This is a genomic window from Collinsella sp. AF15-51 (assembly GCF_003462845.1).
Classification (GTDB): domain Bacteria; phylum Actinomycetota; class Coriobacteriia; order Coriobacteriales; family Coriobacteriaceae; genus Collinsella.
On record NZ_QRYG01000001.1, the window covers coordinates 1 to 55,757 of the forward strand.

Below are 55,757 nucleotides of genomic sequence, written 5' to 3' on the forward strand. Positions count from 1 at the left end.
GTGCCTACTTTGTTTTGAGAAGTTCGCGAAGCCCACTTCTCAAAACAAAGTAGGCACCCCGGCCCTCGTCCGTGAAATTTTTCCGCTGGGCGAGCGGGGCCGCGGGCAATCCGTTCCAATGTTTCCAAATGAATACGCTGTGAGCCGTGAGAGACGATTTTCCCCGCAAACACTCTAGTATGCTAAAGTACCCAGAAGACCGGCGGAGCTATGCCGGTCTTCTGTTCTATATGAAACACAGCATGAGGAGGCTCACCAGATGACGGCCACACCGTGGGGATTCCGGGACATATTGCCCGAGGAGGCTCAGGCGCGCGAGGAGATCGCATGTACGGTGAAGGGCTGCTTCAGGGAGCATCATTACCTTCCGGTCGAGACGCCGTTGCTCGAGGACAAGGGTTCGCTCGAGGAGGGCGGCCGCATTGCGGACACGCCGTTTAAGCTCTTTGATGATGACGGCCGCCTGCTGGTGGTCCGTCCCGACAACACGCTGCCGATCGTGCGCTTGGTTTCGACCCGCATGCGCGCGGCCGACCTGCCCCTGCGCCTTCGCTACGAGGCGCCGGTGGTTCGCGAGTGCCAGCGCAATGCCGGTGGCTCGCGTCAGTTTACGCAGTTGGGCTTTGAGCTTATCGGCGCGGGTGATGCCGCGGGCGATGTTGAGATTGTTTCGCTGGTGGCGGAGGCCGTACGCGGGCTGGCACTTCCCGATGCGCGCATTATCGCAGGTAGCGTGCGTCCTTTTAAGGAATTGCTCGCGGTATGCGAGGATCGCCAGCTGGCTGCCGAGGCCCTGCGCTGCGTGCACGCCAACGACTTTGTGGGCCTCGATGCCCGCGTGGCGGCAAGCGCAGAGTCCGATGCCGTCAAGGCCGCTATTAGCGAGCTGCCGCGCTTGCACGGCGGCGCCGAGGTACTCGACCGCGTCGATGCGCTGCTGGCGGCGGCGGGCATTGTCGCGCCGCTCACGCGCGAGCTGCGCGCCCTGGTCGAGGGCCTGGCTCCCGGGGACGCCCAGGTGCTGTCCTTCGACTTCTCCATCATGAACTCTTTCGATTACTACACGGGTCTGGTCTTTAAGGCCTATGCCGGCGGCCTGCCTGACCCGGTCGGTTCGGGCGGCCGCTACGACTCCATCTTTACCGGCGCATTTGGCGACGGCATCGAGGTGCCGGCGGCGGGTTTCGCCTTTTCGCTCGAGCGTCTGGAGGCCGCGCGCACCTCGGCCGAGGACGCCGCCCCCGATGGCGACCACGCCGTGGGCCGTGGCGCCGAGGGCCCGCTACGCATCGCCGTGCCCAAGGGCTCGCTCAAGGCCGAAACGCTCGACGTGCTCGAGGCCGCGGGCCTGGACGTATCCGAGCTGCGCGATCCCGGCCGTCACCTGATCGTGCGCGGCCGCGACACGCGCGCCGGCGAGGGCGCGGTCGGCGATATCGAGTTTGTCATCGTGCGTCCCAGCGATGCGCCCGCCTTTGTGGGCTGCGGTGGTGCCGATTGCGGCATCTGCGGCTGGGACTCGCTTATCGAGGCCGACCTCAACCTGCTACAGCTGGTCGACTTGGGCTACGGCCTGTGCACTTTCATTGAGGCGGAGCCCGCGTGGCGCGCTGGTCAGGCCGAGCGCAGCTATGCCCGTCGCGGCTCTCTTCGCGTGGCCACCAAGTATCCGCGCATCGCGAGTGCCTGGTATGCTGAGCGCGGCGTGAACGCCGACATCGTTTCGCTGCACGGCAACATCGAGCTGGGGCCCATCGTCGGCATGACCGATCGCATCGTGGACATTACCGCCACGGGTGCCACCCTGCGTGACAACGACCTGGTCATCACCGGCCGCATCATGGACTGCACGGCCCGCTTCTTTGTCAATCCGGGCGTCGCACGCCTGGACCCGCGCGTGCGCAACCTGGCCGATCGTCTGGCTGCGGCTGTGAAGGACAAGCATTTTGAGCCCGTTGCGGGCTCGGCACAATAGCGCGAGCACGCACGGGCGCCCCAACGTCCGGGCTGCGGGCCGATTGGCACCTCCGCCCGGCCTCTCGTTTTTCGAACGCAACCTCGACCGATAGGGGATACCGAAATGAAGACCATCAAGCTTGCTCCCGGTGAGCGCCTCGTTACCAACCAGCTCAACCGTAAGGGCGTGCTGCCGCAAAACATCGTCGACGCCGCTCGCGATATCGTGGCCAACGTGCGTGCCAACGGCGATGCCGCGGTGCGCGATTACTGCCAGCGTTTTGACGGTGTTGAGCTGCAGAGCTTCCGTCTTCCGCAGGAGCAGATCGATGCCGCGCTCGAAGGCCTCGATCCGGCCTTTGTCGCCGCGCTCGAAAAGGCTGCGCGCCAGATTCGCGAGTTCCACCAGCGCGAGGTCGAGCAGAGCTGGTTTACCACGCGCCCGGACGGCACGATGCTCGGCGTTAAGGTGACCCCGCTTGCTGCGGCCGGCATCTACGTGCCGGGCGGTCGCGCGCAGTACCCTTCCACCGTGCTTATGAACGCCATTCCCGCCAAGGTTGCCGGCGTTGAGCGCGTGGTCATGGTGACCCCGCCGCAAAAGGATGGACTGATTAGCCCGTATACGCTCGCGGCGGCCAAGCTCGGCGGCGTGGACGAAATCTATATGGTGGGCGGCGCCCAGGCCGTGGCCGCGCTGGCGTACGGTACCGAGACCATTCCGCGCGTCGACAAAATCACCGGCCCGGGCAACGCCTTTGTTGCCGCTGCCAAGCAGATTGTCTCGGGTGACGTGGGTATCGACATGGTCGCCGGTCCCTCCGAGGTCTGCGTGCTGGCCGATGCCACGGCCAAGCCTATGGTGGTCGCGGCCGACCTGATGGCTCAGGCCGAGCACGATCCGCTGGCGGCCTGCTATCTGGTGACCTGCGACGAGCAGTTTGCGCGTGAGGTCGAGGCGGGTATCGACATTCTGGTAGCGCAGTCCCCGCGTGCCGAGATTACGTGCGCTTCGCTCGATAACGAAGGCGCCATCGTGGTGGCCGCCGACATGGCGGCCGCCGTCGAGGCCGTGAACACCGTGGCGCCCGAGCACCTTGAGCTGCACTGCAAGGATGCGATGGGCCTGCTCGGCGGCATTCGCAACGCCGGCGCCATCTTTGTGGGCGCTTGGAGCTCCGAGCCGCTCGGCGATTACGTTGCCGGTCCCAACCACACGTTGCCGACCGGCGGCACGGCCATGTTCTCCAACCCGCTTTCGGTCGAAGAGTTCGTTAAGCGCTCGAGCGTTATATGCTATACGCCCGAGGGCCTGCTCTCCGACGCTCCCGCTACGCAGCGTCTGGCCGAGGCCGAGGGCCTGTGGGCGCACGCGCTTTCGGCCGCACTGCGTCGCCGCGTGTTGGAGCAGGGCGAGGATGCCGTGAGCGCCGAGTCGCTCGCCGCGGCCGACCTGACCAAGGTTGCCTGGCCGGGCGACGCCGTGGCGACGGTTGCCGAGGGCGTGGACCTGGCGGCTGCAGGCGCAGATGGCGCTGGCGTAACCGGCGGGGAGGCCTAATATGGCCGAACTCATGCCTCGCATGAAGGAGCTCGTCCAGCCTTACCTGGCCGGTATTGAGCCCTACGATCCCAACTTTACGCCCACGCGCATCAACCTTTCGGCCAACGAGAACACCTATCCCGTGCCGGCTGGCGTGCGCGAGGCGGTCGACGCCGCCCTGGCTGCCACGCCGCTCAACCGCTATCCCGATCCCATGTCCAACGATCTGCGCGACGAGCTTGCCGCTTGGCATGGTGTGGCGCGCGAGAATGTCTGCGTGGGCAACGGCGGCGACGAGCTGCTCTATAACTACCTGTTGGCGTTTGGCGGCGCGGGACGGACCCTGCTCAACTGCCCGCCGTGCTTTAGCGAGTATGCGTTCTTTGCGTCGCTCTGTCAGACCGAGGTGCGCGACGTGTGGCGCGACCCCGCGACCTTTGAGCTCGACCAGGCAGCCGTGCTTGCGGCGGCGTCCGAGTGCAACCTGGCAATCGTGACCTCGCCCAACAACCCCACGGGTGACGTGGCACCGCTCGACTTTGTCGCGGCGCTGTGCGATGCGTGCCCCGGCATGGTAATGGTTGACGAGGCCTACGTGGAGTTTGCCGACGATTCGTTTGGCGCGGTCACCACGGCGCAGGGGCTTATCGCCGAGCATCCCAACCTGGTGATTCTGCATACGTTGTCCAAGGCGTTTGGCGCTGCCGGTACGCGTCTGGGTTACGTGATCGCGGCGCCGGAAGTCATCGACGTGTTCGCGGCGATTCGCCAGATCTATTCAGTTAACGTGCTGAGCCAGGCGGCAGCACTTGCCTGCGTGCGTGCCCGTGATGCCTACACGCCCGTGGTGGCACAGATCGCATCCGAGCGCGAGCGCGAGCTGTGCGCCCTGCGCGCAATGGCTGCCGATGGCATGCCCGTGGAGGCATGGCCGAGCGCGGCGAACTTTGTGCTCGTGCGCACGCCGCATGCCACGCGCGTGCGCGAGCGTCTGCGCGACGAGTATTCGATTTTGGTGCGCGACGTTAGCTACGGGCCGGGGCTTGCGGACTGTCTGCGCATCACTGTGGGTACGCCGCAGGAAAACGACGAGGTGCTGGCCGCGTTTGCCGCGCTGGTGAAGGAGGAGATGTAGATGGACTGCTATGCCGAGGTAACCCGCAAGACGGGCGAGACCGACATTGTCGTAAAGCTCGACCTGGACGGATCTGGCGTGTGCGATATCTCGACCGGCGTGCCGTTTTTCGACCACATGCTCAACGCTTTTGGCCGCCATGGCCTGTTCGATCTGACGGTGCATGCGGTGGGCGACGTCGAGGTCGACGCGCACCACACCGTTGAGGACACGGGCATTGTGCTGGGCGAGGCGTTTTGCCAGGCGCTGGGCGACAAGGCGGGTATTACGCGCTTTGCCGACGCGGCGATCGCCATGGACGAGACACTCGTGATGGCCGCCGTGGATATCTCGGGTCGCGGGCAGGCCTATTGCGAGCTGCCCGTGCCGACTGAGCGCGTGGGCAGCTTTGATACCGAGCTGGCCGTCGAGTTCTTCTATGCCTTTGCGCGCGATGCCAAGCTCACGCTGCACGTGCGCGAGCTGGCGGGCGGCAATTCGCACCACATTATCGAGGCCGCCTTTAAGGCCGTGGGCCGCACGATGCGCCGCGCCTGCGAACTCGATCCCCGCGTGCAGGGTATCCCCAGCACCAAGGGCTCGCTGTAACCGTCACAAGGGTAAAACCACCACGAAGATGCCTGTCCTCTTTGTGGTGGTTTTGGATGATGAGAAGTGGAGGGGTCGCGTGGGCGAACCGAAGATCGTGGTGGTCGACTACCACAAGGGCAACTTGTCGAGCGTCGTGCGCGGGCTTGCGCGCGCCGGTGCTGCCGCCTGCACGTCGGACGATCCGGAGCAGATCCGCAACGCCGACGGCCTGGTCATCCCGGGCGTGGGTGCGTTCTATGACGCGATCGCCTTTATGCGTCAGAGCGGCGAGGAGGTAGCCGTGCTCGATGCCGTTGCCGCCGGAACTCCGCTGCTCGGCATCTGCCTGGGCCTTCAGCTGTTTTTTGAGCGCGGCAACGAGGGCGTGCCTGCGAACGAGGACGCGGACGCGGACGACGATGCCTCCGAGCAGGCCGGTGGTCCCTGGGTCGATGGCCTGGGCATCATGCGTGGCTCGTGCACGCACCTGGAGTCGAGCCGTCTGAAGGTCCCGCACGTGGGCTGGGACCAGGTGCGCATGACGCCCGCCGGTGCGGCCGATCCGTTGCTTGCCGGTTTTGCCGAGGGCGCCAACATGTATTTCACTCACAGCTACGCGGTGGCCGACGACGTCGATGCCGCCGATGTGTTGGCGCGCACGCACTATACACGGAGCTTCCCGTGCATCGTGCGCCACGGCAACGTGTGGGGCTGCCAGTTCCATCCCGAGAAATCCTCTGCGCTGGGTCAGCGCATCCTTAAGAACTTCGTGAGCATCGTCGAGGGGGCCGGCCGATGATTCTGTTTCCCGCAATCGATTTGATCGGCGGCAAGGTCGTGCGCCTGGAGCGCGGCGACCGGAGCCGCTGTAAGGTGTATTCTGACGACCCCGTGGCCGTTGCCCGCTCCTTTGCCGAGCAGGGCGCGAGCTGGGTGCACGTCGTCGACCTGTCCGCTGCCTTTGGCGAGGACGAGGACGCGTGCGCTGCCAACTTGGCAGCGATTAAGGCCATCTGCGGCGTCGACGGTCTGTCCGCGGACGTGGGCGGCGGCGTTCGCTCGCTCGCGCGCATCGACGAGCTGGCCGGCTACGGCGCGCGTCGCATCGCGCTAGGCACGGTGCTCGTGACCGAGCCGGGATTTGCCGAGGTGGCGGCGCAAGGCTTTGGCGAGTTACTGGTGGCAGACATTGCCGCCCGTGACGGCCAGGTCAAGGTGAATGGTTGGCGCGACGGCGCGGGTGTGGCGCTCGACGACGCCGTGGCGCAGCTCACCGAGCTGGGCTTTAAGCATCTGGTGTATACCGACATCGCGCGCGATGGCATGCAGACGGGCATCGACGTGGCGGCGTATCGCCATGTGGCCGAGGTCGCGGGCTTTCCCGTCGTGGCTTCGGGCGGCATCTCGACGCTCGATGATATCCGCGCACTGGCCGCGGTGGGCGAGGATGCCATCGAGGGTGCCATTACCGGTCGTGCGCTCTACGAGGGCAACTTTACGCTGGCCCAGGCGTTGGCCGCCGCCCGAGGGAAGGAGTAGCCCATGCTTGCCAAACGCGTGATTCCCTGTCTGGATGTTAAGGACGGCCGCGTGGTCAAGGGCGTCAACTTTGTGAGCCTGCGCGATGCTGGCGACCCGGTGGAGCTGGCGCGCGCCTACGACCGCGAGGGTGCAGACGAGGTCGTCTTCCTGGACATTACCGCGACGAGCGACAACCGCGCGACGACCATCGAGATGGCGGCGCACGCGGCCGAGGAGCTCGCTATTCCCTATACCGTGGGCGGCGGTTTCCGCGACTTGGCGGGCATGCGAACCATGGTTGCCGCCGGTGCCGACAAGGTGTCGCTTAACTCTGCCGCCGTGCGCGATCCGTCGTTGATCAGCCAGGCCGCCGCGGCGTTTGGCAGCCAGGCCGTGGTCGTGGCGATTGATGCCAAGCGCGTGGGCCTGCCCGGTCAGCCGGATGCCGACAAGTGGGAGGTCTTCACGGCGGGCGGTCGCAACGCCACGGGTATCGATGCGGTGGCGTGGGCCGAGGAAGCGGCTCGTCGCGGCGCCGGTGAGATCTTGCTCACCAGCATGGATCGCGACGGCACCAAGGCTGGCTTCGACCTGGCACTCACCCGCGCCGTGGCGCGCGCGGTGCCGATCCCGGTGATCGCAAGCGGCGGCGTGGGCACGCTCGAGCATTTTGCCGAGGGCGTGATCGAGGGCGAAGCCGACGCCGTACTGGCGGCCAGCGTCTTTCACTTTGGAACTTTCAGCATTCGCGAAGTCAAAGAATATATGGCCTCTCAAGGCATCCCTGTCAGGTTGGACTTCTAGCGCTGCGGCTTGCCCAGGCGCCCGACCTTCCGGCTCCAACCCTCCTCGCGTACTTTAAGTACGCGTCGTCGGGCTTGTCGCTCGGAATCTCGGGCACCTGGACAACCCTCGCCGACCTGCGAAGTTTGAATTTGGGGAGAGAAATGGAAGAGATAACCGATCCTTCAAAACTTACGTACGACGCCCGCGGGCTGATTCCTTGCGTGGTTCAGCAGCATGACACCGGTGAGGTGCTTATGGTTGCTTGGATGAACGAGGAATCGGTGGGGCTGACGCTCAAGACCGGGACCACGTGGTTTTGGAGTCGCAGCCGTCAGGAGCTCTGGAACAAGGGCGCGACGAGTGGCAACATGCAGGAGGTCAAGGAGCTCTGGGCCGACTGCGATAGCGATACGCTGCTGGTCAAGGTGGACTCACCGGGCCCGGCCTGCCATACCGGCAACCGTACCTGCTTCTTTAAGCGCGTGGAAGGGGGAGCGCGATGAAAGTCGTGACGCCGTTCGAAGTCGCCGAATGCAACACCGAGCTCCTCCGCGCGGGCGTGCCATGCCGCGTGCACCTGACTGATGCCTGCGGGGCGCAGTCGCTTTGGCTCGAGGCCGAGAAGGAAAGGCTCAATGAGGCCCATGCCGTCATCGTCGAGTTCTTTGAGAAAAAGGGCGCAAAGCCTCGGTTCGATGAGACCGGTACCTACTTTACGCTGCAGTAACGAGAGGAAATAACCATGGGAGTCAGAACAGCTAACGTGCAGCCGGGAAACATCGGTGAGACGCTGACGGGACTGGCCGAGGTGATTCACGGCCGTCGCGATGCGCCGCCGCAGGAGAGCTATACCGCGCGTCTGCTGACCGACGTCGAGGACGAGCTTCTCAAGAAGCTTGCCGAGGAGGCGAGCGAGGTGATCATGGCCTGCAAGGATAACGACCACGATCACATCCGCTACGAGGCCGGCGACCTGATCTACCACCTGCTCGTGACACTCGAGCGCTACGGCATCACCCTCGACGAACTGGCCGGCGAACTCAACGCCCGCCGCCACTAGTCATTGGGGACGTTCTTAAACGACTAGTTAGGCGAGGGGCGTGGATTCCCATTCGCCGGTGGGGTGGGGGATATCGAAGGCCCGGTAGCCGCAGTCGTAGGCGTGGGCCTGGGCCTCGCGGATGTTCCAGCAGATGTCGCAGGCGCGGTGCGCGTCCGAGCCAAAGGTGATGGGCACCTCGGCATGGGCGAAGCGGCGCAACAGCCCGGTCGCGGGGTAGTAATCGTCGAGCCCCTTGCGCGGTGCGGCGGTCGAGACCTCAACGCGGCGACCCGTATCGTGGGCGCATTCGGCCATCTGCTCCCAAAACGGCGCCGGATCAAAATCGGGCGCAAACCCTTCCTTCGAAAAGCGCATGACCAGGTCGGGATGGGCCATTACATCACAGTTGAGTGAGCTTTCGCAAGCACGGCACCAGTCGTCGACGTAGCGCTCCCACACGCCGCGTACACCCAGGTTTTCCCAAACATGCAGGTTGGTATCGTCGTCGATCCAGCCGCAGCTCGAATCGGGCGTATCGGGACGAGCGACGTCCTCCGTCCCCGCCGTGCCCGCAGCGCCTGCCGCAATATCGCCTGGGTTGCCAATCCAATGCACGCTGCCCAGGCGTACGACTGCGCCCCGGGACCAGCGCTCTACCAAGGGCTCGCAGCCCTCGTACCAATCGCATTCAAAACCGTAGATAAAGGTGAGCTCCGGCGCAATCTGCGCGGCGAGTTTGCGGGCGTCCTCAAAGGCCAGGCGATGTGCCGGCAAGTCGCCCTCGACAACCTGCACTTCGCAGTTGGCGTCCATGCTGGCAGGCAGGGTGAGGTGGTCGGTCGAGACCATGACACGGCAGCCGGCGGCGGCAGCAGCGCGGACGTTGTCCTCAAACGAGGCATGGCCGTCCGAAAACGAAGTATGGGTGTGGCAATCGACCAGCGGGCAGGCGGGCATGGCGACTCCTTTGCATTTGGTGAATCCGCTCCATTGTAATGGCGCAGCCCTCAACACGCCGGGCACGCCGGGGGTCGAAATCGATCGGAAAGGCTGCGCGGTGCGCGGTGCGGCCTCGTTTGCTCTCAAAACGTGTACGTCAGCCTCCAAAAGCTGCAAAAAATGACATGTTTGGAGGCTGACGTACACGTTTGAGATGAGGACGAGGGGCGGGGCGGCGCGTGCCGGCGCCGGCGACTACTTGCTTCGTGCCGCCATGCGTTTGGCCTGCACCGTTACCATCGCGTGTCTCACGGCGGTGATGGGGCGATAGCGGATCATACGCGGTCCCGACCAGCGCATGACCTCGCGGATCTTCTCGCGCATGGCAGGCCGGTAGCAATGCGAAGGACAGGCCGAGCAAAATGTCTTGGTGCCCATGTGCGGGCAGTGCCCAATGCGCGCGATGGCGTATTTCTGCAGCTCGGCGCATTCGGGGCAGAGCGTAATGGTCCGAAGACCGAGCTTCACGCGCACGGGCTCATCGTCGCCAGCCTGCTCGATCGCATGCCCGCCTCCATGATGCCCACGACACCACAGCGCAATCATCTGCGACACCATCTGGGCCTCGCGCTCGCGTTTGCGTGCCAGCTCCGGTGTGTCGACCGGGCGCGCCATTAGCTCAGCCTCCCGTGCTCGACCGAAAGCGAGAAATCGGCAAACGAGCAGGTGCTGGCACGGTGGCTTACGAGCACAATGGTCTTGCCGCGGCGCTTGAACTCGTCGATCGCCTGCATTACGGACGCCTCGTTGAGGGCGTCGAGTGCGCTGGTGGGCTCGTCGAGCAAGATGAAAGGCGCGTCGTTGAGGAAGATGCGCGCAAGGCCGATGCGTTGGCGCTCGCCGCCCGAGAGCGAGTCGCCCAGCTCGGCAACCGGGGTGTCGAGACCCTGCGGCAGGCGGTCGATGAGGGCGGTAAGCGAAGCGGAGCGGCAAGCGTCGAGCAGCTCGGCATTGGTGGCGTTGGCGTGCGCGACCAGCAGATTCTCGCGTACGGTGCCGCAGAACAGATGTGTGTCCTGGGTCATATAGGCCTCGTGGCTGCGCAGGCTCGCCGTGTTGATGCGGCGGGCATCGACGCCGCTCACCGTGATGGTGCCGGCTGCGGGGTCCCAAAAGCGCATGAGCAGCTTAAGCAGCGTCGACTTGCCCGAGCCCGAGCGCCCCATGGTGCAGGTCATGGTGCCGGGCGCAAAGGTGCAGGTCACGTCGTCGAGGATGAGACTCGCAGCGGCGTCGTTCGCGGCCTGCTCTGTGACGCCCGCACCGCCCACGTCCACGCCGCCCGCATAGCTAAAGCTGACATGCTCGGCTGCGGCGCCGGCAAACTCGACGTTCTGTCCATCTGCGACCTCGGCGCACTGGGGCCGCTCGTCGAGCAAATCGAGCACGCGTGCGCCCGAAGCGAGCGTCTCCTGCAGTGAGGCGCCCAGGCGGCTCACGGCCATTACCGAGCCAAACGACGACACAAAGGTAAAGACGGCGACAAACGCTGCGGCAAAATCAATCGTTCCCGCAGCCACCAGCTGCAGCGCACGCCCGAGCATCACCAGATTGGCCGCAAGAATAAGCGCATCGGCTACGGCCTCGCTGGCCGCCTGGCGGCGCTTGAGGCGCGCGTCCACGGCGCCGACTTGCTCGGTCAGCTTGCTCAGGGCACAGCTGCGATCGGCGCCACCGGCAAACTGGATAGTCTCGGACGCGCCGCGTAGACTGTCGAGCACAAAGGCACCCAGCTTACCGGCGCCCTCACGGCTCTGGCGGCCGGTGGTGCCGCATGCCTTGGCCGAGGTCAGGGGCAGCAGCACGCCCAGGACCGCGTAGGCCACGAGCGCGATGCCCGCGAGCTCGGGGCTCACAGCCAGCAAAAAGCCCTCAAACACAACGGTGCAGACCAGAGCTATGGCAATGGGCGAGATGGTGTGCGCGTAGAAGACCTCGAGCAGCTCAATATCCGAGGTGACCAGGCTCACGAGCTCACCCTTGCCGCGGCCCTCGAGCTTGGCGGGGGCGAGCTGGCGCAGGGCGCCAAACACCAAGTCGCGGATGTGCGCGAGCAGGCGAAACGCGATGTAGTGGTTGCAGAGCTGCTCGCCGTAATGGAGCGGCCCGCGCACGATGCCGCAGGCGGCACAGGCCGCGCATGCTGCGATAAGACCAAGCCCCAAGGCGTTGCGGCCCAGCGCGGCCATAAGGCCAAGGGCGCCAAAGGCCGGTACGAACGCGGCGGTGAGCATGCCAATGCTGCCCAGCGCGACGGCTAGCATAAGCCAGCCGGCAAGCGGTCGGACGAGCCCCATCATGCGCCACATGATGGACGGCGCCGAGCGACGGACGCGGCCGGAGTCAAGCGCCGCGGCAGCGGAAGACGAGCTAGCACCGTTGAGGCCATCGGTACAGGCAGCGCTGCCGTCAACAGCCTCAACCGCGCCGGCATCTTCGACGTCCTCGGCATCATCCTCCGCATACGCATATGCCGAGAGCTGCTCCTGGCTGTTCCACATGCGCGCATAGGCGCCCGCGGTGGCCAAGAGCTCGCCGTGAGTCCCGTGCTCGGCAATACGGCCACGCTCCAGCACCAGGATCTGGTCGGCGCCTACGATCGTCGACAGGCGGTGTGCCACCACGATTACGGTGTGCTTGCCGGCGAGCGATGCAATGACCTCGCCGATTGCGGCTTCGCTTGCGGCGTCCACATTGCTCGTCGCCTCGTCAAACACATAGATCGGCGAGTCGTGCAGCAGGGCGCGGGCCATGCACACGCGCTGGCGCTGGCCGCCCGAAAGGTTGGTGCCGCCCTCGTTGATCACCATGTCGAGCCCGCCGTTGGCCTGCACAAAGGCCGCCACGCGCGTGCGGTCGAGCGCGCGCAAAAGCTCGGTATCGGTGGCGTTGGGCTGAGCGAGCAGCAGGTTGTCGCGCAGGGTGCCGGCAAACAGGTAGCCGTTGGTGGGCACCAGGGTGACGGCGCGCATGAGTGAGGCGGCCGTGGCATCGCGCAGCTCGACGCCGCCGATGCGAACGCTGCCACGGTAGGCACCCTTGCGGCCCGCGATAATCCCCGCGAGCGTGGACTTGCCGCCGCCGCTTTCGCCCACGAGTGCCACGAGCGAGCCGTGCGCAATGGTCGCGCTGGCGCTGTCCAGCACCGTGCGGTCGCCGTATGCATAGCTCACGCCCGCGAGCTCGATATCGCCGCGACCGTCAAGCTCAACATCGCCGCGCTCGGGCTCGGGCGTATCCAAAATGCCAAACATGCGGCGCGAGGCGGCCATGCCGTTCATGGCCGTGTGGAACAGCGATCCCAGGCGGCGCATGGGCAAAAAGAACTCCTGCGACAGAAAGACGATGGGGAAGGCCGCCTCAAAGCCGATCTTGCCCGTGGCGAGCTGCAGCGCGGCTACGATAATGCCGAGCGCGGCGCCCATATAGACGACCAGGTCCATAACGCAAATGGAGCGCAGCTGCATCACCAGCAGGCGCATGGTCGCTGTGCGGAAACGCTCGGACTCGGCGTTGATGCGCTCGTGCCATCTGCGATCGGCCTGGTAGACCTTAAGGGTGGTGAGACCCTGCACGGCCTCCAGGAACATGCCGCCAAGATCGACATAGCTGCCCCAGTACTCGGCACCGATCTTTTTGGCGTTACGCATGACCATCATGATGGAGATGGGGATGACCGGAACGCACGCGAGCAGCAGCGCGGCGGGAAGTCCCGCTTGGCCCACGAGCAGTACAAACAGCGTGATGGGTGCCAAGCCGGCAAAGAAGAGCTGCGGCAGGTAACCGCCAAAGTACACCTGGAGTTGCGTGGCGCCCTCGACGCTGGTCTGGACGGCCTCGGCGGTGGGGACGGTCTCGGTGTAGGACGGGCCCAGCGCGGTGAGCTTGTCGTAGATGAGCGAGCGCACGCGACGGACGGCCTCGAACGCGGCCTTGTCGCCGGCGCGTTGGGCCAGGTAGATGGAGGCGGCGCGCACGATGATGGCGGCGGCGAGCGGCAAGGCCGCTTGTGCGAGGGCATCGACGGCGAGCGCGGCGGAAAGGCCGTCCGTGACGATGCCGCCCAAGATGCGCGCAAGCATCCACATCACCGTGATGTTTGCCATGAGCGCGATCCATTTAAACAGGACGCTCGCCACAATGTAGGGCGTTGCCTGCGGAACGAGAGAGAAGAGCCGCTTCTCGAACATGAAACCTCCTATGTCGTAACGGTGCCGGGCGGGGTCTTCGGCAGCCGTTTAGTTAGCCAAATGCAACTAGAGTATCATCGGCAGATTGGCAAGTATGCCGATGGTAATTATTAGCCGATGAACTGCGTAGAAAGTTCAAAATTGTTGAGTGCGGCGAACTTTATGGCGGACGGAGTGCAGGCGCAATTCTGATCGTGTGCGGCACCGCTCCAAAACGTGTACGTCAGCCTCCAATACCGACAAAAAATGACATGTTTGGAGGCTGACGTACACGTTTGGATAGGGGCGAGGGCGGCGACGGACGAAAGTCACGCCTGTGCCACGTCCGATGTGCTAGCGTTTGGGTGAATAAAACGAGCCCGCGCGGAAAGGAGCCGGACCGTATGCCATGCGATAGCAAATCTCCGCTATCTCGCGAGATCGATGCGCCCGAGACCATCGTCAAGCTGGAATGCGACATCGACGACGCATCGTCCGAGGTGCTCGCCTACGCCGCCGAACGCCTGCGCGAGGCGGGTGCGCGCGAGGTGCACTGGCTACCCCTCTACTGCAAAAAAGGCCGCCCCGGCTGGCAGCTGCAGGTGATTTGCTCGCATGAGGATATCGAGCGCCTGCAGGCGATCATCTTTTTGGAGACCACGACCAATGCCATCCGCCGCCAGGTTATGGAGCGCGTTTGCCTGCCACGCCGATTCGAGCAGGTGACAACGCCTTGGGGCGAGGTGTCCGTTAAAGTGGCCACCCTGCCCGACGGCAGCGAGCGCGCGGCCCCCGAGTACGAGGACTGCGCCCGTCTTGCCCGCGAGCACGACGTGCCACTCCAGCGCGTGATGCAAGCGGCCCAGAGCGCGGCGCTGCGATTCGAGTAACACGGTAGATGGGCCCCACATCCGCCGGACCCCGTATTCAGCCCCCATCAACCCCACTCCGAAAGGACTCCCCATGAAATACCTTATCGCCTCCGACATTCACGGCTCGGCATGCTGGACCGAGCGCCTCTGCGCCGCCATCGAGTCCGAGCAGCCTGACCGCATCGTGCTGCTAGGCGACCTGCTCTACCACGGCCCGCGCAACGACCTGCCGCGCGATTACGCCCCCAAGCGCGTGATTCCGCTGCTCAACGCCCTGGCCGACCGCATCATCGCAGTGCGCGGCAACTGCGACGCCGAGGTCGACCAGATGGTGCTCGATTTTCCCGTCATGGCCGACTACGCCACCTTATTTGACGAGACCGGCCGCGAGCTGTTCCTGACACACGGCCACGTCTTTGGCGCCGGCATGCACAACAGCGTTGACCATGCGCCCGCGCTGCCAGAGGGCTCCGCGCTCGTCTACGGCCATACGCACATCAAGGTCAACGAAGCGAGCGAGACGCACCCGGGCCTGTGGCTCTTCAATCCCGGCAGCGTGAGCATCCCCAAAGACGGCACGCACAGTTACGGCATCTACGAGGGCGGCGCGTTCCGCCACGTGATCCTGGAGGAGGAGTAACCATGTCCGAGCATATGGCTCAGCAAAATGCCGAGGGTTCGCGCGACCTGTCGACGTTGGTAGACGCGTCAGCCGAGCTACAGCATCTGGTGCAGACCATCTGGCGCCTGCGTCAGCCCGACGGTTGCCCGTGGGACCGCGAGCAGACGCACCGCAGCGTTGGCAAGAACATAATCGAGGAAGCCTACGAGGCGCTCGACTGCATCGAGGCCGACGACGCGGCACACCTGCGCGAGGAGTTGGGCGATGTGCTCATGCAGGTAGTGCTGCATGCACAGATTGCCGCAGATGCCGGCGAGTTTACGCTGGCCGACGTGGCGCACGATATCGACGCCAAGCTCATCCGTCGGCATCCGCACGTCTTTGGCGATGCGGATGCTGACAGCTCCGACGAGGTGCTCAAGATTTGGGACGAGGTCAAGCTTGCCGAGAAGGCCGCCAAGGACAAGGCCGTGGCGGCAGGCGAGGCCGCACCCGAGGGTCTGCTCGACGGTGTGCCCACGCACCTTCCGGCGCTGATGCAGGCTCAGAAGGTGTCGCGCAAGGCGGCTGCCGTGGGCTTTGAGTGGGAGACGGTCCAGGACGTGTGGGACGAGGTCGCCGAGGAGCGTGCCGAGTTTGAGGCCGAGGCTCCTGGCTCTCCCGAGCGCGAGATGGAGTTTGGCGACCTGCTCTTTGCCCTGGTCAACGTTGCGCGCAAGGAGGGAATCGACGCCGAGAGCGCCCTGCGTGCCAGCACGGCAAAGTTCCGCCGCCGTTGGGCTGCGATGGAGCAGATGGCGGCCGATGCCCATGTTGACCTTGCCGAGCTTTCAACCCATGGCCTCAATGATCTGTGGGATGCCGCAAAGGCGGAGGAGTAAGACTGCGGGAACGACGGGCTGACACGCCCCATCGTTCCCGCTATTTTTTTCGAAAATCAAGTGTATCCCTCGGCTAACTTAGGGCATAATGCAAAAAGTGCGACATGGCTAACTTACGGAGGCACACCGATGGTGCACAGTCGGCCAGTCGCTTGCATCCACTACGTTTCCAAGTGAGAGGGAGACAACATGAGCGATATTTTGGACGTTTACGGTCGCGAGGTACTCGACAGCCGCGGCAATCCCACCGTCGAGGTCGAGGTCGTGCTCGAGGACGGCAGCTTCGGCCGCGCGATGGTGCCTTCGGGCGCTTCGACCGGCGCCTTTGAGGCATGCGAGCTGCGCGACGGCGACAAGGGTCGCTACCTGGGCAAGGGCGTCTCGCAGGCCGTCGAGCACGTCAACAATGAGTGCGCCGACGCCGTCGTGGGCCTCGATGCCTTCGATCAGCGCGCCGTCGATGCCGCGCTAATCGCCGCGGACGGTACCCCCAACAAGACCAAGCTCGGCGCCAACGCCATTCTGGGCGTGTCGCTGGCCGTCGCCCGCGCCGCTGCCGAGTCGGCGGGTCTTTCACTGTACCAGTACCTGGGCGGCGTCAACGCCCATCTGCTGCCCACGCCTATGATGAACATCCTCAACGGCGGCGTGCATGCCGACAACAACGTCGACTTCCAGGAGTTCATGATCATGCCGGTGGGCGCCCCGAGCTTTGCCGAGGGTCTGCGTTGGTGCGCCGAGGTCTACCACACCCTCAAGGGCGTGCTGCACGAGGCAGGCCTGGGCGGCGGCGTGGGCGACGAGGGTGGCTTTGCCCCCAACCTCAAGACCAACGCCGAGCCGTTCGAGTACATCACCAAGGCCTTGGAGAAGGCCGGCTTTAAGCCCGGCGTCGACTTCATGTACGCCATGGACCCGGCCTCGACCGAGTTCTACAACGCCGAGACCGGCATGTACGAACTCAAGGGCGAGGGCGTGGAGTACACGAGTGCCCAGATGGTCGATTACTGGGAGAAGCTCGTCGACACCTATCCCATCATCTCCATCGAGGACGGCATGGCCGAGGAGGACTGGGACGGCTGGGTCGAGCTGACCCGCCGCATTGGCAACAAGGTGCAGCTGGTGGGCGACGACCTGTTCGTCACCAATACCGAGCGCCTTAAGAAGGGCATCGAGCTGGGCGCCGCCAATGCGATCCTGGTCAAGGTCAACCAGATTGGCACGCTCACCGAGTCGCTCGAGGCTATCGAGACTGCCAAGGAGGCCGGCTACGCCTGCATCGTGAGCCACCGTTCCGGCGAGACCGAGGACTCCACCATCGCTGACCTGGTCGTGGGTGTTAACGCCGGCCAGATCAAGTCGGGCGCCCCGTGCCGCAGCGACCGTATTGCCAAGTACAACCAGCTCATCCGCATCGAGGACGAGCTCGAGGGTAGCGCGCGCTACGCCGGCAAGTCTGCGTTCTACAACATTCGCTAGGCAAGCGGCGTGTGCGGGGGCGGGACTGACTCGGATTCGCCTCGCTCCCGCCGGGCACTGTTGAGCACCATTGGGCGCTGGGCCATATGGCTCAGCGCCTTTTTTATGTCGAGCAAGGGCCGCCGAAGGCGTTGTGCGCGCTCGTGCTATAACTAAAAGACTTAGCGCAAACAAACCTCAACCGCACAAGGCGCACATGGATCAGATTTACGACAACAGGTACTATTCCGCCGGTTCGCGTGAGCCGTCACCTCGCCGTGCACGTACGGTGCAGCTTGGCGGGTCCGATTACGCCGGTGCCGACCGCTCCACGCAGCGACCGACAAGTGCCTCACACTCCCGTGCTCAAATGAATACGCCGACGGACCGTCCGCCACGTTCGGTGCGCCCGGCACATTCGGAGCATGCCCAGCGTCCCTCGGCTCAAACGCACGAAAAGTCGACCAGGCCCTCGAGCCGTCTTTCGGGCTCGGACTTCATGCACTACGCCAATGACAACGCGGTGGTCAAGGCAATCTATGACTTTACCCATGGGCCCCAGCGCGGGCTGTTTATTGGCATTGTCGTCGTCCTGGTGCTCGTGAGCCTGTACTTTCCCGTGCGCGACCTCTACGTTGCCAAACGCTCGAGCGACATCTTGGCCAAGCAGGTCGAGATTCGTCAGCAATACAATGATGAGCTGCAAAAAAGCGTCGACAAGCTGCTCTCGGAGGAGGGCATTAAAGACGCGGCATCCGAGGACCTGGGCCTGGTGATGCCCGGCGAGAAGAGGATTGAAGTGCAGGGTCTGGACGAGGATTCGGATTCGTCGTCGAGCAAAAAGTCCTCAAACGCCAAGAAGGCCAGCGAAATTGCCAAGGAAATCGAAGAAGTCGGCAAGGACGCGCCGTGGTACATCCAGGCGCTCGACATGCTGTTTGGGTTTAACGGCGTCGAGGGCCAGACGGTCGTGTCCAACGGCAAATAGCGCCCGGAGGGGAGTCCGCAATGGCAGATTGCAAACGCTATAAGGTGGCCGCGATCGACCTGGGAACGGTGTCGTCGCGACTGGTGTTGGCCCAGGTCGAGGGCGGGGCAATCGTGGAATCGTCCAAGCATACCGAGATTACCGATCTGGGTGAGGGCGTGGACGCGACGGGTCGCTTTTGCGAGGCGGCCGTCGAGCGCGTGCTCGCTGCGTGCCGAATGTTTGTGGATGAGGCGCGTGCCTTTGGGGCCGCGTGCGTCTGCACCACCTGCACGAGTGCCGCGCGCGATGCGTCCAACGCTGCGCTGCTGCTGGACGGCCTGCGCGGGCTGGGGCTCGAACCGCAGGTGATTCCGGGCGAGGTCGAGGCACGCCTGACGTTTTTTGGCGTGGTGCACGACTTTGCCGGCGAGCGCATCATTGTTGCCGATTCGGGCGGCGGATCCACGGAGCTCGCGACTGGCGTGTACGCGCCGGAGCGCGGGGCCTTTGCGCTGGAAGGGACGCGCTCGCTGGACATTGGCTGTCGCCGCGTGACGGAACGATTTTTCTCGGCGCTGCCGCCGTCAACGGACGAGCTTGCGGCTGCTGCCGGCTGGGCAAACGAGCAGTTTGCGGGCTACTTTGAGAGCCTGCCTGTCGACTTTGAGCGCGCCGAGCGCCTGGTCGCGGTGGGTGGTACCGTCACTACGCTCGTGGCACTCGTTCACGAGCTGGAGCCGTATGATTCGAGCTTTGTGCACCTGCGCGAGCTTTCGCTGGAGCAGGTTTCGGCCGCTATCGAGCGCATGTCCGCGCTGGATGTTGCGGGCATTGCCGCGTTGCCGGGCGTGCAACCCAAGCGCGCGGGCGTGATCTTGGCAGGTGCCGTGGTGATTCGCGAGCTCATGCGAGCCGGCGGCTACGATACGCTCACCGTAAGCGAGAACAGCCTGCTCGCCGGCATGGCCGCCACCATCAACGAGACTCTCGACGGCGCCACCCCTACCATCGGCTGGACCCCCAGCCTGAGCGCCCTTTAACCGTCTCCCTCTGAGTTGCGGTGAAATAGTTCCTAAATAAGCTGGTAAACGGTATAAACAGGATCTATTCCACCGCAACTTAGAGCCCCACCGGCGTCCAAAAGAAACGGGCCCGCATCCCTGGGGGACACGGGCTCGAAAGTTCCATATGGTAGGGGCGGTGGGACGTCTGCGTATTTGCTGCGCAAATCCGCACCGGCTTCGGCCGCCTGCCGGCGCCCTCGCCGGCTCGCTGCGGACGCTGCGCGTCCGCTTGACGCTCGCCCCCTCGCGGGTTCGAGCCCCACCAGCATCTAAGAGAAACGAGCCCGCATCCCTGGGGGACACGGGCTCGTAAACAATACGTGGTAGGGGCGGTGGGACTCGAACCCACAATCCTTGCGGCGAGAGATTTTAAGTCTCCTGCGTATGCCAATTCCGCCACGCCCCCGTGAGACTAGAAGTCTAGCACAAGCCGCCCGTTACGCGTTGACAGCCATCGAGTGCCGGCCCGACTTTTCCAAGTACTCGGCAAACTTGGCCTCGTCGCCTTTGTTCTTGTACTGTAGGGCCAACAGGTACTCCAAGCGGCAACTCTTAACCTTATCGTCGCCGGCCTCCTCGAGCATGCGCTCCAGCTCGGGAATGTCGTTGTGGCGCTTGAGGATCATCGTGTCGTACATCAGCTGGCATTCGTGCGCGACTGCCTTGGCCTGGCCGCCCTCAAAGCCTTTGATCTCGTGCAACAACTCCTTGGACTTTTTGCGGTCCTCCTGGCCAACGTAGTAGTTAAAGGCCTTAATGACCAGGTCGACGCGCTGCATCTTGGGCAGGTTGAGTCCCAGCAGCAGGTCGAACATCTCGCTGGCGCGCTTGTGGTCCTCGCGCAGCAGATAGGAGTTCAGGCGCAGGTAGTCGCGGCTGTAGCGCGGGTACAGCATGCTGGTGAGTTTGCCGTCGAGCAAGCGATCAAACTCGTCCCACTGCTTAGCGGCCATAAGCTGCTGCAGGCGTTTAAACGTGGTGCGTTTTTTTACGCTAAAGAACACCGACACGGCGATGCAGATGATAACGACGGCGGTCCAGAGTGTGCGGGAATCGGGCATATTGAGCTCCTCGGTCGCTCGTAAAACAAGCGGTATGACAATGCGTGCTAGATGTATTATACGCAGCGTGCAAGCAAACTGGCACAAAAGCGCATCGAGGCCGAGCGTCAACGCTCGCTGCGGTACACTTACCTAAAGTAAACCATGAAGGGAGACATTACCTATGAAGAAGATCGTTTTGGCTTGCGGTGCTGGCGCTGCTACTTCCACGCTCGTTGCCCAGAAGGTCGCCACCATGCTCGACGCCAACGGATACGCCGGCAAGTACGAGATCGTGCAGTGCGCCATCTCCGAGGCCAAGGACGCTTGCGACGAGGGCGCCGACCTGCTGATCGCCACCACCGTTGCCCCCGAGGGCCTCACCTGCCCGTACGTGAGCGGCGTGCCCTTCATGACCGGCATGAACCGCGTCGCTGCCGAGAAGGCCGTTCTCGACGTCATGGCTCAGTAGGCGCTGACTGTATGAGTGAGCAGAACGCCAACCCGGTCGAGCTTTTTGGCATGCGCGTCGCCCATGTGGGCATCAACGCCACCGACCCGGCAGACGCCCTGGAGATCGCGGAGCTGTTCTCGACGATGATGGGCCTGCCCGTCATCGAGACCCCGGTTTCGTACTTCAATGATTCGCTGGTCGAGATCATGAAACAGAACGGTCGTGGCGCCAAGGGCCACATCGGCTTTGCCGTCAACGACATCGATGTGGCGGAGAAGTGGTTTGCCGAGCGCGGGCTCGAGGTTAACGAGGAATCGCGCGTGCTACTGCCCGACGGCGGCACCAAGCTCGTGTACTTTAAGCGCGAGTTCGCCGGCTTCGCCGTGCACCTGTGCCGCGAGTAGCGCACAAGCTGTTATAACTAGCAAAAAGGGATGGGGCCGCATAGCCCTATCCCTTTTTTATGCCAAGGGGCTGCAGCCGCGCGGGTGCCCCTACCGCGGCAGGCGAATCGTAAAGCGGCTGCCGACGCCTTCGACCGAGGTCACGCCGATGACGCCGCCGTGGCTATCGATGATCCACTTGGCGATGGCGAGCCCCAGGCCCGAGCCCTGCGCTCCGGCATCGCGTGCGTTGTCAGCGCGGTAGAACCGCTCAAACGCGTGAGCTGCGGATTCCTGGTTCATGCCGATGCCCTCGTCCTCAACGTTTATGTCGATCGTGCCCGCGCTCGCATCGGGCGTTATGGCAAACGTGACGGTCGTGCCCGCGTCCGAATACTTGGCGGCGTTTTGCACGATCACGCGCAGCGCCTGCTTTACGAGTGCCACGTCAACCGATACGTTGCAGCGCGGGTCGCTGGTAAGTGCGGCATCGTACGCCAGCCGATATGTGTGCCCGGCATCGATCATCTGCGATTCTTCGCATACCTCGCTGACCAGTGCGGCCAGGTTGGTGTTCGCGCGTCTCAGGACCGTGCGACCGGCATCGCCGCGCGCCAAAAACAGCAGCTGCTCCACGAGCTCCTGCATATGCTCGCTTTCGGCTTTGAGCGAGGCGATGGACTCTGCCAGCACGTCCGGGTCGTTTTTGCCCCATCGGTCGAGCATGTTCACGTAGCCTTGAATCACCGCGATGGGCGTGCGCAGCTCGTGACTCGCATCGTTGACAAAGCGCATCTGCTGCAGCTTTGCCTCTTGCATCTGACGCAGCAGGCGGTTGAGCGCGACCTCGATACTCGCCAGATCGGCGTCGCCGGTGGTGACGCTCGGCGAGTCGACGCTTGCGCGCTCGATGGCCTGCTCGAGCGTTTCCATCTTGCCACCGGCGAGCTGCATGCGGCCGAGTTCGTCAACGCGCAGGGCCAGGTCGTTGAGCGGCGCCATAGTGCGGCGCACGCGGCGGGCTCCGCCGAGCATGTTGAGCACGCTGATGACCTGCCCACCTGCAACGACAAGATAGAGGGGCCACAGCGCGATGAGGTCCTGCGCGAGGGGGAAGGTCTTGGTGGTGCGCGCAAGCTCGACGGTATAGGTGAGCGTGGCGGGGTCCCAGCCGTGCGCGGGCGTCAGCGACATGCCGTGGACGGCGGCACCGGGGATCCATCCCGCGGTAAACGCGCCGTCGGGCAGCGTTTGGTTATAGCCATAGATGAGGATCGCCGCCGCAGCAACCAGCAGCCACAGGTCGAGCCAGATGTAGCTCGCCAGGCGGCGCCACATGTAGCTCCAGTTGATGGCACGGGCGATGGAGGTGACGCGCTTGGTCTCGGCGTTACGCGCGGCAGACATAGCCCACCCCGCGCACGGTTTGGATGATGCGGGCACCGCCGGCGTCTTCGATCTTGGCGCGCAGGTGCGCGATGTGCACGTCGACGTTGTTGGTGTCGCCCACGTATTCGTAGCCCAGCGCCTCGTGCGCGATGCGCTCGCGCGTGAGCACGGTTTCGGCATGCGTCATAAGCAGGGCGAGGACGTCGAACTCGCGGGCCGTGAGCGCGATGGGCGAGCCGCCGACCGTGACTTCGCGGCGGTCGGGATCGAGCGCGACCGAACCCACGGCGAGCGCGGCGGGGGAGGGCGCGGCGGAAGCCTGGGTCGAGTCGCCGACCGGGGGCATCGCAGCGGCTCCGGTGCCCGCGCCGCCTGCCGTACCCGCCCCAGTACCGGCGCCGCCAACGCCCGAAGCCGCTCGCACGGCTTCCGAGCGCTTCAGCGCCACGCGGATCCGTGCGAACAGCTCCTCAATCGCAAATGGCTTGGTCAGGTAATCGTCGGCGCCGGCATCGAGCCCGGCCACTTTGTCCATCACGGCATCGCGCGCGGTGACCATAATCACCGGCACATCCTTGTGCTTGCGGACACGCCGCAAGACCTCCATGCCGTTGAGCTGCGGCAACAGCACGTCGAGCAGAATCAGATCGTAGTCGCGCTCCAGCGCCAGGTCCACGGCAGTGCGGCCATCGGCGGCGTGTTCCACCTGGTAGCCCTCGTGCTCCAGCTCGAGCGTCACAAAGCGGGCGATTTTCTCCTCGTCCTCTACGATCAGGATCCGTGCCATGCGTGCCCCCGTCTGCGATTACTTGTCGTCGTTGAGATTTTGCTTGATGTCGTCCGCGGCGTTAGCAGCGCTATCCATAAGGTTGTTGATGCTGCCGGGCACGTCGCCGTCGCTGTCGATGCGGTAGCGCATGCCAAAGAACAGGCCAATCAGCATCAGCCATATCGTGGCGCCCCAGGCAAACAGCGCGACGATGGGAATCAGGATAGGGATGTTGAGGATGATCGCATCGCGGCGCGTGGCGATAAACTTGGTGTCCAGACTCAGGCGGAAGAGCTTTTTGAGGTACTCCCACACGCTGTCCATCTTCTTGGAGAAGTCGGTCTTTTCGCTCGACTTTTCGTAGGCTGCCTGCGCGGCGACCATCTCGGCAGAGGGCTCATCGACTGGCGCGGACTCGGTGGCGGCATGCGCCGACGTGGTCTGGGTCTTGCCCTGCGACTCGAGCCAAATGATGGCATCCAAAACGTTGCCGTCGGCAGCGTCGAGCGCCGCCTTGGCATCGGTGTAACTCACGTTGCACTTGGTGCGGATGGTTTCAACTTTTTCGAGGTCGTCCATGACCTGTCCTTTCGTTCGATGGGCGCGACGCCGGGCAATTTGCTCGGGCGCGAGCGTTGCGTTCGGCGGTTTGCGTTGCGCCGCCCCGCCCTTGGTCGAACTCTATAGTGCAGGTTATAGATTAAGCGATTCTTGAGCCAAGATTAATGTTGGATGAGTTTTTGGGTGGCAGTGGGAAAAGTATTAGACCTCGATAGCGGGAGATGGGGTGCCGGTATCAAGCCGGCGTCAGAAATGGGATAAGCAAGGCGAACGGATCATATGGATTAAAATCGCGTTGCAAAAGTATGAGTTTCACACACGGCAGCCATGGAAGGACCTTAATATTACTTAGGCATGCGGCATTTGACGCCAGTCCTAATTGAAAGGCCAAGGGTAAATGGCTCCATGGGCAAGTGATTCTGTTTGCTAATGACCGAAAGCACCAATCCGTCATGTTGATTAAGGTTTCTGTTTGCTTGCATGGTTCGCTAGCTGCTAAAAGGTTGACCGATTGACTGTTTATGGCATCGTTAGTCGTCGGTGTTTTATAACATTAATTTAAAATAGCTGCAGTGGCTGAATGAATATAGAGAAAGGACTATCAATGGAGTGCAACTGGATTTACTTCCCATTAAACGGTCGTCCGCCGCAGCCGTTAATGGACGTTGTAAAAGCTGTAAATAAAAATATTGAGCAGATTCGTTCTGATAAAAACAGCGAGCACAGCGATAGCGTGCTCCGAATTTTGGCGTTCGATTTGGAGCAATTTGGTTTCAATGTTGAGGTGGGGAAAAAGAAAAACGAGAAACTATCGATGCCAGTGTTGTATGGGGAGAAAGGCTTAATTGATAAAGCTTTTGAGGTCGATGCCGTCCATAGGGACACTAACACGATAGTGGAGATTGAGGCCGGGCGCGCTGTCGCGAACAACCAGTTTCTGAAGGATTTTTTTGAAGCGTGCATGATACAGGATGCAGCATATCTTTGTGTAGTCGTTCGTAATGTGTACAAGAGTGGTGACAACTCAAGCAGAGACTACGAAAAGGTCGTAACTTTTTTCAAAACATTGTATGCAAGCGGGCGCATGCCTGTTCCGTTAAAAGGCATTATGGTTATTGGGTACTAACTGCAGTGGTTCTTTCAGTTTTGGAATAGTTCCGCGTGTAACTATTTGTGTGTCGGGCACATGGTGACTTGGGCAGCGGCTCGGACTCAGCGGATGCGAACAGCATGTATGCGGCAAGGTTTTCAAATTGTTTTAGAGGAAAACCTCTGCTGCTCAGTCAGCATTCGGCACCCTTCCCAACGCACGTATGATTAGCTTTTGAGATCGCTTCTGCTCTCTAATGGCGGCCGCAAGAGCCCTTCGACGTTCGATTTTGGCTTGCAGCTCATCAACCTTTGTAGCGGGTACATAGTCACTTTTGACCTTGTCGCCGACTCGATAGTTGAGATAGCAGTATTCGTGGCCCTTTATGTTTCGCATGCGGATGCTGCCCTTTGGAAGGAGACTGATTTCCTGCTCCATGAGGCCCAAGAGGCGGCTCGAGCGTGCATATTCCTCTTCTAGGACATCTTCTAAGACGGACATGGAGCCTCCTTTCCGAGTAGTTACCCTACATTCTATCAAATCCATTAACTTGTAGGGTAACTCAAGCATGTCCGCACGACATGTGACACTTACCCTGCCGCCCTGCTCTGCCGCGGCGGCATGTACCCAAACAACGGTCCTCTAAGGAGTTCGATATCGATGAGTGATAACACCAAGCATCTCGCAAAGAAGTGCGTCAAGAACGCGGGGCCGTGCCTCGTGCTGTGCCTTGCCGGCGCAACGGTCGCGCTGCTGGCTGTTCTGGGGCCGTTTGATGTGCTCCGAAGTGCCAGTTCTCTGCATGTTTGCATGGCTCTTGCCGGCGCCATGATGACCGGCGGCGTGCTCGATCTGATCTTTTGGGTGTTTGACCCGTTTGGATGGAAGAGCGAGGGGTAGGTCCCAAAGGATGGAAGGGCTGGAACGGTTGACTTAGTGATCGTGCAGAATGTGGGCTAGCGACTTACAGGGAAGCGGTGATCCGATGACGGTCTATGTGACGGGCGACGTCCATGGCGGCGCTGACATGCAAAAGCTGCGCGATTGGGATCTTGGGGAAAGCCTGACGAGCGACGACTATCTCATCATTGCCGGCGACTTTGGCTTTCCGTGGGATTTCTCTGCCGAGGAGTGCGCCGACATCGCTTGGCTGGAGTCGCGCCCCTATACCGTGCTGTTCGTCGACGGCAACCACGAACGTTTCGACCACTGGGCGGAGCGACCCATGGAGTTGTGGCACGGCGGACTGACACAGCGCCTGTCGGACACCTCGCCCATACGGCGCCTGACGCGCGGCGAGGTTTTTGAACTCGACGGCTCAACGGTCTTTACCATGGGCGGCGCCACGAGCGTGGACAAGGAATACCGCATTCCGTATTCCAGCTGGTGGCCGCAGGAGTTGCCGGACGAGCGCAACTTTGAGGAGGCACGGACGAAGCTCGACAGCGTGGGCTGGAAGGTCGACTACGTGGTCACCCACACCTGCTCTACGCGCATGCTTTCGCCCACGCTCTATCCGGCGCCCGGCTGGAATTGCCCCGCCGTCGATCGACTTACGGCATTTTTTGACGAGTTGGAAGACCGCTTGGACTACAAGCGCTGGTACTACGGGCATTTTCATCGGGATGCCAACCCGACCGAGCGCCATACCGTGCTCTACGACTGCATCGTTCGCCTGGGCGACGAACTCCAGCCTTGGGATGTTGCGTAGGGGTGGGGCGTATTTGGCTACTCGGCCGTTACAGTGATGTTCTCTCGGTGCGCGCGGATAACATCCCAGCTAAAGTGCTCGACCAGCCGCTCGGCAGAGCGCGGCGTGGTGTCCGGCGCGATGCCCGTTTGCCCGGCGAGCCAGCCCAGCAGCGCTTCGGGCGTGCCAAAGCGGGCGCGGAGTTCGCCCAGGTCCAGATCGCGATCTCGTTTGGAAAGGCGGCGGCCGTCCGGTGCCATGAGCAGCGGAATATGTGCGTAGTGCGGCGTGGGCAGTCCCAACAGGTGCTGCAGATAGATCTGGCGCGGCGTGGACCCCAGCAGGTCGCATCCGCGCACGACCTCGGTGACGCCCATGGCGGCGTCGTCGACCACCACGGCTAGCTGATAGGCAAACACGCCGTCGCTGCGGCGGACCAAAAAGTCGCCGCACTCGGTGGCGAGCGCCTCGCATTGGGCCCCGTACGTGCGGTCCACAAATTCGATCACGTCGTCTGCGAGGTCGTCGACGGTGGGCACGCACAGACGTGTGGCCGGGGCGCGCAGGGCGCTGCGGCGGGCCACCTCCTCGGCCGAAAGACTTCGGCAGACACCACGGTAGATGGGCGTGCCGTCGCTCGCGTGCGGTGCACTCGCGGCGTGGAGCTCGGCGCGTGTGCAAAAGCAGGGATAGGTGAGGCCGGCGTCTTTCAGCCGGCGCAAGGCGCTCTCGTACAGGTCCAGGCGGTCGTGCTGGTAGTAGGGGCCTTCGTCCCACTCCAGCCCTAGCCAGGCCAGGTCGTCAATCAATTGGGCGGCAAATTCCGGGCGCTTGCAGCGATCGTCCAGGTCCTCAATGCGTAACACGATGCTGCCGTCCTGGCTGCGGGCCGAAAGCCATGCGCACAGGCAGCTGAACACGTTGCCCAAGTGCATACGGCCCGAGGGCGACGGGGCGAAGCGCCCCACGACGGGCGCGGGAGCGGCCGGCGTCGTTGGCGCGTCGGCGGCGGGTGTTGCTATGTTGCGTGCGTTGATGTCCATGCGGACGAGTATAGCGCGGGGCGCGGTGGGGGAGACGCTGCCGTGGCCTGCAAGTTGCTGAGGCCGCGCGTTGCGCGTGCCGGACCACCGGCTCGGCACCTTAATCGTCGTCAATCAATTTAGCCCTCAAACGACAAAAACCCCGGCAGCTCTTCGCAACTGCCGGGGTTTCCGCGGAAAAGGGGGACATGATCCTCGAGCGGACGGCAAAGGGGCAAACCGTTTTCGCTCAACTGCTTTATGCCCCTCAACTGGCGGCTCAATCAGCGCATGCCGCGCCCACACAAAGCCGCTACACCTGTGATGGAGCTATGAAGTGGTATCTATTGCCGGAGCGGGCTATGCCAAGGAGTGTCCCAGATTGCCGGCAGATAAGGAACGTCCCCAGGTGCCGGCGGCGGGCGTGACTTTCGTCCCGTTTGATACTCCGCTGGCCTAGATGTTCGTCACATGAACCCGCAAACGTGGGACAATGACGCTGTTGGTATCACAGACAAAGGATGTGCCTATGAACGCCCCCGTTGCCCAGCCCTGTCGGCAGCGCCGCCTGTTTGCGCGATTCGCTTCCGTCTGCGCACTCGTCGCGCTTGCGTTGTTGCTGCTGCCTGCCGCCGCGCACGCCGACGGCTACTCCATGAGCCAAACCTATATCGGTGCCACGGTCGAGGCCGATGGCTCGCTGACCGTTGTCGAGGGACGCCAGTTCGATTTCGACGATGACATTAACGGCGTGTATTGGGATATCAATACAGGCTCTAACCAGCAAGGCGGCTCGGTGGTCGTCAATGTGCTGAGCGTCGAGGAAGACGACACTGCGTTTAACAAGGTCGACAGCGCAAACAAAGGCGACGACGGCGTTTACACGGTGGAGCAGTCCGACGACGGCGTAAAGATTAAGGTGTTCAGCCCTCACGAGAGCGGCGACAGCGCAATCTACTACGTGAGTTATTCCATGACCGGTGCGGTTATGAACTGGGCCGATACCGCCGAGCTCTACTGGAAATTTGTGGGTGACGGCTGGTCTGCGGACTCCGATGACGTCGAGATGGAAGTCTACTTTGCAAATGCCGCTGCCGGGACGGCCGCCGTCAAGGGCGATAACTTCCGCGCATGGGGCCACGGCCCGCTGACGGGCGACGTGTCACTCGATGCGGACGAGCCCATGGTCACCTATACCATTCCCTGCGTGCATGAGGGAGAATTCGCCGAGGCACGCATCGCCTTCCCCAACGACTGGGTGCCGCAGCTCGCCGCCTCGAGCGAAGAGCGCATGTCGACGATTCTGAGCGAAGAGAAGGAATGGGCCGACGAGGCCAACGCTCGCCGTGAGCACGCGCGTGCGGTTGCCGGCGCGATTGCCGTGGTGTGTGTTGTCGTGGCGGTTGCCTATACCGGTGTGATCGTGATGCTTAAGCTGCGCAGGCCCAAGCCCAAGCCACTCTTCCAGGACGAGTACTTCCGCGATGTGCCCTCGGCCGACCATCCCGCGGTGCTTGCAGCTCTCATGAGCTGGAACGACGTGCCCGATCAGGCATATATCGCCACACTTATGAAGCTCACCGACGACCGCGTGATCAAGCTGGAAGAAGCGACCGAGACCAAGAAGAAGGGTCTGCTCCGTCGCGAAAAAGAGGAGCAGACGTATCGCATCACAGTGACCGACGAGGCCTGGAAGGCTGCCAAGAAGGACGGCATCGATCGCGACGTGCTCAAGGTCTTCTTTGCTGGCGTTAAGCCCGATAAGGACGGAGTCCGTTCGCGCACGTTTAGCGAGTTGGAGGAGTACGCTAGCGAGCGCACCACATCTGTTGGCGACAAGCTCGAGGACTATCAGAGCACAGTTAAGGGCAAGCTGGAGGCGCGCGAGCTTATTGCATCGGATGGCACTATCGCGATGGTGGCCGGCCTGGTTCTCGGCATCATCATTGTCTTTGGCATTCTGGGCTCTCTGTTCTATACCGACTTTGCGGATGCCAACGTCGGTGCCGCTATGATCTCGATCCCCGTTACGATCGTGGGCTTTGTCCTGAGCTGCACCTTCCGCCGTTACACGCCGGAGGGCGCCGAGGTGGCGGCTCGCTGCAAGGCGCTCAAGCATTGGCTCGAGGACTTTACGCGCCTGAAGGAGGCTATCCCCAGCGACCTAATCTTGTGGAACAAACTGCTGGTGATGGGCGTTGCCCTGGGCGTTTCGAAAGAAGTGCTGCGACAGCTGGCCGAGGCCGTGCCTGCGGATCTGCGCAACAGCGACGATTTCTACGACAACTACCCCTGCTACTGGTGGTATTACCATCACTACGGCAACGAGTCTCCGCTCGATTCGTTCAACGAGGTGTATCACGAGACCATCCGCGAGCTGGCTTCGAGTTCCGATAGCTCGAGCGGCGGCAGCGGCGGCGGCTTTTCCGGTGGCGGCGGTGGCGGCGTCGGCGGAGGCGGCGGCGGAACGTTCTAGCGAGCGCTTGCTTTGGGGTGGATCTTTCTGGGCGGTTGCCAGGGAAGATTCATCCCATTTTTGTGCATCGAAACGGGTCAAACTTTCCGCTGCGGACCTTCGCGCAAGGGACAGTGGACAAAAAATGCCAAATATGAGTACTGTTGCTGCGTTGGTCACATATGTTTGCACATAATAATGGGCTCCTAATGAGAGTACTTCTCGTTAGGAGCCCATTTTATTGAACATTTGGGGAGTTATGTCAGCTCGTGCAGCTGGTCGTCATGCCTATAAGCATCAAAAATGCCCCAAATCGCTGCTACTAAAAAGGTAACAGTACTCATATTTGATGTTTTTTGACCAGGGCTATCTACAAACCCCCTAGGCCACTCATTGGGGACAGACTTAAATGACTAGTTGTTGGGGATCAGTCATTGGGGACGTTCTTAAATGACCAGGTGTGGCTGCTTGGGCTAGGCTGTTAGGTCGAGTTCGTAGAGGAAGCTTTCGCGCGGCATGGCGTGGCGGCGTTCTTCGCGGTTGGCGCGGTGCGTGGCGGTGCGCTTAAAGCCGTGCAGCTCGTAGAACTTCCACGAGCAGTTGGAATCGGTGTACAGGTGTGCGCTGGTCGCCCCGCACGAGGACAGATGCGAGATTGCGGCGTCGAGCAGCACCGATCCCACGCCCAGGCCGTGGACGTCGGGGTCGACGGCGAGCAGCGTGACCTCGTTGTCATGCGGCAGTGGGCTTTTCTCGAGCAGGCGGTTGTTGGTTCGAATAGTGGCGCGCACAAACGAGAGATACTCGGCGCACGACTCGGGTTCTAGCTCACGCATCTGCGACAGCAGTGCACGCTCAGTATCCATCCAATGTTCCCTGACGGCGGTGCCGGAGCTCTGTCCCGTACGCGCAAGCGAAATGCCGCGCGCCTCGCCATCTATAACTGCAACCTGCGAAAACGTCGAAGAAGAAAGGCAGTAGGCAAGGTCGCACGCGGCTTCGAGGCGGTTGTACTCATCGTTACCCGAGTTGTTGTGCCAAAGCTGCTGCAAGATCAGCGCGATGGCGTCGAAATCTTCGGTATCAAACGGTCGGTAGAGAACCCGCGAGACCATAGTGCCTCTTTCTTTTGCGGATGCATATCGAGCACAGTTCTACCACGCCATTGGCATCGAATTATGGTGCCCCTGTGTTCCATGAACTCACCGCGCCCGGTGCCGCGCCCATGCCCTCCGCTCGCAAGCTTTTTCTGCACATGCGACCGTTGCGGGGTGCATCGACGCGCTCGATGCGCTACATTGAATCAGTATTTTCAATGCCGCTGCGCGAGCGCTGCAGATCGACGTATCACCGACTCACAGAGCACGGCGGCGTACCAGACAGGAGGACTGCATGGGATCTGATGTGAAGATCGCACGCGCGTTGATCTCGGTTACCGATAAGACGGGCGTCGTCGATTTCGCACGGACGCTGGTCGATGACTTTGGCGTCGAGATCATCTCTACGGGCGGCACGGCTCGTGCTATCGAGGATGCGGGCGTTCCCGTAACCCCCATCGAGGAGTTCACGGGTTATCCCGAGATGATGGACGGCCGCGTTAAGACCCTGCACCCCAAGGTTCACGGCGCGCTGCTGGCCCGCCGCGATTCCGAGCAGCACATGCAGGAAGCCGCTCAGCACGGCATTAAGCTGATCGACCTGGTCGTCGTCAACCTGTACGAGTTCGAGAAGACCGTTGCCAACCCCGAGGTCACCTTTGCGGATGCCATCGAGCACATCGACATCGGTGGCCCCTCCATGCTGCGCTCCGCTGCTAAGAACGCCGCGAGCGTTACCGTCATCTCCGACCCGGCCGACTACGACGCCGTCCTTGCCGAGATGCGCGAGACCGGCGGTTGCACCACGCTTTCCACCCGTCGCCGCCTGCAGGTGAAGGTCTACCAGACCACCGCCGCCTACGACACGGCTATCTCCCGTTGGCTTGCCGCCCAGGCAAGTGACGTGGCGGATACCTCTGCCAAGCTCGAGATTTCGCTGGAGAAGGTCGACGACCTGCGCTATGGCGAGAATCCTCAGCAGAAGGCTACGGTCTACCGCTTTGCCGAGGGTTGCGAGAACACCGCGAGCTCGCAGTTTCCGCTCGTGGGCTCCGAGCAGATCCAGGGCAAGCCGCTCAGCTACAATAACTATCTGGATGCCGATGCCGCTTGGAACCTGGTCCGCGAGTTCGACGAGCCTGCCTGCGTGATCCTCAAGCACCAGAACCCCTGCGGCTCCGCCGTTGCCGAGGACATTACGTCCGCTTACGACCGCGCCTTCGCCTGCGATCCCAAGAGCGCCTTCGGCGGCATCATCGCCTGCAACCGCGAGGTTCCCTTTGAGCTGGTTGAGCACTTTGCCGATCGGAACAAGCAGTTCGTCGAGGTCATCATCGCCCCGAGCTACACCGATGAGGCACTCGAACGCATGGCTAAGCGTCCCAACCTGCGCGTGCTGGCTACCGGCGGCGTGGACCACGGCGCCCAGGTGGAGCTGCGCTCCATCGACGGCGGCATGCTGGTGCAGGAAGTTGACCACGTGACCGAGGATCCCGCGACCTTTACGTTCCCCACCGACCGCAAGCCCACCGACGCCGAGATGGCCGAGCTTGAGTTTGCCTGGAAGGTTTGCAAGGGCGTTAAGTCCAACGCCATCCTGGTCTCCAAGGGCAAGGCCGGCATTGGTATGGGCCCCGGTCAGCCCAACCGCGTGGATTCCGCGTTGCTGGCCTGCGAGCGTGCCGAGGACTTCTGCGAGCGCGAGGACGTGGAAAAGGGCGGCTTTGCCTGCGCAAGCGACGCGTTCTTCCCGTTCCGCGACAACGTCGACGTGCTTGCCGAGCATGGCGTGACCTGCATCATCCAGCCCGGCGGCTCCAAGCGCGACGACGAGAGCATCCAGGCCTGCAACGAGCACAATATTGCGATGGTTTTCACGGGTGCCCGCCACTTCCGCCATTAAGTAGGGAGGTGGCGCTGCGGCTTGCCCAACCACCGCACCTTGCCGCTCATTCGTCGCTCGCGTACCCAAGTACGCGTCGCTCCTCTTTCACGGCAATCTGCGGCACCTGGGCAACCCTCGCCGACCTGTTAGGTTGACTGGGGAGGATGGGATGTTATCTCGTCCCTTGGACCGCCTCGCTTCTAAAATAATCTCTGCAAAAGACGGTCGCTCCGTTTGGAGGGCCGTCTTTTTGGTATAAGAGGACGGAATGACTAACACGAAAGGTACAACCATGCCCCAGATTGATGATGCAGAGCTGTTTGGCAATGCCGAGGATCAGCGTGCGTACGAGGACTTTTGCGCCAATCAGGAGGCGGTCGAGAAGTTTACGCTCGACAAGCCCGCGCTTATCTGCCGTTGGCGCATGTCCAACAAAAAGGTGCCCATGCTCAACCGTCACATTCGCGCGCTGTCCGAGCGCTTGGTGCAGGGCGAGCCGCTTACCCATAACATGCTCAGCTGGGCCAAGCAGCACGTTGAGTGGTCGCTTGCCGAGGGCGATTACACCGCGCACGACGGCGTACTCATGCTGGTGATCGACATCAACGGCAACGCTGCCATGACGGTGGGGGAGTACGAGCCGCTAGCCGATACGTCGGCCAAGGCGCTGCGTGCCCGCTCCGCCGAGGCCCGCTCCGAGGCCGACGAGACCGGCGTGGCGCCCGAGCTACTTGCCGCCGTCAACGGCGGGAGGCTTGCCTTTGTGGCGCCGGCGGACGAGTGCCTGTGCGGCACGGCGACCCTTATTGAGCAGCTGGCCCAGACCAAGGGCATCCCGGTCACGCGCGTGGACATTCCCGCTCAGCTCAAGGGCGCGCTGTTCCTAGTGAGCGACGAGCACGGCGTGGTCCCCGCCGACGATACCGATGCCGCCGAGTCCGACGCCGCCACGGTCGCCTTCTTCGCCGAAGGCTACGAAAAGCTCCGCGCCCGCCGCTAAATGATTTTTCTGGGACGGGGATTATTTAATCATTTGATCCCCGCGCCCGCTGCGAGCGAGGGGCGATTCGAACGCTTTCGTTCGCGAACAGTTCTGTCACCTTAATGCCGCGCGAGGCGCGCACCGGCGACTTCGCGGCAATAATGGCAGTAAGACAACCAAGAGGGGGGAACGGAATCCATGGCGCTGATCTATATCGTTGAGGACGACGAGCCCATTCGTCGCGAGCTTGCCGACATCCTTGCCCGTGCCGGTTTTGAGGTCGAGGCCTGCGAATCGTTCGAGCACGTCTCGCGCGATATTCTCGCTGCCGCGCCCGATCTGGTACTGCTCGACCTCACGCTTCCTGTCAAAGACGGCCAACACATCTGCCACGAAGTCCGTCGCGAATCCGAGGTCCCCATCATCGTCCTCACTTCGCGCACGACCGAGATCGACGAGGTCATGGCCATGACGCTCGGCGCGGACGATTTTATTTCCAAGCCCTATAGCGCCCGCGTCCTCGTGGCGCGCATCAACGCGCTGATGCGCCGCACCACGGCGGCAGGCGAGCGTAGCACCATGGTCCACAAGGGGCTGGAACTCGACCTCGCCCGCTCCGCGGTCACCAACACGGCAACCGGAGACAGCACCGAGCTCACCAAAAACGAGCTGCGCATCCTCTCTCTGCTCCTGAGCCGCGCGGGCAAGATTGTCTCGCGCTCGGCCATCATGCAGGACCTGTGGGACTCCGATGCCTTCGTGGACGACAACACGCTCACCGTCAACATCAACCGCCTGCGCACCACGCTCGACAAGATCGGCGTCAAGGAGTATCTGACCACGCATCGCGGCCAGGGCTATTCGGTCTAGGTGCCAGCTATGTCGTTTGGCAAGTTCTTTAAAGATGCACTGCTTCCCGTCGCCGTGTGGACGTGCGGCGTGCTGCTGAGCTGCTTTGTGCTGACGGTCGCCGGCGCACCCGTTTCTATCGTGGTCGTGGCGGTTGGCGTGTCCTTTATCTTCGGTATGCTCGGCATCGTGATCGAGTACGCTCGCCGTCGCCGTTTTCTGCGTCAGTTGGAGCGCGCGGCAGAGGAGCTCGAGAGTCCCGCATGGGTGCAGGAGATGGTGCAATGCCCAACCTATGCCGAGGGCGAGCTCGAGTACGAGGTCCTGTGCCGGGTGGGCAAAGCCGCCTGCGACGAGGTTGCCGAGGGCCGGCGTCAGACCGAAGACTATCGCGACTATATCGAGAGCTGGGTCCACGAGGCCAAGCTGCCCCTGGCGGCGGCTCACCTGATTCTGGAAAACCTCGACGGCGGCGCAGATGACCCAACACGTGTCGATGACCTGGGTCGCGAGTTGGCTCGCGTGGAACGCTATATCGACCAGGCGCTGTACTACGCGCGCTCGGAAGTCGTGGAGCGCGACTACCTGATTCGCCGCTGGGACCTTAAGACCTTGGTGACGGGTGCGATTAAGGCCAACGCGCGCGAGCTCATTGCGGCGCACGTGGCTCCGGTGTGCGAGAACCTCGACTTCGAGGTCTTTACCGACGAAAAATGGCTCGAGTTTATCCTGGGCCAGCTCATTCAGAACAGCATTAAATATGCGCGCGAGGACGGCGCGAAGATCGTGTTTTCGGGCGCGTTACTGGACGAGGGCCTGGCGAGCGAGCGCATCGAGCTCACCGTTGCGGACAACGGCTGCGGCGTGTGTGCGGCAGACCTGCCACGCGTGTTCGAGAAGGGCTTTACCGGCGACAACGGCCGCACCACCAAGCGCGCAACGGGCATCGGCCTCTACCTGGTGGCGCGCCTATGCTCCAAGATGGGCATCGACGTCACGGCGGCATCCGACTCCGGCGAAGGCTTTGTCGTAACGTTCGCCTTCTCGACGAACAAGTTCCAATACTTTGAGTAGCCGGGCCGTCTTGCGCTGCGGACGGCTATGTTCCCGAACGTGAACTTAGCTAAGGCAACTGGCGTTATGTTCCCGAACGTGAACATAACTATGAGGCTCAAATGGATCTCCCAAAACAAAAACGTGCAGCCCAAACAAAACGTGCCGCCCCAAACGGGGCGGCACGCCATCTTTTATCAGCCAACTCGCTGAAGTAAGGCTGCGAAGGCCGCGAGGCCGGGAGGGGTTTCCTAAGGGCACATCCCGCAGCCGCAACGCGGCGAGGACGTGCCCGTGGAAACCCCGCAGGCCCCGCGGCCGGTGGGAGCAACGCTACTTTACGACCAAAATGTCGCAGTCGGTATTGCGCAGCAGGAACGTCGAAATCGAACCCAGAAGCGCATACTTGATCGAGGACAGGCCGCGAGCGCCGCAGAGCACCAGGTCGGGCTTGACCACGTCGAGCATCTCGTCTTTGAGCGTCTCGCGAATACGACCGGCGCGTATCATGACCTCGACCTCGGGAATATCGGGATTAGCCTTGGCCTCTTCGAGCTGCTTTTCGATGGAGTTCTTAAAGGCCTCCTCCAGACCGTTGACCAAATCGACCGGATAGGAGCCGGCGCTCTCGAGCGCCGTGGAATCGATAACGTGGCCGATAATCAGCTTGGCGCCGTTGTTCGCGGCGACCTTGATGGCGCGTGCGAGCACAAAATCCTGCTGCTCAGTACCGTCGAGTGAAACAAATACCTTGGTGTAACCCTCGTTCATGGTTTCCTCCTTGGTCTATCGCACGGGCGCGGGGCTCGTGCGTCGGGCGGGCGCGGGTGCGTTGACCGCCGGACACTTTATCTTGTTGCAGTTATACCCAAGGATTTCGGTTTAACTGCTCGCAATTCTGTGAACGGGCGAGTTTTTTGGTAAGGGTAGGCGCGGTCGCACCGCCAACGGTTGATAATGGGACATCGCCCGCATCGTCCGCAGAACATCTACCGGCGGGTGTCTAACGAGGGGGTTCCTTTGGATATTATCGAGCTTCTAAAATCTGCCTTCATGGGCCTGGTCGAGGGCATCACCGAATGGCTGCCCGTTTCGTCGACGGGCCACATGATCTTGGTGGACGAGTTCGTCAAGATGAACGTGAGCGAGACGTTCTGGAATATGTTCCTGGTCGTGATTCAGCTCGGCGCCATTCTGGCCGTCTGCGTGCTGTTTTTCCACGAGCTCAACCCGTTCTCGCCCAGCAAGGGCAAGGAGGGCCGTCGCGACACCTGGGTGCTGTGGGGCAAGATTGTGCTCGGTTGCATTCCTGCGGCGGCGATCGGCCTGCCGCTCAACGACTGGATGGAGGAGCATTTCTACAACGCTCCCGTCGTGGCGCTGGCGCTCATTGTGTACGGCGTGCTGTTTATCGTGATCGAGAACTGGCGCGCGAGCAAGCGCGAGGAAATGGCCGTTGCCGGTTCGTTTGGTTCGCGTGCTGTGGTGTCGGGTGGACGTCCCGCCGGTGCGCACTTTGCGGCGCCCCCCACGGCTACCGCTGAGGATGAGGACGATGACGAGAATCTGGACTTTGGTTCCATCGCCACGCTCGAGGACCTCAGCTGGAAGACTGCGCTGGGTATCGGCTGCTTCCAGGTGCTTTCGCTGGTGCCTGGTACGTCTCGCTCCGGTTCTACCATCATCGGCGGCCTGCTTTTGGGCTGCACGCGCTCGGTGGCGTCTAAGTTTACGTTCTTCCTGGCTATTCCTGTTATGTTTGGCGCGAGTGCGCTCAAGCTGGTCAAGTACTTCATCAAGGGCGGCACGTTCGGCACCAACGAGATCGCCATCTTGGGCGTGGGCTGCGTTGTGGCCTTTGTGGTTTCGCTCATCGCCATCAAGTGGCTCATGGGCTTCGTCCGCCGTCACGACTTCAAGTGCTTCGGCGTCTACCGCATCATCCTGGGCATCGTAGTGCTCGCATACTTCTTCGTTCTGGAGCCCATGCTCGGCCTGTAACTTGGTTGACGCTGCGCGGCGGCCAGAGCGACAACTTGTCATTCAAAGAGGGTGGCATGACCAAAAGGTCTATGCTGCCCTCTTTTTTGGGCGATGGGGCGGGCCTGACGGTGGCGCACGGAGTCGTGGTGTGATTTGCGTCGGTGTCCGCGCGGCTCGGTATACTGGTACGGCTCAAACTATGGCGCTGCCCGCAGGCGCGCCGTCCGTCAGATGAGGAGTCGCCCATGACCCAGCCCCTGCCCTGGGAAAAGAACACTGCCGCGCCCGTGCCGCCCGCGCCGGAACCCGTGCCACTCGATGCATACACCGCCCCCGCTGCGCCGGAGCCCGAGCTCGTTCCGCTCGACATCTACGACGCTCCCGCGCCGGCGCCCAAGCCCGCCAAGCCGCTCGTCGACATCGACAGCCTTAATCCCGCCCAGCGCGAGGCGGTCCTGTCCACCGAGGGCCCGTTGCTGGTGCTCGCCGGCGCCGGCTCGGGCAAGACCCGCGTCTTGACCTTCCGCATCGCACATATGCTCGGCGACCTGGGTGTTAAGCCTTGGCAGGTTCTTGCCATCACGTTTACCAACAAGGCTGCGGCCGAGATGCGCGAGCGTCTGGCGGCACTCATCCCAAGCGGCACCCGTGGCATGTGGGTGTGCACCTTCCATGCCATGTGCGTGCGCATGCTGCGCGAGGACGCCGACCTGCTGGGCTATACCGGTCAATTCACCATCTACGATGACGACGACTCAAAGCGCATGGTGCGCGACATTATGCAGGCGCTCGGCATCGAGCAAAAGCAGTTCCCCATCAACATGATCCGCAGCAAGATCAGCTCTGCTAAAAACGCCATGATCGGGCCCGAGGACATGCTCAAGAGCGCCGATAGCCCCAACGACAAAAAGGCCGCGCAAGTCTACCTGGAGCTGGAGCGCCGCCTGCGCGCCGCCAACGCGATGGACTTCGACGACCTGCTCGTGCGCACGCTCGAGCTACTGCGCACCCGCCCCGAGGTGCTCGACAAGTACCAGGAGCGCTTCCGCTACATTAGCGTCGACGAGTATCAGGACACCAACCACGTCCAGTACGAGATCGCCAACCTGCTGGCCGCCAAGTACCAAAACCTCATGGTCGTGGGCGACGACGACCAGTCCATTTACAGCTGGCGTGGCGCCGACATCACCAACATCCTGGACTTTGAGCAGGACTTTAAAAACTGCAAGACCGTCAAGCTGGAGCAGAACTATCGCTCTACGGGTCATATCCTGAGCGCCGCCAACGCCGTGGTGCGTCACAACTCGCAGCGCAAGGACAAGCGCCTGTTTACGGCCGAGGGCGATGGCGAGAAGATTCAGGCTTTCCAGGCAAGCGACGAGCGCGACGAAGGTCGCTGGATTGCCGGCGAGATCGAAAAGCTGCATGCCAAGGGTACAAGCTACGACGATATCGCCGTGTTCTACCGCACCAACGCCCAGTCGCGTATCCTCGAAGATATGTTCCTGCGCGCGGGCGTGCCCTACAAGATCGTCGGCGGCACGCGATTCTTCGACCGCGCCGAGATTCGCGACGTCATGGCCTACCTCAAGATGATCGTGAACCCGGCCGACGAGATGAGCGTCAAGCGCGTCATCAACACGCCGCGCCGCGGCATCGGCTCCACCTCGATTCAAAAGATCGAGCAGCTGGCGCGCGACAACCGCTGCTCGTTCTTCCAAGCCTGCGAGATCGCGTGCGCCGAGACGGGCATGTTTAGCGCCAAGGTCCGCAATGGCCTGTCGAGCTTTGTGTCGCTGGTGCGCGAGGGCCGCCGCATGGACGGCGAGCTCAAGGACGTTGTCGAGATGATTGTCGACAAGACGGGCCTGCTGCAGGCCTTTCGCGCCGAGGGCACCATGGAGGCCGAGAGCCGCGCCGAGAACATCCAGGAATTCCTGGGCGTGGCCGCCGAATTTGAGGAGACGCACGAGGATATCGAGGGTACGCTCGAGAGCTTAGAGGAGCTGCGCGCGGCCGGTGTTGCCGACGTGCCTGCCGGCGCCGAGCCCGAGCCCGTCGTGGTGAGCGCACCTGCGCCCGAGCCGGGACCGTCTGCCCCGGTATCCTCGTTTGAGGCGCTCGTTGGCGCGCGTGATGCCGCAGGTTCCAATCCGCTCGATAGCCTAGCCGCCCCGGCGCTCTCGCCGCAGGATGCCCTGGCTGCCGCCATTGCGGGCAACGCGTATGCCGCGCCGACGGAGATGCCGGCGGGTGCCGTGCATGCCGACGAGATCGAGCGCACCTACGGTCCGCTCACCTGTAAGGCGCTTCCTGCTCTCATGGAGTGGCTGGCCCTGCGCTCCGACTTGGATTCCCTGGCCGGCGAGACGCATGCCATTACCATGATGACCATCCACTCCGCCAAGGGCCTGGAGTTCCCGGCGGTGTTCGTGGCCGGCATGGAGGAGGGCATCTTCCCGCACGTGCACGACTTTGGCGGCAGCGATGATCCGGGCAAGCTCGAGGAGGAGCGTCGCCTGGCCTACGTTGCCATCACGCGTGCCCGTAAGCGCCTGTTCCTGACCTATGCGGCCACGCGTCGCACCTACGGCTCGACCTCTGCCAACCCGCGCTCTCGTTTCCTCAACGAGATTCCGTTTGAGGATATCGAGTTTAGCGGTATCGGTTCTGCCGGTTTTGAGGGCACGGGCTGGGAGAAGCGCGGCGACCGTCACGGCACCTTTGGCTCGGGCATGGGCTCGGATATGTATGGCGGCAAGGTGTTCGGTTCGCATACGCGCTCGACCGGCGGTTCCGGTTCGCGCGGCGGATCGAGCTTCGACGATTTCTTTGGTGGCAGCACCTATGGCACCGAGCGCCATCGCGGGGTTTCGCCCGACGCCGGCCGTGTTGCCTCGACCTTTGGTTCGGGCGCGCCGCGAGCTAAAAAGCCGTCGTCCAAGGTGTCGCCGACGGTGGAGCGCAAGGTCGATCGCGCCAGCGCGTCACAGGACTTTGCCGCGGGCGATACCGTGAGCCACAAGACCTTTGGCACCGGTACCGTGATCTCGGTCGCCGGAGACATGATCGAGGTCCAGTTCGAAAAAACCGGCCAGACCAAAAAGCTGATGAAAGGTTTTGCACCGATCGTCAAGCTGTCGTGATCCCGGCGGACCTGGGCGGGCGTATGGGGCAACATCACCTGCTCGGACAGTCCTGCGCAAGACGGAGGCCACATTAAGTGGCCTCCTTTGCGTGCGGAACTCGCGATCGATGTTGCCCCATACACCCGCCCAGGTCCTTGGGTAACGTTGCTGGACGAACATCGCTCTGCTCGTTCGCTTTTTGGTCTGGAGAGCCGGGTGGGCTGATATATAGATACGAGTAGGGGCTCCCCCGTTGATGGGCGGGGGAGCCCCTACTTGCGTTTGGGTTGTTGTTGCTAGCCAGAGGCTCGCCGGGATGGGCGCGGGGTTTGGTCGATCGCGAGTTCCGCACGAGCCGGAGAGCACTTAATGTGCTCTCCGTGCGAGCAGGACTGCCCGAGCAGGCGATCAAACCCCGCGCCCATCCCGGCGAGCACTCGGGTACCAGTGACCTACAGGTGGCTAATAATCAGTTCCATCTTGCCTTCGAGGTCAATGGAGGTGACGGTGCTGGGGGCTAGCAGATGGCTTCCCTTGTGGACGGGGTCGCCGCAGACGGTGCCTTCGCCGTCGATGACCGACAGGCACATGAAGGGCCAGCGCTGCTCGAGGGTCTTGCTGCCGTCGACGCGCACGCGATCGACGGTGTAGCAGGAGTTAGACTCGAGCTCGGTCACGCCGTCGACCTCGGGTGCGGTCACCGTGCCGTCGGTCGGAGCCTGAGCATCAAAGTCGATGCAGTCGAGGCTCTGCTCAATGTGCAGGGGACGCAGTTTGCCGTCGGTGCCGGGACGGTCGTAGTCGTACAGGCGATACGTCACGTCGCTCGACTGCTGCGTCTCCAAAATGAGCGTGCCGGTCTTGATGGCGTGCACGGTACCGGAATCAATCTGGAAAAAGTCGCCCTTGTGAATCGGCAGCACGTTGAGCATGTCGTCCCAGCGGCCGTCCTCGATCATACGCGCGGCCTCGGCGCGGTCGTGCGCGCGCTGTCCGACGATGATCGTGGCGCCGGGCTCGCAGTCCAGTACATACCAGCACTCGGTTTTGCCCAGGCTGCCGTTCTCGTGCTCGGCGGCGTACTCGTCATTGGGATGGATCTGGATCGAAAGGTCGTCCTTGGCGTCTAGAATCTTAATGAGCAGCGGGAACTCCTTGCCCTCGCAGTTGCCAAAGAGCTCGCGGTGCTCGGCCCACAGCCACGACAGTGTGTGGCCGGCATACGGGCCCTCCGCGATCTGGCAGTCGCCGTTGGGGTGGGCCGAGATAGCCCAACACTCACCGATGGGACCCTCGGGAATGTCGTAACCAAATACGGTTTCGAGCTGGCGGCCGCCCCAGATCTTCTCGTGGAAAATCGGCGTCAGTTTAATCAAATCGGACATGTTCATACTCCCATGGTGTTGCGCGGCCGCCCGCTCTAATCGAGTCATAACGAGCGCCCGCATGACTACAAAAACCTATGCCAACGTTACGTTGTGCAGCTCAAAGCGGTCGCCGACGTTGCGCGAAATCGAGTACTCAAAGGCGTTGCCGCTATCCAAAAAGCCAATCTGGTTGAGTTCGAGCAGGGGAGCGCCGGGTTTGGTGCCCAGACGCTCGGCCTCTTCCTCGGTTGCCGCCACGGCGCGGATGGTGCGGTGGAAGCTCGAAATCTTCAGCCCGCATTGCTCGCGGATAAAGCTATAGACCGATCCGTATAGGTCCTTCTTTTTAAGGCCCGGTATCAGCTCGAGAGGCATGTAGGTGTACTCGATGACGATGGGCTTCTCGTCGACCTGGCGCACGCGCACGATGTGATAGGCAAAGTCGTCCTCGGCAATTCCCAGCTGAGTTGCGACGTCCGCTGGTGGATTGACAATCGAGAAATCGTAGACCACCGAGGTCACCTTCTCCCCGCGGTGCTCATACGAAAAGCCCTGGGCGCGGTCGTTTTTGCCCTGGAAAAACGCCTGGTCGGGAAGACCCGCCGTGTCCTTAACGTAGGTGCCCGACCCGCGACGGCTGGTAACAAGACCCTCCTCGGTGATCTGCTCGATCGCGCGCTTGACGGTGATCTTGGAAACGCTATAGAGCTCGCAGAACTCAACGACGGTGGGTAGCTTGTCGCCCGGTTTAAGAGCGCCGTCCTCGATGCTTCGACGGATATCTGCAGCTATCGCCTCGTATTTGGGAATCATGGAACCTCCTTTCCGACATATAAGAATACGCAAGTAAGTATAACCCCCAACGAGGCACCCATATTACTTTTATATAAGAAGTCCGAGAAAGAAAAAACAAAAAGACGCTTTACTTTAGAAATTAGAGCGCTATAGTTGTACGCAACGAACGGAACCCTGCCGCCGGCAGGGCCGACCGTTTGGGGACGGTTTTGTTTTGGCGGGCTGGATATCTGGATAACCGGTGCGCGCCCGCGCCGGATAACTTGCCAAAGCAAACCCGTCTCCAACCGAAAGCTCTAGACACGAAAGCGAGGACTTTGATGGCTCAGTATCAGCTGCCCCGTGACTTCTTCTTTGGCGCCGCTATGTCCGGCCCGCAGACTGAGGGTCAGTGGAACCAGGGCGGCAAGCTCGAGAACCTGTGGGATACCTGGTCCATCCAGGATCTGGATTCGTTCTATAACCGCGTTGGCTCTTATGCTGGCAATGACTTTATGGCTAAATACCAGGAGGACCTTCGCATTTTGAAGGACTTGGGCCTGGATACCTACCGCACCTCCATCCAGTGGAGTCGCCTGCTCGATGCTAACGGCAACCTCAATGAGGAGGGCGCCGCGTGGTATCACGAGCTGTTCCGTGCCTCTCGCGAGGCCGGCCTGGAGCCGTTCGTCAACCTGTACCACTTTGACATGCCTACCTACCTCTTTGACCGTGGTGGTTGGGAGAGCCGTGAGGTCGTCGAGGCGTACGCTCATTACGCCGACGTTGCCTTCCGCGAGTTTGGCCAGGAGATCAAGTACTGGTTCACCTTTAACGAGCCCATCGTCGAGCCCGAGCAGCGCTATCAGGAGGGCGTGTGGTACCCGCAGCTCCATGACTATAACCGCGCCCGCACCGTGCAGTATCACATCTCGCTGGCGCACGCGCTGGCTGTGGCCAACTACCGCCGCGCCTATGACGAGGGCGCCGTTCGCGCCGACGCCAAGATCGGCATGATCAACTGCTTTACCCCGGTCTATACCAAGGAGAACCCCAGCGAGGCAGACCTCGAGGCCGTGCGTATGACCAGCGGTATCAACAATCGCTGGTGGCTCGACCTTATTACCAAGGGCGAGCTTCCCGCCGACGTGCTCGACAGCCTGGCCGAGGGCGGCGTTAAACTTCCGTTCCGTGCCGGCGACCAAGAGATCCTCAAGCAGGGCGTTGTCGACTGGCTCGGTTGTAACTACTACCATCCCACGCGCGTTCAGGCTCCGGCGAGCAAGATCGACCAGTACGGTCTGCCGCACTTTGCCGACGAGTACGTATGGCCCGACGCCGTTATGAACGAGAGCCGCGGCTGGGAAATCTACCCGCAGGGCCTCTACGACTTTGGCATGGACTGCGCTAAGAACTACCCCGATCTTGAGTGGTTTGTATCCGAGAACGGTATCGGCATCATGGACGAATACAAGAACCGTGACGCCGAAGGGACCATTCAGGACGACTACCGCGTCGACTTTGTGCGCCAGCACCTGGAGTGGGTTGCCAAGGCAATCGCCGAGGGCGCCAAATGCCGCGGATACCATTATTGGGCCGTCATCGATAACTGGTCTTGGGCTAATGCCTTTAAGAACCGTTACGGCTTTGTCGAGGTCGACCTCATGGACGGCTACAAGCGCCGCCTTAAGAAGTCTGCAGCTTGGCTCAAGCAGGTCGCAACGACCCACGTGGTTGACTAGCGACCGGGCGAGCGCCCAGACCGCGCGCCGCCGCGCGCAAAACATGGCACATCTGGTGGCAAAGGGCGACAGACCACCGTGCGCATAGGAAAAGGCCGGATTTGATAGTTAGGAGCAATCATGGCCAGTGAAAACGGAAAGAGCTTCCTCGACAAATTTGCCGAGGTCTCTGCGAAGGTGGGAAACCAGGTTCACCTGCGTTCCCTGCGCGATGCCTTCGCAACCATCACGCCGCTCTATATCCTTGCGGGTATCGCGGTTCTTATTAACAACGTCGTGTTCCCTCTGTTCCCGCTCGATGCGGCGGGTCTTGCCAATCTTCAGACCTGGGGTTCGGCAATTACGCTGGGCACCCTCAACGTCTCTGCCATTGTCTTGGCCGGATTGATCGGCTACAGCCTCGCTAAGAACGAGCGCTTCGATAACCCGCTTGCCTGCGTGGTCGTCGCCATCTCCGCTTTCGTTATCATGATGCCGCAGCAGATCACCGCCACGCTTGCCGCCACGAGTCCGCTGCTCACCGACAAGATCACCTCTGCCGAGGTCACGGGCGCCCTTTCGACTGCCAACACCGGTACCAACGGTCTGTTCGCGGCTATTATCATCGCCCTGCTCTCCGTCACGCTCTTCATCAAGATTTCCGGCGTCGAGAAGCTTAAAGTAAAGCTGGGCGAGGGTGTGCCCCCCGCGGTCTCCAACTCCTTTAACGTCATGATCCCGATGCTGCTCAACCTCTCGATCTTCGCAGTTGCCGCAGCGCTGCTCGCCGTGTTTGCCGGCACCGATCTGTGCACCATCATCTCCACGTGTATTTCCAACCCGCTCAAGAGCATCATGAACGCCGGTCCGTGGGCTGTTATCCTCATCTACACTCTTGCGAACCTGCTGTTCTGCGTCGGCATTCACCAGTCCACCATCTCTGGCGCTACCGTCGAGCCGATCCTGACCATGCTCATCGTCGACAACATGGCTACCTTTGCCGCCGGCGGCACCATCCAGCCCGATCACTACATGAACATGCAGATCGTCAACAGCTTCGCCCTTATCGGCGGCTCGGGCTGCACCCTCATGCTCCTGCTCGATACCTTCCTGTTCTCTAAGAACAAGGCTTCCAAGACCGTTGCCAAGATGGCTATCGTTCCTGGCCTGTTTAACATCAACGAGCCGGTCATCTACGGTTACCCCGTCGTGTACAACCTGCCGCTCATGATTCCGTTCGTGCTTCTTCCCGACCTGTTCATCGGCATCACCTATGGCCTGACCTGCGCGGGCATCATCAGCCCCTGCATCGCCCAGGTGCCTTGGACCATGCCTCCCGTCATTAACGCCCTGCTTGCCACGGGCTTTGACTGGCGCGCCGGCGTATGGCAGGCCCTCGAGCTTGTCATCGGCATGGTTGTCTACCTGCCCTTTATGAGGATCTCCGAGAAGGCCATCGCCAAGCAGGAGGCCCTTGCCGAGCAGAACGCCTAAACGGTTCGTTTTCCCTTTCATTGTTGCGGGCGCCGGTACGCGGTGCCGGTGCTCGCGGCTCTCCCTGCGTAAAGACGCAGGGGGTGGGTACAGTAGCCGCAAGGAATAAAACCAGTTGTCGTCTGCGCGCCGCGCAGTTATAAGGAGGAAACCATGAAGAAGATCATGCTTTGCTGCAATGCCGGCATGTCCACGAGCCTGCTGGTCCAGAAGATGCAGTCCGAGGTCGCAAGCCGTGGTCTGGACATCGAGGTCGAGGCCCGTCCTATGAACGAGGCTCACGATCACCTGGACGAGTGCGATATCTTGCTGCTCGGCCCGCAGATTGGCTACACCAAGGGCGATTTTGAGAAGGAGGCCGCTGGCCGCTTCCCGGTTGAGGTCATCAACATGGTCGACTACGGCCGCATGAACGCTGCTGGCATCATCGACCACTGCGTCAGCGTGATGGGCTAGGTGCAGCGCATGGAGGATATGAACGAGCTGCAGATGACCTGCTTTGAGATCATCAGTTTCGTCGGAACCGCCAAGAGCATGTACATCAATGCCGTGCAAAAGGCCAAGGAGGGCGATTTTGACGCCGCCGAGGAGCTTATCAAGCAGGGTGACGAGGCTTACAACGGTGGTCACGATGTTCACATGGGGCTCCTTAAAAAGGAGGCCAATGGCGAGCGTAACGGCGAGGCCCCGCTGATTCTGCTGCATGCCGAGGACCAGATGGCAGGCACCGAGACCATGCGCGTCATGGCCACGGAGCTCATCGAGGTCCACAAGCTGCTGCAGGCGCGCACGGCCTAGTCGGCGTTATCGCCGCGACGGACCGTTCGGCCCACCAGACAATTCAGTCCCTTTCACGGGCGCCGGGAGCCTCCGCCTTCCGGCGCCTTTATATTTGGCGAAGGCCTTGCGCGAGCTGATGAGCGGGCGTTCGCATTTTCCCAGATAAAACCTGCCAAAACAAACCTGTCCCTTTTTGGCAGGTTTTTGTCTTAGGAGCGGTACCATACAGGCAATGTTTAAACGAGAAAGGTGGGCTCCCATGGAACCTAAGCAGTACTACATCGGCATCGACGTCGGCGGCACTTCGGTTAAGGAGGGCCTGTTCGATGAGGACGGCAACCTGCTTGCCAAGGCCAGCGTACCCACGCCTCCCATCGTTGACGCTGCGGGCTTTGCCGCGGTGACCGAGGCGATCGACCAGGTGGTCGCCAAGGCGCAGATTCCGCGTGCCTTTGTGGCTGGCATTGGCCTGGCCGTTCCGTGCCCCATCCCGGCCTCGGGCGATGCCAAGGTCAAGGCCAACATTGCCATTAACCTGCCCGAGCTTAGGATCGCCATTCAGGAGCACTGCCCCGACGCGGTCGTTAAGTACGAGAACGATGCCAACGCTGCTGCCATGGGCGAGGCCTGGCTCGGCTCTGCCAAGGGCGTGCAGAACGTGGTGATGGTCACCATCGGTACCGGCGTGGGCGGCGGCGTTATCGTCAACGGCGACGTGGTGTCGGGCGTTGTGGGCGCCGGCGGCGAGATTGGCCACATGTGCCTGAATCCCGACGAGGAGCGCACCTGCGGCTGTGGCGGCCATGGCCACCTGGAGCAGTATTCCAGCGCCACTGGCGTGGTGAGCAACTACCTTGCCGAATGCAAGAAGGCGGGCGTCGAGCCCATCGAGCTCACCGGCCCCTCCGATTCCAAGGACGTGTTCCAAGCTTGCCGCGAGGGCGACAAGCTTGCGCTGGCCGCGGCTGATACCATGGCCGATTATCTCGGTCGCGCTCTGGCGCTTATCGCCAACGTGGTCGACCCCGAGATGTTCCTGATCGGCGGCGGCGCCTCCGCCTCGGCCGACGTCTACCTCGACAAGGTCCGCGAGCACTTTAAGCACTACGCGCTTTCCGCCTCGCGCGAGACGCCCATTGAGGTCGCCTCGCTCGGCAACGACGCCGGCATCATCGGTGCCGCTTACGTAGCCCTGCGCGCCGCCGGCAAATAGCTGGTGCAAGGGGGCCAGGTTACTTTGCACCAACATGGTGCAAAAGGGACAGCCTTGGCCTCCATGCCTGCCCCAAAATATGCCGTAGCCCTTCCGTCTGCGAAGGCTCGGCATCGGCGTGCTACCATAGCTACGTCCAAGTACACATATCAAGTGGAGGATATCCATGGCAAACGTTCTTGTCTTTGGTCACCAGAACCCCGATAACGACGCCATCATGAGCGCCGTCGTCCTGTCCCAGCTGCTCAACCAGGTTGAGTATGCCGGCAACACCTACGAGGCCTGCGCCCTTGGTCAGCTTCCGGCCGAGTCCGCCAAGCTGCTCGCCGACGCCGGCATCGCCGAGCCCCGCGTGATCGAGTCCGTCGAGGCCGGTCAGCTCGTCGTCCTCACCGACCACAACGAGTCTGCCCAGTCCGTCGCCGGCCTTAAGGACGCCACGGTCTTTGGCGTTGTCGATCATCACCGCATCGGCGACTTCGAGACCGCCGGCCCGCTGCATTACATCTGCCTGCCCTGGGGCTCCAGCTGCACCATCGTCACCAAGCTCGCCGGCGTGCTCGGCGTTGAGCTTTCCGACGTCCAGGCCAAGCTGCTGCTCTCGGCCATGATGACCGACACGCTCATGCTCAAGAGCCCCACCACCACCGATGTCGACCGCGCTGTCGCCGCCAAGCTCGGCGAGCAGGTGGGTGTCGACCCGGTCAAGTTTGGCATGGAGGTCTTCCTCACCCGTCCGTCCGGCTCCTTCACCGCAGCCGAGATGGTCGGCAACGACATCAAGATGTTCGAGCCCGCCGGCAAGAAGCTGCTCATCGGCCAGTACGAGACCGTCGACAAGAGTCGTGCGCTCGGCATGATCGACGAGATTCGCGAGGCCATGCGCGCCTACGCCGCCGAGAAGGGTGCCGATGGCATTGTCCTGTGCATCACCGACATCATGGAGGAGGGCTCGCAGGTCCTGCTCGAGGGCGAGACCGAGGCCGCTCAGAAGGGCCTGGGCATTGCCGACGAGCACGACGGCGTCTGGATGCCGGGTGTCCTCTCCCGTAAGAAGCAGGTCGCTGCCCCCATCATGGCCGCCTGCTAGGTTTAGTTGACCAAACGCCACGACCGGATCGCGGACGTCCCGCGCTCCGGTCGTTTTTTGTGCACGGCGCCGCGTCGTCTCTTGGACAGGCGTGCCCGTGCCGTTGAGCAAATAATGTTCAACCTGTGGTTCCGCTTTTCGGCCACGCCTGCGTGCTTGTCGTGCAGGGTAGGCTAGATGCAAGCGTAATACGTTAGAGCGCGGCGCCGCCACTTGGGCGGGCCGTGCTTTTTTAAGACGGGAGCTTTCCCGTGAAAGGAGCCGCCCATGGCAGCAACTGAGCAGCTGTTCAACGTTCGTGAGCGCAAGCGCTTTGAACGTCACGACATTTGGGAGCGCATCGCCGAGAACGGCACGATTTCCGCCGCCGTCATGGTCTTCGCCGCTATCGCCGCCGTTATCTGCGCCAACACCGATGCCTACGAGGCCATCCATCACTTTTTGGAGACCCCGCTGTATGTGGGCCTGGGCAACCTTACGGCTGGTCTCACCGTTGAGCTTTTCGTCAACGACTTCCTCATGGCGATTTTCTTTTTGTTGGTGGGCATTGAGCTTAAGTACGAGATGACGGTCGGCGAGCTCAAGAATCCGCGTCAGGCCATGCTTCCCATGTTGGCGGCGGTGGGCGGCGTCGTCGTTCCCGCCTGCATCTACCTGATCTTTAACCATGCCGGCGCCCGCAACGGTTGGGCCATCCCCATGGCAACCGATATTGCCTTTGCGCTGGGCGTGCTGTCGCTTTTGGGCAACCGCGTTCCCAACGGCGTGCGCGTGTTCTTCTCGACGCTCGCTATCGCCGACGACCTGATCTCCATCGCCGCCATCGCCATCTTCTACGGTCAGAGCCCCAATCCGTTTTGGTTGGGCGCCGCCGCGCTTGTGACCTGCGCGCTCGTGTGGCTCAACAAGACGCAGCATTACCGCCTTGCCCCGTATTCGGTACTGGGGCTGCTGTTGTGGTTCTGCATGTTCAAGAGCGGCGTACATGCCACGCTTGCTGGCGTCATCCTGGCCTTCACCATTCCGGCCAAGTGCGGCGTCAAGCTCGATAGTCTCACCGATTGGCTGGGCGAGTGCCTGCCGCTGCTCGATGACCGCTACGACGACGAGGCACACATCCTGGGCCAGCATGACTTTACCGTCTCGACTACCAAGGTCGAGCGCGTCATGCACCGCGTGACCCCGCCGCTTATCCGCATGGAGCGTCTGATCTCCACGCCGGTCAACTTTGTGATCCTGCCGATCTTTGCGTTCGTAAACGCTCAGGTTCGTTTAGTGGGCGTGGACATGAGCACGCTGCTCACCGATCCGGTGACGCTCGGCGTGTACTTTGGCATGCTGCTGGGCAAGCCGATCGGCATCTTTGGTATGACGTTTGCCCTGGTTAAGCTTAAGGCCTGCGAGCTGCCGCACAATGTCAACTGGCACATGATTGCCGGCGTGGGCATTCTGGGCGGTATCGGCTTTACCATGTCGATTCTCATCAGCGGCCTTGCCTTCCCGACGGCCCAGTTTGAGGTTCTTGCAGCCAAGGCCGCTATTCTCGCCGGTTCGGTCACCGCAGCCGTGCTCGGCATGATCTACATGAGCGTGGTCTGCAAGCATCCCTCGCCCAAAGACGAGTAAGAGCGCGAAAACCGGCTCCAGAACCGATTCGGGCGCGTCCAAAATGCGGATTCTGGCGGTGCTTGCCGCCTGCCAGACACGCCAGTGGTCAAAAAACGCCGTTTGTGAGTACTGTCACAAACGGCGTATCATTTTAGGTGCGGAAAATAATGAACAAAGTTATAAGAACTGTACGTTAATGAGTGACCATCGACTTCCAATTTGGCGCTAGCTGACGGTGATTAGGAAGTTTCAAGTCGAGTTTTGCCGATTTCGACCAAAAATCGCTGCTACTAAAAAGGTAACAGTACTCATATTTGCCCTTTTTTGGCCACAAGCCCTAAAACAAGCCTCGCCAAGGTCGGGAAGCGGGCCAAATCGCCGGCCTCGAGGCTTATTCCACCGTTCCGTAGACGGCGCCCCAGCCGTGGGCGGCCAAGGCGGAGTTGAGCTGGTCGCAGAGTGACTGGCGGTCGTAATAGCCGGGCGGTAGCAGGTTGACGATTTCCATGAGATCGGGCGCCAGGTCCAAGATTTCGGCCTGTACGATCAGGTCCAGGCGGTCGATGGCATGGCGGTCGTAAAACAGCCCGTCGACCAGGCGCTGCAGGTCGCCGAATTCCTCGGCCCTAAACGATCCGTACTCCATAGTGCCTCCTTGGGCGCCCCACGCCGCCATGCGCGGCGATTCGTAATTCATTGCGATGAACTTAATCTATCACGGCTTCATACCGTTGTGGCGGTGGCGGTCTATACTTAGACGAACTGCAACGTACCGCTTCGCGAAAGGTCGCACCCATGCAGACGATCTACCAGAAGATGGAAACCACCGAACTCGATGCCGCCATCGAGGCGCTCAAAGCCGAGGTCGCCGAGGTCAAGGCCAAGGGCCTGGCGCTCGACATGGCCCGCGGCAAGCCGTCGCCCTCCCAGGTGGACATCTCTCGACCTATGCTCGATATCCTCAATGCCGATGCCGATCTGCACGACGGCAACGTCGACTGCTCCAACTACGGCTGCTTTGAGGGCATTCCCTCGGCACGCAAGCTAGCGGGGGAGTTCCTGGGGTGCCCTGCCGAGCAGACGCTCGTGCTGGGCTCGTCGAGTTTGCTGATTGAGCATGACATCGCCGGTATGTTCTGGCGTTGCGGCTCGTGCGGCAGCGAGCCCTGGGACGCCTACGAGGCCGCGCACGACGGCAAGAAGGTCAAGTTCCTGTGCCCCGTTCCCGGCTACGATCGCCACTTTGGCATCACCGCCGACTTGGGCATCGAGAACGTCCCCGTCGCGATGACCGACAACGGCCCCGACATGGACGAGGTTGAGCGCCTGGTTGCCGCCGACGATTCCATCAAGGGCATCTGGTGCGTGCCCAAGTATTCCAACCCCACGGGCATCACCTTTAGCGAGGACACTGTGCGCCGCCTGGTCGAGATGCCCACGGCCGCGCCCGATTTCCGCATCTTTTGGGACAACGCTTACTGCGTGCACGACCTGTACGACGAGACCGACGAGCTCGCAAATATCTTTGACCTCGCTCGCGCGGCGGGCACCGAGGATCGCGTGGTGGCCTTTGCCTCGACGTCCAAGATCACCTTCCCGGGCGCCGGCATCGGCTTTATTGGTGCGAGCCCCGCGGTTATCGCCGAGTTCTCCAAGCGCCTGAAGGCCGGCCTCATCAGCGCCGACAAGCTCAACCAGCTGCGTCACGTGCGTTTCCTTCCCACCATCGAGGCGGTCAAGGAGCACATGAAAAAGCATGCCGAGTTCCTGCGCCCGCGCTTTGAGGCCGTTGAGCGTAAACTCACCGAGGGCTTGGGCAACACGGGTTGCGCCACTTGGACTCATCCCCATGGCGGCTACTTTGTGAGTTTCGATGGCCCCGAGGGCTCGGCCCAGAAGGTCGCCGCGCTTTGTGCCGACCTGGGCGTCAAGCTCACGCCGGCTGGTGCCACCTGGCCTTATGGCAAGGATCCGCGCGACACCAACATCCGCATCGCGCCGAGCTATCCCACGGTCGAGGACCTGGAGGCCGCGCTCGATGTGCTGGTGCTGGCTGTCAAGCTCGTCGCTGCCGAGCTTGCGCGTGCCGAGCGCGCCTAACGCGTAGGGCCCCGCAAGTCCGCGCCTAGTACTATCCGCACTTTCGATACGTAAAGGAGCGTATACATGGATTTGGGTATTTCCACCAACCCCACGCCAGAGCTCTACACCATTAAGGTGACCGGTGAGATCGATATCTCTAACGCCGATAGCCTGCGCAATGCCATCGACCTGGCGCTCGAGCAGCCCACTGAGGCCGTTGAGCTCGATTTTGCCCAGGTGAGCTACATCGATTCGACGGGCATTGGCGTGCTTGTGGGCGCCGCACACCACGCAGCTGATCATGGTAAGCGTTTTAGCTGCGTCAACGTGCAGCCCCCGGTGATGCGCGTGGTTCAGCTGTTGGGCGTCGACCAGGAGATTTCGATCACCGCTGCATAATCTTTGCCCCCAAAAGGGCGTGCCGTTTGGCATATGTTTGTGATGCGCTCGGACGTTTTGGCGTCCGGGCGCTATACTTGACCGAATGAATAGACGAGTTCCGGCCGAATGGCGCGGTGCGGGCTCGACTCACATCGAGCCTTGGAGGTATGTGTGTTTGGTATTGGAGAGGGTGAGCTCGCGATCATCGTGGTCTTCGGCTTTTTGCTGTTTGGCCCGGATAAGCTCCCGCAGATGGGCCGCACGATCGGCCGTGCCATCCGTCAGTTCCGCGAGACGCAGGAAAAGATGACGGCCGTTGTTCAGTCCGAGATTATCGATCCGGTGAGCGAGGCCGCGTCGGCCCCGGTCAAGCCCAAGAAGGCCGCTGCGACCGACGACGATTCCGATGCGGACGAGGATGCCGCCGAGACGGCAGCGCCCGCCAAGAAGGAGACCTTTGCCGAGCGTCGCGCCCGTCTTGCTGCCGAGAAGGCCGCAAGCGAGGGTGCTGCTGAGGGCGAAGGCGCTGTTGATGAGGCCGAGGGTACAGAGCCTGCTGCTGCCGTCGAGCCCGAGCCTGCTGCAGAGCCCGAGCCCGAGCCGGCAGAGCCCACGACGGCTGACCTCTACGCCCGTCGTCCCCGCAAACGCAAGGCCGTCGTCGACCAGCTCGCTCGCGAGCTCGAGGTCGAGGACGATGCCGAGGCTGCTGCCGCCGACGCCCCGAAGGGAGGCGATGAGTAATGCCGATCGGACCTGCGCGCATGCCGCTCTTCGATCACCTGGGAGAGCTTCGTCGCCGCCTGACTATCGTGGTCGTATCGGTGTTTGCCGCCGCTATCGTGCTGTATTTCGCCACGCCTGTGGTGCTCGATATCCTGGAAGACCCCATCCGCTCCTTTGTGCCGGACGGTAAGTTCTACATCACCACCACGCTCGGCGGCTTTGGCCTGCGCTTCTCGCTGGCCATCAAGATGGCCGTGGTCATGTGCACGCCCATGATCATCTGGCAGATCCTGGCATTTTTCCTGCCGGCACTGCGCCCCAACGAGCGCAAGTGGGTTGTGCCCACGGTGCTCGCCTCGACGGTTCTGTTCTTCCTGGGTGCCATCTTCTGCTACTTCATCATCATCCCGGCGGGCTTTGAGTGGCTCATCGGCGAGACCTCGGCCGTCGCTACGGCGCTGCCCGACCTGGAGAACTACGTCAACATGGAGCTGCTCTTTATGATCGGCTTTGGCGTGGCGTTTGAGCTGCCGCTCATCATCTTCTATCTGTCCGTCTTTCACATCGTGTCCTATGCGGCCTTCCGCAGCGCCTGGCGCTACGTGTACGTGGGCCTGCTCGTGGGCTCGGCTGTGATCACGCCCGACGGCTCGCCCGTTACGCTGGGCCTTATGTACGGTGCCCTGCTTTCGCTCTACGAGATCTCGCTCGCCATTGCCCGCGTGGTCATTACCGCGCGCGAGGGCAAGGAGGGCCTGTTCGTGAGCCGTCTGGACCTGTTCTCGGACGACGAGGACGACGAGGAGTAAAACGGTATGCACGAGGTTGGCATTGTCAACGGCATACTCGATACAGTGATTCGCGCGGCGCGTGGGGCGGGGGCCTCGCGCGCCGTTTTGGTAACGCTGCGTATCGGGGATATGACCGAGGTCGTGCGCGAGGCGCTCGACTTTGCGTGGGGGACGTTTCGCGACGAGGACCCGCTCACGCGCGGCTGCGAGCTTGCCGTGGAGGAGGTCCATCCACAAAGCGAGTGCCTGGACTGCGGCGAGGTCTTTGAGCACGACCGTTTCCATTGTCGCTGCCCCCAGTGTGGCGGCGCC

Annotated in this window: 54 protein-coding genes and 1 tRNA gene (1 of these 55 running past the window's edge); 40 read left to right on the top strand and 15 right to left on the bottom strand. The window is 62.0% G+C overall.

Translation table 11 applies throughout. The features are described from left to right. Nucleotides 1-259 precede the first annotated feature (259 nt). From hisG to hisE, 10 genes are all read left to right on the top strand, one after another. Nucleotides 260-1,975, top strand: coding sequence for an ATP phosphoribosyltransferase (gene hisG / locus DWW51_RS00005; protein WP_117772812.1), 1,716 nt, complete (start codon nt 260-262; stop codon nt 1,973-1,975). 105 nt (nt 1,976-2,080) lie between these two features. After that, a complete protein-coding gene (gene hisD / locus DWW51_RS00010) occupies nt 2,081-3,517 on the top strand; it encodes a histidinol dehydrogenase (RefSeq protein WP_117648472.1) in 1,437 nt (478 codons plus the stop codon). 1 nt (nt 3,518) lies between these two features. Then, entirely contained in the window at nt 3,519-4,634 is a 1,116-nt protein-coding gene (gene hisC, locus DWW51_RS00015; protein ID WP_117772814.1) for a histidinol-phosphate transaminase, read from the top strand. After that, nucleotides 4,635-5,222, top strand: a complete 588-nt coding sequence (gene hisB / locus DWW51_RS00020) for an imidazoleglycerol-phosphate dehydratase HisB (protein ID WP_117772816.1) — start codon at nt 4,635-4,637, stop codon at nt 5,220-5,222. A 79-nt stretch (nt 5,223-5,301) separates the two neighbouring features. Then, complete coding sequence (locus tag DWW51_RS00025) at nt 5,302-6,003, top strand: imidazole glycerol phosphate synthase subunit HisH (RefSeq protein WP_118334194.1); 702 nt, start codon at nt 5,302-5,304, stop codon at nt 6,001-6,003. After that, nucleotides 6,000-6,743 carry a HisA/HisF-related TIM barrel protein gene (locus DWW51_RS00030; protein WP_117648476.1) on the top strand — a complete coding sequence of 248 codons (744 nt, stop codon included), beginning with the start codon at nt 6,000-6,002 and terminating at the stop codon, nt 6,741-6,743. Before DWW51_RS00025 ends, DWW51_RS00030 begins: the two co-directional genes overlap by 4 nt. A 3-nt stretch (nt 6,744-6,746) precedes the next feature. Beyond that, complete coding sequence (hisF, locus tag DWW51_RS00035) at nt 6,747-7,529, top strand: imidazole glycerol phosphate synthase subunit HisF (protein ID WP_117757619.1); 783 nt, start codon at nt 6,747-6,749, stop codon at nt 7,527-7,529. A 143-nt stretch (nt 7,530-7,672) separates the two neighbouring features. Next, nucleotides 7,673-8,014 (top strand): phosphoribosyl-AMP cyclohydrolase, encoded by a 342-nt coding sequence (gene hisI, locus DWW51_RS00040; protein WP_117772818.1) that lies wholly within the window; start codon nt 7,673-7,675, stop codon nt 8,012-8,014. Further along, nucleotides 8,011-8,238 carry a hypothetical protein gene (locus tag DWW51_RS00045; RefSeq protein ID WP_117772820.1) on the top strand — a complete coding sequence of 76 codons (228 nt, stop codon included), beginning with the start codon at nt 8,011-8,013 and terminating at the stop codon, nt 8,236-8,238. The genes hisI and DWW51_RS00045 overlap by 4 nt, the downstream gene beginning before the upstream one ends. 15 nt (nt 8,239-8,253) lie before the next feature. Beyond that, nucleotides 8,254-8,571, top strand: coding sequence for a phosphoribosyl-ATP diphosphatase (gene hisE, locus DWW51_RS00050; RefSeq protein WP_117629974.1), 318 nt, complete (start codon nt 8,254-8,256; stop codon nt 8,569-8,571). A gap of 27 nt (nt 8,572-8,598) precedes the next feature. On the opposite strand, the gene DWW51_RS00055 is transcribed toward hisE, so the two are convergent. From DWW51_RS00055 to DWW51_RS00065, 3 genes are all read right to left on the bottom strand, one after another. Continuing rightward, a complete protein-coding gene (locus DWW51_RS00055) occupies nt 8,599-9,510 on the bottom strand; it encodes a PHP domain-containing protein (RefSeq protein WP_117772822.1) in 912 nt (303 codons plus the stop codon). A gap of 237 nt (nt 9,511-9,747) precedes the next feature. Further along, complete coding sequence (locus DWW51_RS00060; protein WP_117772824.1) at nt 9,748-10,167, bottom strand: nitrous oxide-stimulated promoter family protein; 420 nt, start codon at nt 10,165-10,167, stop codon at nt 9,748-9,750. Beyond that, entirely contained in the window at nt 10,167-13,742 is a 3,576-nt protein-coding gene (locus DWW51_RS00065; RefSeq protein ID WP_117772826.1) for an ATP-binding cassette domain-containing protein, read from the bottom strand. Before DWW51_RS00065 ends, DWW51_RS00060 begins: the two co-directional genes overlap by 1 nt. Nucleotides 13,743-14,125: 383 nt before the next feature. On the opposite strand from DWW51_RS00065, the gene larC reads away from it, so the two are divergent. The 6 genes from larC (at nt 14,126) to DWW51_RS00095 (ending at nt 19,564) form a co-directional block, all read left to right on the top strand. Beyond that, nucleotides 14,126-14,611 (top strand): nickel insertion protein, encoded by a 486-nt coding sequence (gene larC, locus DWW51_RS00070; RefSeq protein ID WP_117772828.1) that lies wholly within the window; start codon nt 14,126-14,128, stop codon nt 14,609-14,611. 73 nt (nt 14,612-14,684) lie between these two features. Then, nucleotides 14,685-15,233 (top strand): phosphodiesterase, encoded by a 549-nt coding sequence (gene yfcE / locus DWW51_RS00075; protein ID WP_117772830.1) that lies wholly within the window; start codon nt 14,685-14,687, stop codon nt 15,231-15,233. A gap of 2 nt (nt 15,234-15,235) precedes the next feature. Continuing rightward, on the top strand, nt 15,236-16,096 hold the full coding sequence (gene mazG / locus DWW51_RS00080) for a nucleoside triphosphate pyrophosphohydrolase (RefSeq protein WP_117772832.1): 861 nt from the start codon (nt 15,236-15,238) through the stop codon (nt 16,094-16,096). A gap of 189 nt (nt 16,097-16,285) precedes the next feature. Next, on the top strand, nt 16,286-17,575 hold the full coding sequence (gene eno, locus DWW51_RS00085) for a phosphopyruvate hydratase (protein ID WP_117772834.1): 1,290 nt from the start codon (nt 16,286-16,288) through the stop codon (nt 17,573-17,575). 196 nt (nt 17,576-17,771) lie between these two features. Next, entirely contained in the window at nt 17,772-18,542 is a 771-nt protein-coding gene (locus DWW51_RS10325; RefSeq protein ID WP_231501528.1) for a hypothetical protein, read from the top strand. 20 nt (nt 18,543-18,562) lie between these two features. Next, entirely contained in the window at nt 18,563-19,564 is a 1,002-nt protein-coding gene (locus DWW51_RS00095; protein ID WP_117772836.1) for a hypothetical protein, read from the top strand. A 345-nt stretch (nt 19,565-19,909) separates the two neighbouring features. On the opposite strand, the gene DWW51_RS00100 is transcribed toward DWW51_RS00095, so the two are convergent. Further along, nucleotides 19,910-19,994, bottom strand: a tRNA-Leu gene (locus DWW51_RS00100). A 31-nt stretch (nt 19,995-20,025) separates the two neighbouring features. After that, nucleotides 20,026-20,649 carry a hypothetical protein gene (locus tag DWW51_RS00105; RefSeq protein WP_117772838.1) on the bottom strand — a complete coding sequence of 208 codons (624 nt, stop codon included), beginning with the start codon at nt 20,647-20,649 and terminating at the stop codon, nt 20,026-20,028. Between the two features lie 163 nt (nt 20,650-20,812). On the opposite strand from DWW51_RS00105, the gene DWW51_RS00110 reads away from it, so the two are divergent. Both DWW51_RS00110 and DWW51_RS00115 read left to right on the top strand, forming a co-directional pair. Continuing rightward, complete coding sequence (locus DWW51_RS00110; RefSeq protein ID WP_055252380.1) at nt 20,813-21,100, top strand: PTS sugar transporter subunit IIB; 288 nt, start codon at nt 20,813-20,815, stop codon at nt 21,098-21,100. 11 nt (nt 21,101-21,111) lie between these two features. Beyond that, nucleotides 21,112-21,486, top strand: coding sequence for a VOC family protein (locus DWW51_RS00115; protein WP_117772840.1), 375 nt, complete (start codon nt 21,112-21,114; stop codon nt 21,484-21,486). Nucleotides 21,487-21,576: 90 nt separating this feature from the next. Here the strand turns inward: DWW51_RS00115 and DWW51_RS00120 are convergent, their stop codons facing one another. From DWW51_RS00120 to DWW51_RS00130, 3 genes are read right to left on the bottom strand one after another with little or no spacing between them, the layout of a single operon-like run. Beyond that, nucleotides 21,577-22,872, bottom strand: coding sequence for a cell wall metabolism sensor histidine kinase WalK (locus DWW51_RS00120; RefSeq protein WP_117772842.1), 1,296 nt, complete (start codon nt 22,870-22,872; stop codon nt 21,577-21,579). Next, the gene (locus DWW51_RS00125; protein ID WP_117772844.1) at nt 22,856-23,641 is read right to left on the bottom strand and encodes a response regulator transcription factor; all 786 of its coding nucleotides are present in this window, start codon (nt 23,639-23,641) and stop codon (nt 22,856-22,858) included. Before DWW51_RS00125 ends, DWW51_RS00120 begins: the two co-directional genes overlap by 17 nt. An 18-nt stretch (nt 23,642-23,659) precedes the next feature. Next, complete coding sequence (locus DWW51_RS00130; RefSeq protein WP_089573575.1) at nt 23,660-24,202, bottom strand: DUF4342 domain-containing protein; 543 nt, start codon at nt 24,200-24,202, stop codon at nt 23,660-23,662. A gap of 586 nt (nt 24,203-24,788) precedes the next feature. Here DWW51_RS00130 and DWW51_RS00135 point away from each other — a divergent pair. Further along, nucleotides 24,789-25,310, top strand: coding sequence for a hypothetical protein (locus DWW51_RS00135; RefSeq protein ID WP_117772846.1), 522 nt, complete (start codon nt 24,789-24,791; stop codon nt 25,308-25,310). A gap of 153 nt (nt 25,311-25,463) precedes the next feature. Here the strand turns inward: DWW51_RS00135 and DWW51_RS00140 are convergent, their stop codons facing one another. Then, the gene (locus DWW51_RS00140; protein WP_117772848.1) at nt 25,464-25,775 is read right to left on the bottom strand and encodes a hypothetical protein; all 312 of its coding nucleotides are present in this window, start codon (nt 25,773-25,775) and stop codon (nt 25,464-25,466) included. A 159-nt stretch (nt 25,776-25,934) separates the two neighbouring features. Here DWW51_RS00140 and DWW51_RS00145 point away from each other — a divergent pair, with 159 nt between their 5' ends. Further along, nucleotides 25,935-26,174: a hypothetical protein gene (locus tag DWW51_RS00145; protein ID WP_117772850.1), complete on the top strand. Its 240-nt coding sequence runs from the start codon at nt 25,935-25,937 to the stop codon at nt 26,172-26,174. An 85-nt stretch (nt 26,175-26,259) separates the two neighbouring features. Then, nucleotides 26,260-26,985 carry a metallophosphoesterase gene (locus DWW51_RS00150; protein ID WP_117772852.1) on the top strand — a complete coding sequence of 242 codons (726 nt, stop codon included), beginning with the start codon at nt 26,260-26,262 and terminating at the stop codon, nt 26,983-26,985. 17 nt (nt 26,986-27,002) lie between these two features. Here the strand turns inward: DWW51_RS00150 and gluQRS are convergent, their stop codons facing one another. Continuing rightward, complete coding sequence (gene gluQRS, locus DWW51_RS00155; RefSeq protein ID WP_271728931.1) at nt 27,003-28,007, bottom strand: tRNA glutamyl-Q(34) synthetase GluQRS; 1,005 nt, start codon at nt 28,005-28,007, stop codon at nt 27,003-27,005. Between the two features lie 508 nt (nt 28,008-28,515). Here gluQRS and DWW51_RS10210 point away from each other — a divergent pair. After that, nucleotides 28,516-30,462 (top strand): DUF2207 domain-containing protein, encoded by a 1,947-nt coding sequence (locus DWW51_RS10210; protein ID WP_158564553.1) that lies wholly within the window; start codon nt 28,516-28,518, stop codon nt 30,460-30,462. A 452-nt stretch (nt 30,463-30,914) separates the two neighbouring features. Here the strand turns inward: DWW51_RS10210 and DWW51_RS00165 are convergent, their stop codons facing one another. Further along, nucleotides 30,915-31,556, bottom strand: coding sequence for an N-acetyltransferase (locus DWW51_RS00165; protein WP_117772854.1), 642 nt, complete (start codon nt 31,554-31,556; stop codon nt 30,915-30,917). Nucleotides 31,557-31,833: 277 nt separating this feature from the next. On the opposite strand from DWW51_RS00165, the gene purH reads away from it, so the two are divergent. The 4 genes from purH (at nt 31,834) to DWW51_RS00185 (ending at nt 36,328) form a co-directional block, all read left to right on the top strand. After that, nucleotides 31,834-33,441 (top strand): bifunctional phosphoribosylaminoimidazolecarboxamide formyltransferase/IMP cyclohydrolase, encoded by a 1,608-nt coding sequence (purH, locus tag DWW51_RS00170; RefSeq protein WP_117772856.1) that lies wholly within the window; start codon nt 31,834-31,836, stop codon nt 33,439-33,441. Nucleotides 33,442-33,715: 274 nt separating this feature from the next. After that, nucleotides 33,716-34,423 (top strand): hypothetical protein, encoded by a 708-nt coding sequence (locus tag DWW51_RS00175; RefSeq protein WP_231501529.1) that lies wholly within the window; start codon nt 33,716-33,718, stop codon nt 34,421-34,423. 180 nt (nt 34,424-34,603) lie between these two features. Then, nucleotides 34,604-35,275, top strand: a complete 672-nt coding sequence (locus DWW51_RS00180; protein ID WP_117772860.1) for a response regulator transcription factor — start codon at nt 34,604-34,606, stop codon at nt 35,273-35,275. A gap of 9 nt (nt 35,276-35,284) precedes the next feature. Continuing rightward, the gene (locus tag DWW51_RS00185; RefSeq protein ID WP_117564916.1) at nt 35,285-36,328 is read left to right on the top strand and encodes a sensor histidine kinase; all 1,044 of its coding nucleotides are present in this window, start codon (nt 35,285-35,287) and stop codon (nt 36,326-36,328) included. Between the two features lie 312 nt (nt 36,329-36,640). On the opposite strand, the gene DWW51_RS00190 is transcribed toward DWW51_RS00185, so the two are convergent. Beyond that, nucleotides 36,641-37,078, bottom strand: coding sequence for a universal stress protein (locus tag DWW51_RS00190; protein ID WP_117583590.1), 438 nt, complete (start codon nt 37,076-37,078; stop codon nt 36,641-36,643). 249 nt (nt 37,079-37,327) lie between these two features. Here DWW51_RS00190 and DWW51_RS00195 point away from each other — a divergent pair, with 249 nt between their 5' ends. Both DWW51_RS00195 and DWW51_RS00200 read left to right on the top strand, forming a co-directional pair. After that, nucleotides 37,328-38,308, top strand: coding sequence for an undecaprenyl-diphosphate phosphatase (locus DWW51_RS00195; RefSeq protein WP_089572431.1), 981 nt, complete (start codon nt 37,328-37,330; stop codon nt 38,306-38,308). 227 nt (nt 38,309-38,535) lie between these two features. Beyond that, nucleotides 38,536-41,436 (top strand): ATP-dependent helicase, encoded by a 2,901-nt coding sequence (locus DWW51_RS00200; protein WP_117772862.1) that lies wholly within the window; start codon nt 38,536-38,538, stop codon nt 41,434-41,436. A gap of 434 nt (nt 41,437-41,870) precedes the next feature. On the opposite strand, the gene DWW51_RS00205 is transcribed toward DWW51_RS00200, so the two are convergent. Further along, nucleotides 41,871-42,803, bottom strand: coding sequence for a type I phosphomannose isomerase catalytic subunit (locus tag DWW51_RS00205; protein WP_369832551.1), 933 nt, complete (start codon nt 42,801-42,803; stop codon nt 41,871-41,873). A gap of 75 nt (nt 42,804-42,878) precedes the next feature. Next, nucleotides 42,879-43,598, bottom strand: a complete 720-nt coding sequence (locus DWW51_RS00210) for a GntR family transcriptional regulator (protein ID WP_117648347.1) — start codon at nt 43,596-43,598, stop codon at nt 42,879-42,881. 302 nt (nt 43,599-43,900) lie between these two features. Here DWW51_RS00210 and DWW51_RS00215 point away from each other — a divergent pair, with 302 nt between their 5' ends. From DWW51_RS00215 to nhaA, 7 genes are all read left to right on the top strand, one after another. Next, entirely contained in the window at nt 43,901-45,301 is a 1,401-nt protein-coding gene (locus tag DWW51_RS00215; RefSeq protein ID WP_117772866.1) for a glycoside hydrolase family 1 protein, read from the top strand. A gap of 120 nt (nt 45,302-45,421) precedes the next feature. Beyond that, nucleotides 45,422-46,774 (top strand): PTS sugar transporter subunit IIC, encoded by a 1,353-nt coding sequence (locus DWW51_RS00220; RefSeq protein ID WP_117772868.1) that lies wholly within the window; start codon nt 45,422-45,424, stop codon nt 46,772-46,774. A 153-nt stretch (nt 46,775-46,927) separates the two neighbouring features. After that, complete coding sequence (locus DWW51_RS00225; protein ID WP_117735519.1) at nt 46,928-47,230, top strand: PTS sugar transporter subunit IIB; 303 nt, start codon at nt 46,928-46,930, stop codon at nt 47,228-47,230. A 9-nt stretch (nt 47,231-47,239) separates the two neighbouring features. Next, entirely contained in the window at nt 47,240-47,572 is a 333-nt protein-coding gene (locus tag DWW51_RS00230) for a PTS lactose/cellobiose transporter subunit IIA (protein WP_197032104.1), read from the top strand. Nucleotides 47,573-47,813: 241 nt separating this feature from the next. Beyond that, nucleotides 47,814-48,767 carry an ROK family protein gene (locus DWW51_RS00235; protein WP_231501530.1) on the top strand — a complete coding sequence of 318 codons (954 nt, stop codon included), beginning with the start codon at nt 47,814-47,816 and terminating at the stop codon, nt 48,765-48,767. 166 nt (nt 48,768-48,933) lie between these two features. Next, complete coding sequence (locus tag DWW51_RS00240) at nt 48,934-49,857, top strand: manganese-dependent inorganic pyrophosphatase (RefSeq protein ID WP_006235927.1); 924 nt, start codon at nt 48,934-48,936, stop codon at nt 49,855-49,857. A 267-nt stretch (nt 49,858-50,124) separates the two neighbouring features. Further along, nucleotides 50,125-51,483 carry a Na+/H+ antiporter NhaA gene (gene nhaA, locus DWW51_RS00245; protein WP_099432234.1) on the top strand — a complete coding sequence of 453 codons (1,359 nt, stop codon included), beginning with the start codon at nt 50,125-50,127 and terminating at the stop codon, nt 51,481-51,483. 373 nt (nt 51,484-51,856) lie between these two features. Here the strand turns inward: nhaA and DWW51_RS00250 are convergent, their stop codons facing one another. Continuing rightward, nucleotides 51,857-52,111 (bottom strand): hypothetical protein, encoded by a 255-nt coding sequence (locus DWW51_RS00250; protein ID WP_117772872.1) that lies wholly within the window; start codon nt 52,109-52,111, stop codon nt 51,857-51,859. 149 nt (nt 52,112-52,260) lie between these two features. On the opposite strand from DWW51_RS00250, the gene DWW51_RS00255 reads away from it, so the two are divergent. From DWW51_RS00255 to DWW51_RS00275, 5 genes are all read left to right on the top strand, one after another. After that, on the top strand, nt 52,261-53,565 hold the full coding sequence (locus tag DWW51_RS00255; RefSeq protein ID WP_117772874.1) for an aminotransferase class I/II-fold pyridoxal phosphate-dependent enzyme: 1,305 nt from the start codon (nt 52,261-52,263) through the stop codon (nt 53,563-53,565). Between the two features lie 66 nt (nt 53,566-53,631). Beyond that, nucleotides 53,632-53,946, top strand: coding sequence for an STAS domain-containing protein (locus DWW51_RS00260; protein WP_089572422.1), 315 nt, complete (start codon nt 53,632-53,634; stop codon nt 53,944-53,946). A 153-nt stretch (nt 53,947-54,099) separates the two neighbouring features. Continuing rightward, on the top strand, nt 54,100-54,672 hold the full coding sequence (locus DWW51_RS00265; protein WP_158571639.1) for a twin-arginine translocase TatA/TatE family subunit: 573 nt from the start codon (nt 54,100-54,102) through the stop codon (nt 54,670-54,672). Then, on the top strand, nt 54,672-55,463 hold the full coding sequence (gene tatC / locus DWW51_RS00270; protein WP_055285525.1) for a twin-arginine translocase subunit TatC: 792 nt from the start codon (nt 54,672-54,674) through the stop codon (nt 55,461-55,463). Before DWW51_RS00265 ends, tatC begins: the two co-directional genes overlap by 1 nt. A 6-nt stretch (nt 55,464-55,469) precedes the next feature. Continuing rightward, nucleotides 55,470-55,757, top strand: partial view of a hydrogenase maturation nickel metallochaperone HypA gene (locus DWW51_RS00275; protein WP_117772878.1) — the 5' portion only. 69 nt of this gene lie beyond the right edge of the window; 288 of the gene's 357 nt are visible here — the first part of the coding sequence; its start codon is at nt 55,470-55,472; the stop codon falls past the right edge of the window.

Excerpts from the sequence above, each read along its gene's own strand:
- hisG (WP_117772812.1), top strand. The coding sequence starts at position 260 with ATGACGGCCACACCGTGGGGATTCCGGGACATATTGCCCGAGGAGGCT.
- hisD (WP_117648472.1), top strand. The coding sequence starts at position 2,081 with ATGAAGACCATCAAGCTTGCTCCCGGTGAGCGCCTCGTTACCAACCAG.
- hisC (WP_117772814.1), top strand. The coding sequence starts at position 3,519 with ATGGCCGAACTCATGCCTCGCATGAAGGAGCTCGTCCAGCCTTACCTG.
- hisB (WP_117772816.1), top strand. The coding sequence starts at position 4,635 with ATGGACTGCTATGCCGAGGTAACCCGCAAGACGGGCGAGACCGACATT.
- DWW51_RS00030 (WP_117648476.1), top strand. The coding sequence starts at position 6,000 with ATGATTCTGTTTCCCGCAATCGATTTGATCGGCGGCAAGGTCGTGCGC.
- hisF (WP_117757619.1), top strand. The coding sequence starts at position 6,747 with ATGCTTGCCAAACGCGTGATTCCCTGTCTGGATGTTAAGGACGGCCGC.
- hisI (WP_117772818.1), top strand. The coding sequence starts at position 7,673 with ATGGAAGAGATAACCGATCCTTCAAAACTTACGTACGACGCCCGCGGG.
- DWW51_RS00045 (WP_117772820.1), top strand. The coding sequence starts at position 8,011 with ATGAAAGTCGTGACGCCGTTCGAAGTCGCCGAATGCAACACCGAGCTC.
- hisE (WP_117629974.1), top strand. The coding sequence starts at position 8,254 with ATGGGAGTCAGAACAGCTAACGTGCAGCCGGGAAACATCGGTGAGACG.
- DWW51_RS00055 (WP_117772822.1), bottom strand. The coding sequence starts at position 9,510 with ATGCCCGCCTGCCCGCTGGTCGATTGCCACACCCATACTTCGTTTTCG.
- DWW51_RS00060 (WP_117772824.1), bottom strand. The coding sequence starts at position 10,167 with ATGGCGCGCCCGGTCGACACACCGGAGCTGGCACGCAAACGCGAGCGC.
- DWW51_RS00065 (WP_117772826.1), bottom strand. The coding sequence starts at position 13,742 with ATGTTCGAGAAGCGGCTCTTCTCTCTCGTTCCGCAGGCAACGCCCTAC.
- larC (WP_117772828.1), top strand. The coding sequence starts at position 14,126 with ATGCCATGCGATAGCAAATCTCCGCTATCTCGCGAGATCGATGCGCCC.
- yfcE (WP_117772830.1), top strand. The coding sequence starts at position 14,685 with ATGAAATACCTTATCGCCTCCGACATTCACGGCTCGGCATGCTGGACC.
- mazG (WP_117772832.1), top strand. The coding sequence starts at position 15,236 with ATGTCCGAGCATATGGCTCAGCAAAATGCCGAGGGTTCGCGCGACCTG.
- eno (WP_117772834.1), top strand. The coding sequence starts at position 16,286 with ATGAGCGATATTTTGGACGTTTACGGTCGCGAGGTACTCGACAGCCGC.
- DWW51_RS10325 (WP_231501528.1), top strand. The coding sequence starts at position 17,772 with ATGGATCAGATTTACGACAACAGGTACTATTCCGCCGGTTCGCGTGAG.
- DWW51_RS00095 (WP_117772836.1), top strand. The coding sequence starts at position 18,563 with ATGGCAGATTGCAAACGCTATAAGGTGGCCGCGATCGACCTGGGAACG.
- DWW51_RS00105 (WP_117772838.1), bottom strand. The coding sequence starts at position 20,649 with ATGCCCGATTCCCGCACACTCTGGACCGCCGTCGTTATCATCTGCATC.
- DWW51_RS00110 (WP_055252380.1), top strand. The coding sequence starts at position 20,813 with ATGAAGAAGATCGTTTTGGCTTGCGGTGCTGGCGCTGCTACTTCCACG.
- DWW51_RS00115 (WP_117772840.1), top strand. The coding sequence starts at position 21,112 with ATGAGTGAGCAGAACGCCAACCCGGTCGAGCTTTTTGGCATGCGCGTC.
- DWW51_RS00120 (WP_117772842.1), bottom strand. The coding sequence starts at position 22,872 with ATGTCTGCCGCGCGTAACGCCGAGACCAAGCGCGTCACCTCCATCGCC.
- DWW51_RS00125 (WP_117772844.1), bottom strand. The coding sequence starts at position 23,641 with ATGGCACGGATCCTGATCGTAGAGGACGAGGAGAAAATCGCCCGCTTT.
- DWW51_RS00130 (WP_089573575.1), bottom strand. The coding sequence starts at position 24,202 with ATGGACGACCTCGAAAAAGTTGAAACCATCCGCACCAAGTGCAACGTG.
- DWW51_RS00135 (WP_117772846.1), top strand. The coding sequence starts at position 24,789 with ATGGAGTGCAACTGGATTTACTTCCCATTAAACGGTCGTCCGCCGCAG.
- DWW51_RS00140 (WP_117772848.1), bottom strand. The coding sequence starts at position 25,775 with ATGTCCGTCTTAGAAGATGTCCTAGAAGAGGAATATGCACGCTCGAGC.
- DWW51_RS00145 (WP_117772850.1), top strand. The coding sequence starts at position 25,935 with ATGAGTGATAACACCAAGCATCTCGCAAAGAAGTGCGTCAAGAACGCG.
- DWW51_RS00150 (WP_117772852.1), top strand. The coding sequence starts at position 26,260 with ATGACGGTCTATGTGACGGGCGACGTCCATGGCGGCGCTGACATGCAA.
- gluQRS (WP_271728931.1), bottom strand. The coding sequence starts at position 28,007 with ATGGACATCAACGCACGCAACATAGCAACACCCGCCGCCGACGCGCCA.
- DWW51_RS10210 (WP_158564553.1), top strand. The coding sequence starts at position 28,516 with ATGAACGCCCCCGTTGCCCAGCCCTGTCGGCAGCGCCGCCTGTTTGCG.
- DWW51_RS00165 (WP_117772854.1), bottom strand. The coding sequence starts at position 31,556 with ATGGTCTCGCGGGTTCTCTACCGACCGTTTGATACCGAAGATTTCGAC.
- purH (WP_117772856.1), top strand. The coding sequence starts at position 31,834 with ATGGGATCTGATGTGAAGATCGCACGCGCGTTGATCTCGGTTACCGAT.
- DWW51_RS00175 (WP_231501529.1), top strand. The coding sequence starts at position 33,716 with ATGCCCCAGATTGATGATGCAGAGCTGTTTGGCAATGCCGAGGATCAG.
- DWW51_RS00180 (WP_117772860.1), top strand. The coding sequence starts at position 34,604 with ATGGCGCTGATCTATATCGTTGAGGACGACGAGCCCATTCGTCGCGAG.
- DWW51_RS00185 (WP_117564916.1), top strand. The coding sequence starts at position 35,285 with ATGTCGTTTGGCAAGTTCTTTAAAGATGCACTGCTTCCCGTCGCCGTG.
- DWW51_RS00190 (WP_117583590.1), bottom strand. The coding sequence starts at position 37,078 with ATGAACGAGGGTTACACCAAGGTATTTGTTTCACTCGACGGTACTGAG.
- DWW51_RS00200 (WP_117772862.1), top strand. The coding sequence starts at position 38,536 with ATGACCCAGCCCCTGCCCTGGGAAAAGAACACTGCCGCGCCCGTGCCG.
- DWW51_RS00205 (WP_369832551.1), bottom strand. The coding sequence starts at position 42,803 with ATGTCCGATTTGATTAAACTGACGCCGATTTTCCACGAGAAGATCTGG.
- DWW51_RS00210 (WP_117648347.1), bottom strand. The coding sequence starts at position 43,598 with ATGATTCCCAAATACGAGGCGATAGCTGCAGATATCCGTCGAAGCATC.
- DWW51_RS00215 (WP_117772866.1), top strand. The coding sequence starts at position 43,901 with ATGGCTCAGTATCAGCTGCCCCGTGACTTCTTCTTTGGCGCCGCTATG.
- DWW51_RS00220 (WP_117772868.1), top strand. The coding sequence starts at position 45,422 with ATGGCCAGTGAAAACGGAAAGAGCTTCCTCGACAAATTTGCCGAGGTC.
- DWW51_RS00225 (WP_117735519.1), top strand. The coding sequence starts at position 46,928 with ATGAAGAAGATCATGCTTTGCTGCAATGCCGGCATGTCCACGAGCCTG.
- DWW51_RS00230 (WP_197032104.1), top strand. The coding sequence starts at position 47,240 with ATGGAGGATATGAACGAGCTGCAGATGACCTGCTTTGAGATCATCAGT.
- DWW51_RS00235 (WP_231501530.1), top strand. The coding sequence starts at position 47,814 with ATGGAACCTAAGCAGTACTACATCGGCATCGACGTCGGCGGCACTTCG.
- DWW51_RS00240 (WP_006235927.1), top strand. The coding sequence starts at position 48,934 with ATGGCAAACGTTCTTGTCTTTGGTCACCAGAACCCCGATAACGACGCC.
- nhaA (WP_099432234.1), top strand. The coding sequence starts at position 50,125 with ATGGCAGCAACTGAGCAGCTGTTCAACGTTCGTGAGCGCAAGCGCTTT.
- DWW51_RS00250 (WP_117772872.1), bottom strand. The coding sequence starts at position 52,111 with ATGGAGTACGGATCGTTTAGGGCCGAGGAATTCGGCGACCTGCAGCGC.
- DWW51_RS00255 (WP_117772874.1), top strand. The coding sequence starts at position 52,261 with ATGCAGACGATCTACCAGAAGATGGAAACCACCGAACTCGATGCCGCC.
- DWW51_RS00260 (WP_089572422.1), top strand. The coding sequence starts at position 53,632 with ATGGATTTGGGTATTTCCACCAACCCCACGCCAGAGCTCTACACCATT.
- tatC (WP_055285525.1), top strand. The coding sequence starts at position 54,672 with ATGCCGATCGGACCTGCGCGCATGCCGCTCTTCGATCACCTGGGAGAG.